Here is a 57,671-nt window from a genome sequence, read left to right as displayed (position 1 = left end):
TCGCGCGCGAGGGCGAGGCCGCGGCGACTCGGGTAGCGGGCGACGGCATCCGCCAGCTCGTCCAGCGTGGCCAGCGGCTGCCGCCACTGCACGAGGTGGTCGCCCGCCGCGACGAGGTCCACGAGGGCGAGCCGGGCCGCGAGGTCGAGCCAGGTGCGCGCGGGGCCGGTGAAGCGGAGGCCCCGCCAGAACACGATCTCCTCCGGCCGGATGCGCATGCTGTGCCCGATCACGCCCCGCGCGTCCATGGCCCGGGCGGGCGCGGCGATCCCGACGTGCACCGGGGGCGCCGACTCGAACGCCCGCGGCAGCGGAAGCCGCAGCAGCCGGGCCGCGGTTTCGTGCGTGAAGAAGGCGTGCGGGGGCATCCGCAGGGCGAGCGCCCGGCAGAGCGCCTCGAGAGCGGTGAGGCCGTCGGAGGATGCGGCGGCGTGGGCTGCGGGCGCGGGCGCATCGGCTGCGTCGCCGGGCGGGGCAGGTGAACGGATGCCCCAGAACGGCCGATGCAGGTCGGCTCCCCTCAGCCGCGACGCGCCAACCCCGGCGCTTCGGGCAGCTGCGATGAGGAAGGGGCGATCGGCGAAATCGTCGGGGAGCGGAACCCGTGCTGTCATGTCATGGAGGATGCCGTTTTCGCGCCCCCGGCGTGCGAATTGTCCACAGGCCACGCGCCCACCCGGTTGAGATGCGGAGAAAGTACCTTCCCGCGCCCGACGAAGGGTCTTTGTCCGCAACTCAAACTCGGATCGGGGAGGGTCGTCGAAGGCTGATGTGGTGCTGATGGATTCGCCACGCCGGCGTTCGCCACGCCCGCCACGCCCGCCAGGCCCGCGAAGCCCGCGAAGCCCGCTGAGTGCGCCACGCCCGCCGAGTACGTACGCTGAAGCCATGGCCCACGAATTCGCGCACGAACCGGATGACCGTCGCTACACCCTGCGCGTTGACGGCCAGCTGGCGTGCATCGTCGACTACGCCATCAACGGCAACATCATCGCACTCACGCGCACCTACACGCAGCCGCCCCAGCGAGGGCACGGCTACGCAGCCGAGCTCGTGGAATTCGCCGTGACCGACATCGAGGCCACGACGGACTATCGAATCGTGTCGAGCTGCTGGTACGTCAGCGCATGGTTCGACCAGCACCCCGAACGCACCGGGCTCCTGGCCCGATAGCGCGCGCCGCGGGCCCACGAGCCCGCGACATCCGCCGCGCGGCGCTGAGTTGCGGACAAAGTACCTTCCCGCGCCCGACGAAGGTTGTTTGCCCGCAATTCAGTTGGAAGATGCCGCGCGTGGGAGGAGATGCCGCGCGTGGGAGAGGCTCCCGCGCGTGGGAGGAACTGCCGCGCGAACTACTCCGCGGACTCTTCCGCGGGCTGGAACCACGGCGGGTACACGGCGACCTTCGGCCGGTGCGACGACGCCGCGAGGATGGGCTTGACCAGGTCGCGAACCTTGTCGTTGGCCACGCCGATGAGCGTCACCAGCTCGAACGGGAACGTCTCCTCGATGAGGAACTCTGCCTCGAGGATCGCCGGGGACTCCGGGTCGGCGCGCAGCTTGCGCAGCACACCCTCGGCATCCGCTCGGGTCGTGCCGAACCGGGTCAGCACGCCCGCGGCGTCGCCGTCGGCGGCAACCACGCCGGCCGAGGCGGCGACGGCTGCCGACTCGGGAGCCGATGCTGCCGATTCCGCAGCCGACTCAGGCGCCGACTCAGCGGCTGCGGCCTGGGCGTCGAGCGCCTTCCTGACCGTGCTCACGAGGATGACGAAGTCGAAGGGGGCCGAGCCGTGGGCATCCAGCGCGAGGCGCGGGTCGTCGCTGCGCGCACGGATGCTGTCCCAGACGCTGGCGTCCGGCGAGAGGAAGAACGGCACGTACTTCGCGACGCTCAGGCTGCCCTGGCCCGACACGAGGATGGACCGGCGGGATTCGCGGGTCTCGGCCGAGGAGATGTCGACGGCCGGACGGCCTTCCCAGGCCTTGCTGGCATCGGCCAGGAGGGCGCCGCTGCTCAGGACGCCAGCCAGGTTGCTGATGTGGGTGACGTGGTAGATCCGCTGCTCGCCGACGTCGGCCGGCGTTTTGGCGGATGCCCGCGGCACGGCAGCAGTCTTCGTCGCCCGGGTGGGCTTCGGCTCGGCCCTCGGGGTGCGCAGCGCCGTGGGAGCGGATGCTTCGCGTGCGCGGCTGGCCCGCTTGGAGACCCCGGAAGCCGAGGAGGCCCGCGAAACGGGTGCCGAAACGGAAGCCGTGGGGGCCGCCTTCGGGAAGCACTGATCGCAGAGGTTGCCTTCGAGCCCGTGAATGCATTCGTCGTTCAAGTAATGACCTTTCGTAGCGTGGCGCCCCTGCCCCACCTGTCAACGTTACGTTCATTTCGAGCTCAGCGGGGACAGAACGTCGTCAGAACGACCCGACCTGGCGGCCCGGGGGGAGGAAATAGTTCGGTGGACGAGGCTGAGGGCCGGGCCGGACACGGCGCCACCGGAGGGCGGCGCAGGGCCGTGGACTGGCTTTCGTCCCCTTTCGACCGCCTCGGGCCCGGACTACATTGGCCACCGTCGGCCTCGCTCGGGGCCAGGCATCCGCTATCGCAGCCAGGGAGCCAGCATGAAAGCCGAGAAAGTCGATCTCGAGCCGCGCACCATGATGGGGGTGCACGAGGTCATTCCGATCACCGCCATGGTCGACTACTTCGGCCGGGCATTCACAACGTCGGCGGCGGAACTGGGCAAGCAGGGCGCGTATCCGGCCGGGCCTGCGATTGCCCTGTACCACGGCAAACCCACGGACGTCGTGGATGTGACCGCGGGGTTCCCGGTCGAGCAGCCGGTCACGAGCACGCCGGAGGCGAGCGTTGTCACTCTGCCCGGCGGGCCGGCGATCCAGACCGTGCACACCGGGTCGTACGACAGTATGACCGGCACCTACGACGAGCTGATGGCCTGGGTGACGGAGAAGGACCTGACGATGTCGGAAGACATGTGGGAGGAATACCTCACCGGCCCCGAGACCGATCCCGACCCGTCGACCTGGACCACCCGGATCGTCTGGCCGCTGGCATGAAGGCCGAACGCGTCGAACTCGAGCCGCGCACCATCCTGGGCGTGCACGAGGTGATCCCGATGACCGCCATGACCGACTTCTTCGGCCGGGCGCTCACGACCGCGTTCGCCGAGGTCGGCAAGCAGGGCGTCGCCCCCGCCGGCCCCCCGCTCGCGCTGTACCACGGCATGCCGACCGACACGGTCGACGTGACCGTGGGATTCCCCGTTGCCGAGCCCGTCACGAGCACCGCGGATGTCGTCGTCGTCACGCTCCCCGGCGGTCCGGCGATCCAGACCATCCACACCGGGTCGTACGACGGCCTGGCCGGCACCTACGGGGAGCTGATGGCCTGGGTGGCGGAGCAGAAGCTCGAGCTGGGCGAGGACATGTGGGAGGAATACCTGACCGACCCGGACAGCAGCCCGGACCCGTCCACCTGGCAGACGCGGATCGTCTGGCCGCTGGCCTGAGCGGCGTTCGCCCGGATGCCGCCCGGGCCCGATCCCCGGGCCGGAACCCGGGGCGACCGGCGAGCCGTAATTGGGCGAGAATGGTGCACTCCGCGGAACGCTCCCTCGGACGCACCAACTGCGCCCCCGTACTCGCCAACCAGTCAGGTCAGGAAATCATGTCCATCGTTGTCACAGCCGTATTCACCCCCAAAGCCGGCGCCTTCGACCAGGTCGTCGCCGCCCTGGCCCCGTCCATCGCCGAGGTCCACGAGGAGCCCGGCTGCCTGATCTACGCGATCCACGAGGCCCCGAACGGCCAGGTCATCATGATCGAGTCCTGGGAATCCGCCGAGCTGCTCGACGCCCACGGCGCGGGCGACGCGGTCAAGCGCCTGAACGCAGCGCTCGTCGGGCTGCTCGAGGGCCCCGTCGAGGTCACCCGCCTCGCGCCGATCCCCGCGGGGAACGAGCTCCAGGGCGCGCTCTGAGCTAGCAGTTGGGTCTCGACAGGCTCGACCACCGGGCGGCGCGTCCGCCGGGGCGGGGCGCGACCGCCCGCGACCGGGCTCGACCAGCGGGGCGCGACCGCCCGGGCGGGGCGCGAGCAGCGGGGCGGGGCGCGACCACCGCGGTCACCGGTGCCGGGCCAGGACCCGGTCCAGGCGGCGCCCGACCACTGTTCCGTCGGCCCAGGACGCGGCCAGGTCGATCAGCTCGTCGACCATGTCCGGCACCGACCGGTTCAGGCAGCACGGGCACCAGCCTTGGGCTTCGAAGCAGGACCGAAGCGCCATCTCGTAGTCGCCGCGGCTGAAACCCGGGATGTCGAGCACCACGGCCGTCGTCGTGTACCCGTCGGTGCTCATCCCGGAGAACGAGCGCCCGCAGCCGCACGGGCCGTCCGGATGGCGCCTGCTCAACGGGCAGGGGTCGATCATCCAGACGAGTTCCCCGTCGATGCAGTGGCTGAAATCGCTCGGGCGCTTGCCCTGGGTCACCCTCGTGGCCACAAATGCCTTCATCATCTCTCCTTCGTCTCGTGGCACGAGCGTTAGCGAGTAGATGCTGGTGACGATATCGGCAGCCACCGACACTCCTAGACTCGTCGCATGACACGCACGAACACCGTCTCCCTGATCCGGCACGGGCAGACCCTGTGGAGCATCACCGGCCAGCACACCGGACGCACGAACATCCCCCTGACCGAGCTCGGACGCCGACAGGCGGATGCCCTCGGCGAGATGCTCGACGGCCAGGCGTTCTCCCTCGTGCTGTCGAGCCCGCTCGCGCGCGCGTGGGAGACCATGGAACGGGCAGGGTACGCCGGGCAGGGCGTCGCGAGCGACGACATCCTGGAGTGGGACTACGGCGTGTACGAGGGGCGCACGACCGACGACATCCGCCGGGACATCCCGGGCTGGTCAATTTGGACCCACCCGGTCGAGGCGGGCGAATCCGTGGACGAGGTGGCCGCACGCGCCGACCGCACCATCGAGGCCTGCCTGGCCGCCGACGGACCGGTGGCCGTCTTCGCACACGGGCATTTCCTGCGCATCATGGCCGCCCGCTGGATGGGCCTGCCGCCGACGGCCGGCCGGAACCTGAGCCTCGGCACCGCGACCGTGTCAACCCTCGGCTGGGAGCGCGAGAACCGGGTGCTGCGGATGTGGAACGACGCCTGTCACCTCGACTCGATGGATCCCGTGCTCTAAGGGCGGACCTGGTTGCGCCCGGAGCGCGGGCGTGCGGGCTGGGGCGCTGGGCTCGAGCGTGGGCTGGTGCGTGGGCTGGACCCCTTGGCCACTTATTTGAGTTGCGGAAAAAGTACCTTCCCCGCGCGCGCGAAGGTACTTTGTCCGCAACTCAACCGCGCCGGCGGCTGGGGCCACGACCGGCGCGCGGGCGTCAGTCAGTCAGTTGCGCGGTCACGTCGGCGCGAGACGCGGATGCTCCGCCCCGGCGCCGCCCCCGGCGCAATGTCCTGCGCATCGAGGAAGCCGAGCACGTCCGAGACGAGGTCGCGGCTCGTCGACGTGCCCATGTGGCTCTGGCCTTCGTAGAGGAGCAACTGGCTGTTCGGGATCAGCGCGGCGGTCTGCGTGAACAGCTGCTCACTGTAGAACGCGTCGCGTTCCCCGCCGATGACCAGGGTCGGGGCGGAGATCTCGTGCAGCCGATCCCTGAGGTCCAGCTGGTCTTCGGCGCGGATGGTGGCGATCATGTCGGGCGTGGCCTTGCCGTACATCGAGCGGCCGAGCAGCCAGCCCAGCACCCCCAGCAGCCTCCGCGACGCGGGCCCGGCTCCGAGCATCGCGAACGCCGCGGCGCCTGCCCGCCTCGGCCGCTCCGCCTGCACCTCCTGGGCGACGCGTCGCTGCGCATTCCTCCCCCGCTCACCGAGCCGGTAGGCGGCCGAGACGATGATGAGCCGTTTGACCACGTCGGGGTGGTCCACCGCCAGCTGCAGCGCGACGCTGCCGCCGGTTGACATTCCCAGCACGTCGACCGGACGACCGAACTGGCGACGCAGCGCGCCGGCGAGTTCGCCGGCCAGGTCGGCGATCGTGGCATCCGGCGCGAGCCCGGGCCGTCGGTTCACCCACCAGACACGACGACTGTGGGCATAGGGCTCCAGCATCAGCGCCTGCGCCCAGCGCTCCATGCCGACGGGGCCCTCGTTGTGCGCCCCGAGCCCCGGCAGGAAGACCAGCGGCTCACCCGACCCGAGGCTGAGGAAGGGCAGCCCGCCGGGAAGCCTGCCGTACATGCGCGTGCCCGGGGGCCGCGTGCCGGTGCGGGCGCCGAATGGGCCGGATCGCGTGGTGCTGGCTGTGTGGTCGAACATCGAATCACCCATTCGCTCGGCGTGACGGTTCCGGATGCCGCGCGCGGCTCCGACAGGAAACGAGGGGGACAATACCCGCGGCCCGCTCCCCCCGCAAAGGGATGGACAACGACGTTCCCCGGGGCCCGGGATGCGCCGTCGACTCCGGGCAGGGCCGCGCACCGGGTCGCCGGGCGGGTCGCCGGGTCGCCCAGCGGCCGCCTCCCGCCCAAGTCTCACCGTCCCGCCGGGTCTTACCGTCCCGCCCGGTCTTACCGCCCGCCCGGACCGCTCACGGAGCCAGACCAACGAGGCGCAGCCAGGCGCCGAGCTGGTCCTGGTCCACGTCTGCGGCGCGGAATCCGACGTAGCCGTCCGGCCGGATCACGGCCACGCCGCGTCCCGGACGGTCGCTCAGCCGGTGCACGTGGGTCATCGGGCCGAGCAGCCCGGTGTCGATCACGGCAGCATCCTTCTGCAGCAGGATGTGCACGCCGGGCTTGGCGATCAGCTCATGCAGCCGAACCCGCCGGTCCTCGCACCGCACGAGCGCATCCGGCAGGCGCGAGCCGACGCGCGCGCGACGGACCGACCCCGGCCGCGATCCGGGTGCGGCAACGCCCTCGACCGACAGCCGGCTGCCCCGATAGTGCAGCCCGAACTGGGACATCAGGCGGGCGCCCTCGGCCACCAGCCGCCGTCGTCGCATCAGCCACGGAGCGAGGGGCGCGCCGAGCGGCACGACGACCGAGCGCAGGAGCTGCGCGAGCGGATGCAGGCTGGCCTCGGCCCAGAAGATGACGTGCGTCACCCGGAGCACGCGCCGATCCGCCGGACGCCGCTCCCGCTCGTAGGAGGCGAGCAACTCGGTGCGCGGGGCCGCGCCGGAGGCGTCGGCCCCGGCCGCGAAGGCAAGTTTCCAGCCGAGGTTGAGGGCATCCTGGATGCCCGTGTTCATGCCCTGCCCCGCGGCCGGGGAGTGCACGTGCGCGGCGTCGCCGGCGATGAAGAGTGCGCCGCGGCGAAAGTGCGTGGCGAGGCGGTACTGCAGCCGCACCTGCGCCGACCAGGCCACCTCGGTGATCCGCGCGGGAAGGCCGGCGTCATCGACGAGCGCCTGGAGTTGGTCGCGCGGAACGGGCGGACCGGGCTGGCCGAACGGATGCCGCGACTCCCCCGCGGCGCGTGTGGCGAGCATCCGCCAGGTGGCGCGTTCGCCGATCGCGAAGAGGAACAGCAGCCCGCGCCGGCCGGCCACGACGTGGGCGACGCCCGGCTCGAGGTCGCCGGCGGGGGCGGGGGCTGCGGCGCGGTCGGTGGCGTGGGCGCGGGAGCGGTCGTCGGCTTGGGCGTCGGCGCTGGCGGTGCCGGCGCCGGTGCCGGTGCCGCTCAGCTCCAGGTCGGCGAGCACGACTTCCTCGGCGTAGTCGCCGCCGTGCCAGGCGCCGATCCGGTCCCGCACGACGCTCGCCGCACCATCGCAACCGGCGAGGTACCGATACGGAACTTCCTCGAGTTCCTCGTCGTGATCGTTGTGCCGGAGGATCGCCCGGTGGCTCTTGCCCGGGCGGATGCCCACCAGCTCGGCCCCGCGCTCGACCGTGACCCCGCGTGCGGCGAGCGCCTCGAACAGCACCGCCTCCACGTCGGCCTGGCGGATCAGCAGCAGGTGCGGGAAGGCGGTGCGGGGAAGGTCGAGCCGCTCGATCCCGACCGGCACCACCCGGGAGCCCACGTGCAGGCGGACGGCGGCGGCCGTGTCCCCTCTCGCGAGGAGGGCATCCGTCACCCCCAACGGCCGGAGCAGCTCGAGCGTGCGCGGGTGCATGATCATCGCCCGCGACGGGCGGAACAGGTCGAGCCGGCGCTCCACGATACGCACGTGCGCTCCGTGGTCGTGCGCCTGCAGGGCCAGGGCGAGGCCGGTCGTGCCGGCCCCGACCACCAGGACGTCGACGGGCGGGGTGGTCACGTGCGCGCCGGCCCCGGGGTGGTCTGCTGCGGCGCTGCCGGCCCGTGCGGGTTCTGACGCGCTGCTGTCTGCCCCGGCGGGTTCTGACGCGGCACGGTCGGCCCCGGCACGGTCGGCCCCGGCACGGCCGGCACGGCCTCGCTCAACACGGGCTGGGCAGGCAGCCACCAGGCTCGGTCGCCGGCTGCTCCCACGGCCTCGGCCACGGCATCCGGGTTGCGCAGGAAGTCGTCGCGTCGGATACCGGGCAGCACCCGGTAGTGGATCGAGCCGCGCACGCAGACGAGCGCCAGCACCCGCCAGAGGGTGCGCGCGTAATTCTCGGCGAGCGCCGGGCCGTCCCATTCGTAGATGCCGCGGTAGGTGCCGCGGGAGTCGTGCGTCATCCACAGCTTCGACACGTACCCCGGGAACCCGACGAACAGCGGGGTGTTGAGGATGCTCTCCAGCCGGAACAGGGCGTGCCCCCTGCCGCGCACGACCACGAGCCGGAAGCAGACCACGAGCACGGCGGGGTCACCCGTCGGGCCACGGTCGACCACGGTTTCGCGGTAGACGGATGCCGTGGTCCCGTCGGCGAACCGGATCCGTCGGCCGGCCATCGCCCGGGGCAGGTGGATGCGGCGTTGCGCGAGCAGCACTGCGGTCGTGACGGCGCAGGTGGCGAGCGATTTCGCGGCGGGCCAGACGGCGACCGGCGGTTTCTCGATCACGATGTTGTCCATGACTGACCTCCCGAAACGAGGTTGCGTGCTCTGAGCTGGTGGTGCGAAACGAGCCTGCGTGCGCTGGGCTGATGGTGCGAAACGAGGTTGCGTGCGCTGGGCTGATGGTGCGAATCGTTGCCAGCCTAGGCAGGCGGTGGTCGCCTGCCAAGCCCCTCCGGCGATCGGCCGCCCCTGGCTGTGAGGGGTCGCAAATCGACCTTCAATCGCTCAACGAAGGTCGATATGCGACCCCTCACACGGTGGGGCGGTCGACCCAGACCGGCGGCGAGCCTGTCGAGACCGGGATCTCGACAGGCTCGGCCGCCTACTCGCGCTGCCTACTCGCGCCGCCTCAGAGCACGCTCTTCGGAAGGCGGTGCACCGTGACCGCACCGACGGCCGTAAACGGATGCAGCGGGTCGGGCGCCGTGGAGCCGGTGGGCCCACCGAGGCGTGAGTGCCCGACGGCGCTCATCACGGCGAAGGCATCCCCTTCGTCCCACCCGTGGTCGTCGACCAGGAAGTGGAACATGTCCTCGTAGCCGCGGGTGATGCTCTCCTGCACGGGATCTCCCAGGCCGACGAAGATCCACTCCTCCGCCGTCTCGACGCGTGGAGCCCGCAGGGTCATGCCCTTGACCAGATCGATGCTGACCACGGCAATGCCTTCCGCCTCGATCGCGATGAAGGATGACTCGCCCTCCGCCATGATCGCGTGGATGTCGCCGATCGACAGGTAGGCACCGTCGATCATGACCGGAAGGTACACCGTCGAGCCCGGGCGGCAATCCGTGACGTCCATGTTTCCGCCCTGCGGGTAGGACGGCATGATCGTCGAATTCGTTCCCACGGCTGGTGCCGTGCCAATGCACCCGATCATCGGGAGCGGTTGGAACACGTGGCGATCCGTGACATGCACGCCGGCCGCGTCGATGGGCACCCGCCGGGTGAACATTTCCTCGCCCATGACGTTCTGCAAGGCGCCGGAGCCGGGGAGGCTCACCGACCAGCCGCAGTCCTTCAGCCGGATCTCGTGGATGGTGACGGCGAGCGCATCGCCCGGTTCGGCGCCTTCGACGTAGACCGGACCGGTGACCGGGTTGATCTGCGCCGTCAGCTTGCCCATTTCGTGGTGCTCGTGCAGTTGCGCGTACACCTCGTCGCTGGTTTCGAATCCGATCCGCTCTCCCGTACCGGGAACAATGCGGAGGGCCGGGGCGCTATCGGCCGAGAAGCCGGGCTGGCCGTGGCTTTTGTCCAGGAAGTGGTCCATGGTCTAGAGGCCGGCCCGCTCTCCGGTCGCCGGAACCGCGAGCGGCTGCTCGAGGTCCTCGCCGGACAGTGCGGTCTTTCGACCGGTGACGCGGTAGTAGAGGAAGACTCCAACGCCGAGCACGAGCCAGACCAGACCGCCGATCTTGGCCAGGTCGCTGGCGTTGAGAAGGACGTAGCCGATGATGAGGAACCCGACGACCGGCACGATGAGGTGCAGCAGGTAATTCGTCGACTTCTTGCGCACGATGTAGAACACGATGACCGACAGGTGCAGGAGCATGAACCCGAAGAGCGCGCCGAAGTTGACCAGGGCCGCAATCAGGTCGATCTGGCCGACGAAGAAGAGCACGAGCACGGCGGAGAGCGCCGACACCAGGAGGATCGCATTCTTCGGCACCTGGCGGGTGCTGATCTTGCTCAGGAACTTCGGCAACTGACGGTCCCGGCTCATCGAGAAGAGCAGCCGGGATGTGGCGGCCTGCGCTGCCATGGCGTTTGCGATTCCGATCGCCAGGACGTTGACCACGAAGAACGTGGTCGCCCAACCGCTGTTGGATGCGGCTTCGACGACGGTGAAGAAGGCATTGCCCACCTCACTGTCGCTGAATGTGCCGCGTCCAGCGGAAAGCGCGCTGGCGAGCCAGGTCTGCAGGATGAAGAAGAAGGCCACGATGAACAGGGCGATGATCATTGCCTTGCCGGCGGAGTTGCGGCCGCCGGTGGACTCTTCGGCCATGGTGGAAATGCCGTCGAAGCCGAGGAAGCTCAGCACGGCGATGGAGAGCGCTGCCGCGATCAGCGGCCCGGATACCTTGCTTGCGTCCCAGAGCGGGGTGATCGTGAACTCCGCACCGGGCACCGAGCCGCTGGCCAGCGCGTTGACCGCGATGATCACGAAGATGACGACGAAGACCAGCTCGATGGCGAGGAAGACCCGGTTCATCAGCTTGATCGACGTGATTCCCAGCAGGTTGATCGCGGTGTTGATCGCCACGAAGATGAGCGCCCACATCCACCGCGGGGACTCGGGGAAGATGCCGATCATCGACTCTGCTGCGAACACGTAGAGCAGGGTCGGCACGAGGAGGTAGTCGAGCAGGATGGCCCAGCCGGCGAAGAATCCGGCCGTGGGGTGGATGCCTCGGCCGACGTAGGAGAAGACGGAGCCGGCCAGGGGAATCGACTTCGCCATCTGCGCGTAGGCGAGGGCCGTGAAGATCATGGCGATGAGGCCGATCAGGTAGACCAGTGGAACCATGCCCTCGGCAGCGTTGTACACGGTGCCGAAGATGGCCCACGGGGCAATGGGGACCATGAAGATCAGCCCGTAGATGAGCAGATCCGTGGTGGAGACGGAACGCTTCAGTTCCTGCTTGTAGCCGAAGGACTCAAGCTGCTGCTGCGCGTTGAGCTCCGGCGAACTCGGTGATGCGGTCATCGGTGTGTTCTTTCGTTAGTGGTGTGGGTGATGGCGCGGTTCAGGAATCATGGCGAGCAAGGAAGTCGCCAATGACGGCCCGAAACGCCTGGGGGTGTTCCAGGTGCACACAGTGGCTCGCGTCGGGGAAGACGTGACTGGTCACTGTGGGAATGTGGTCGACGAAGGGCTGCCAGGTGCCGGCAGTTGCTTCGTCGAATTCGCCGGCCGCCACGAGCGTCGGCGCCTCGATCAGGTCGAGCCGGTCGATGACGCTCCAGGAGCGCAGAGTGCCGACGACATGGAACTCGTTCGGCCCGTTCATCGTGTGGTAGACGGTAGGTTCCGCCTCCATCTGGGCGACGCTCTCCTGGAAGTCGTCCGGGGTCGGCACAGTGCGGCAGACATGGCGCTCATAGAAGACGTCGGCGGCCCGCAGGTAGTCCGGATGCGTGATCGCGCCGGTGAGTTCGTGCCGGGTCAGGGTCTCCTGCACGTCGTCAGGCAATTCGGCCCGGAGCTCGGCGGCGCCCTCGGCCCACAACGCCATGGATGCGGGCGAATTGCAGATGGCTAGGCTGCGGAGGCCGGCGGGGCGGCGCGTGGCGATCTCGGCGCCCAGCATTCCGCCCCAGGACTGGCCGAGCAGGTGGTAGTCGGACAGGCCCAGCTCTGCAACCAGGTTGGTGAACTCGTCCACGAAGAGCTGGGGATTCCAGAACTCGTCCGGAGCGTCAGGCAGATGGGTGCTGTTGCCGCAGCCGAGCTGGTCGTAATGGATCACGGTACGTCCGGTGTCGGCGAGTTCGCCGAGGTTGCGCACGTAGTTGTGGGCCATGCCCGGACCGCCGTGGAGCACGATCAGGGGAAGCGCACCAGCTCGGGCTTCATCCGGCTCGGTGATGCGAACCCACGTCTGCCAGGACCGGAAGGGAATGGTCCTCGTGGTTACTGTGGGCACTGCACTCCCTTGTGTGATTGCTGGTGTGATTGCTCGCGAAATTGGGCCGGCGAACCGTGACAATAAGCATGACGCAAGAATGGTCTCGTGACAAGACCAATCTTTCGGGCTTAATATGACGTAGCACCCGCAGCACCTGTCTGCGAGGCCAACCGCAGAGGGAAGGATGCCGATGACCGGCAGTGTTCGCTCGCGGCTGGAGCCGGTTGGCGCTCCGTCCGTGGACTCCGCGGGCACCCTGGGCACGCTGCTGGCACCCGTGTCACGCGCGGATGAGATCACGGATCGCCTGATTACCGCGATCGCCATCGGCGAGTACCTTCCCGGGTCAAAGCTGCCTGCCGAACGCGAGCTGGCGGCATCCCTCGGAGTGGGCCGCATGACGGTTCGGTCGGCGATCGCGCGGCTGGTGGAACAGGGCCTGCTGGAAACCCAGCGAGGTCGCGGCGGCGGCTCGTTCGTGCGCGAGCAGTGGACCTCGACGTCCAACGCCTCTGTGCGCCGCACGCTGTCTGTTCGCTGGGAGAGCATCCGCGACACCTGCGACGCGGTCAGTCGCCTGCAGGGTGCGATCGCGGGGGCCGCCGCGGAGAAGCGCACCGAGGAAGACACCACCCTGTTGCGCGAGCGCCTCGAAGCCTTCCGCTCGGCCGATTCGGGACCCCAGTCGCAGCGCGCGGACGAGCTGCTGCATCTCGCCATCTGCGCGGCAGCGCACAACGAAACGCTTCAGTCCGTGCTGTTCGAGCTTGAATCCCAGGTCAGCATCGCGGCTCCTGCTCACCTGTGGGGGTCGACGACGGGAATGCGGGCCATGGAACTGCGCGCCCTGGCCGACCACGACAGGCTCGTGAATGCCATCTGTGACCAGCGGGCCTCTGACGCGAGCGAGATCGCACTCGAGCACGCCCGAATCGACCTGGAACTGCTCGAGGAAGCACTGCACCGGGCCGGTGCACCCGACGCCTAGGTGATGCGCCCGGCGATCGAGTTCAGGCTGTGAGGGGTCGCAAATCGACCTTCAATCGGCCAACGAAGGTCGATATGCGACCCCTCACGCGGAGGAGGTTCTTGCGTTCCGATGTCGTCGGGGTCAGGGTGGCCTGTAGCTGCGCGCCGACAGTGACGCGTACAGTTTTGCGCCGAGAGTGACGCGCGTACAGTTTTGCGCCGAGAGTGACGCGCGTACCGTTTCGCGCCGACGATGCCGGCGATGCCGACGATGAGGGAGCCGCAGATGACCGAGACCGTGCGATCAGCCGACGGAAGCACCATCGCCTACGAGACGAGGGGCACGGGTCCTGCCCTGATCCTCGTGGGCGGCGCCTTCAGCACGCGACAGTCGGCCGGCGCGATCGCCTCCCTGCTCGCCGCCAACTACCGCGTCTACGCCTACGACCGGCGCGGCCGGGGCGACAGCACCGACATCCAGCCGTATGCCATCGAGCGCGAGGTCGAGGACCTCGCCGCGCTCATCGAGGCGGCCGGCGGCTCGGCGTTCGTCTATGGTCACTCCTCCGGAGCCGTGCTCGCCCTCGAGGCGGCGGCGGCCGGCCTGCCGATCACGAAGCTCGCCGCCTACGAGCCGCCGTACACCGCCGCGGAGCCCGGAAGTCCCACCCTCGACGGCTGGGGCCACAGCGTTCAGGCCGCTCTGGATGCCGGCGATCGCGATCGCGCCGCCGTGCTGTTCATGCAGGGAACGGGCGCCGACCCCGCCGTAGTCGAGGGCATGACGCAGCTGGCCTTTTGGCCGGGCATGCTGGCCATTGCCCACACCTTGCCGTACGACCTCGCCCTGGTCGGCAGCGGTTCGGTTCCGACCGAACGCTTCCATCGGATCGCCGCGCCCACCCTGCTCCTGCACGGCGGGAACAGTCCGGCGTGGGCGGGGATCGCGACGTCCGTGATCGCGGAGGCGATCCCGGGCGCCCGGCACGTCACCGTCGAGGGCCAGGATCACGCCGCAGACCCCGCCGTGCTCGCCCCGGTGCTGGTGGAGTTCTTCGGCGCGGGGTGATCGACGCTCCGTGATCGGCGCCCGTGACGGCCCCGCGGTGATCGAAGGCCCGCGCGGTGCGAGCGACCGGTGGTCGAGCCTGTCGAGACCGGTGTCCCCGCCGAGAGTCGCCGTTCCTACCGAGAGTCGCCGTTGCATCGGCGACTCTCGGGACATTCGGCGACTCTCGGCGGACATCCGGATCTCGACGGTGGGGGTCACGACAAGCTCGACCCCCGGGGCCGGGATCGACCACCGGGGCCGGGGTCGAGCGCAGGGCGTGACGAACGGCGTGCGACATCCGTCTCAGTAGTGAGTTCGATAGAATTCCCTCACCCAAACCCGGACGGACGGACGGCCCCATGACGATCACCGAAAAGCCCGCAGCCGCGACCCCGGCAGACTCCGCTCCGCGCAAGGACCTCGCCGCCGTCGTCTACAACCCGATCAAGGTCGACCTCGACAAGCTCAAGCGGCTCGTCGGCGCCGAGCAGACCGCGGCCGGCTGGCCGGAGACGCTCTGGCTCGAGACGTCGGAGGACGACCCCGGACAGGGGCAGGCCAGGGAGGCCATCGCGGCCGGGGCATCCGTCATTCTCGTGGCGGGCGGCGACGGAACGGTGCGCGCGGTCGGCGAGGTCGTGCACGGCACGGACTGCGCGCTGGCCCTACTGCCGTCGGGCACCGGCAACCTGCTCGCCCGCAACCTCAAGTTGGTGCTCGACGACCTCGAGCTCTCCGTCCGCTCGGCGTTCACCGGCCGGGACCGCACCATCGACGTCGTGCTGATCGACATCGAGCGCGAGGACAAGTCGGTCGACCGGCACACCTACCTCGTGATGGCCGGGCTCGGCCTCGACGCCAAGATGCTCGCCAACACCGACGACGACCTCAAGAAGAAGGCCGGCTGGCTGGCCTACGTCAAGGCGCTGCTCGCGGTCGGCAAGGACAGCCGGGAGCTGCATTTCCGGTACCGCCTGAACAAGAAGCCCGAGCAGTCCCTGCGCGCGCACACGATCATGATCGGCAATTGCGGCTCGCTGCCGGCGAAGATCGAGCTGCTGCCGGACGCCTCGCTCGACGACGGCCTCTTCGACATCGTCGTGCTCAAGCCGAAGGGCGTCTGGGGCTGGCTTCAGATCCTGAGCAAGGTGATCTGGGAGAACGGGGTGCTTAGCCGAATCCGGCACGGTCACAAGCTCCGCACCCGGGAGGTCGACGCGCTCAACTACGCCACCGGCACCGAGCTCGTGCTGCGCCTGCACCACCCCGAGGAGATCGAACTCGACGGCGACGGCTTCGGCAAGGCCATCGCCCTGAAGGCCTGGATCGAGCCCGGAAGCCTGATCATCCGCGTCCCGCAGGACGCGTAGCCCAGCGGATGCCTGCGCCCACGCCCCGCACGCCCGCGGCCGCCGGCCGGCAGTCGCGAACCGCCTCGGGGCGGGGTGTCGCGGCACGCAGCTCCGGCCCCGGCACCTACCTCGCGATCCTGGCGTTCCTGATCGGCTTCATCGCGATCAGCCTGACCTGGCCACTCCCGTACTGGGTTGCCGGGCTCTACCTGGCCGTGAGCATCCTGTGCTTCATCGTGTACGCGGTCGATAAGTCCGCTGCCGGCGCGGGCCGCCGTCGCGTGCCGGAACGCACGCTTCTGCTGCTCGGCTTCGCCGGCGGCTGGCCGGGCGCGGTCGTCGCCCAGCAGGTGCTCCGCCACAAGACCCAGAAGGCGAGCTTCCGCAGGGCGTTTTGGGTGAGCGTGCTGGCGAATGTCGCCGTCTTCGTCGCGCTGGCTACGCCGCTGGTCGCCGAGCTCGCGTCGTTCGCGGCCTGAATCCCGCGCGCGCTGTCGTGAGGGGTCGCAAATCGACCTTCCCGAGGCCCGGGAAGGTCGATTTGCGGCCCCTCACGGAGGAAGGATGCGGCACTAGCACCGGACACCCCCCAGCGAGAGGGACGCTCCGGCGACCCCTCAGCGCGCGAGAGAGCGCGCGGGATGCGGGTTTAGTACCAGTTGTTTGCCTCCGAGTGCGACCAGGCGGCGCACGGAGTCCCGTACGACGACGCGCTGATGTACTCGAGGCCCCAGGCGATCTGCGTGGTCGCGTTGGTCGCCCAGTCGGAACCGGCCGTGGCCATCTTGCTGCCCGGCAGCGATTGCGGGATGCCGGTGGCACCGCTGGGGTTGTAGGCCTGGTAGTTCCAGCCCGACTCCTTCTCCCAGAGCTGGCTGAGGCAGGAGAACTCCCCGCTTCCCCAGCCGTACTTCGACTGTGCCATCGCCCGGGCGGTCGCCTTCGCGCCTTCCGGCGTGTTGGATGTCGCCAGCGATTTTGCGACCTCGGCGGCGGCGGCCTGGGCGGCAGCGACCTTGGCGGCGGCGGCAGCAGCCGCGGCGCGGTCGGCCTTGGCGGCAGCCAGGGTCACGGACACGGTCTCGGCCTTCGTCTCGGCCGTCAGCGAGACGACCTTGTCGAGAGGCATGGTCTCGAAGCTGGCCAGCGAGCTGGCAACCTGGGCGAGGTCGGACGCATCCACCTTGTGCTTGTTGGCTGCGATGACCTTGTTGGCGGCGGCCAGGGCGACCGAGGCATCCTGCTCGGTGTGCGCCTTGGCGACTCCGGCGTAGGAGCCGAGCTGGGCGCGGTCGAAGCCGGTGCTTTCAGCCAGCGCCGTGGTCGCTGCGACGCGTTCCTGCGTCGCGGCCGACGACTGGGCCGCGAAGGCGCCGCCGGTGACGAGGCCGACGATCGCGAGGGACGCGGCGCCGAACATCGCGATGCGGTGTGATCGTTCCTTGCGGGTCTTCTTGCTCTGCCTGCGGGTGGTTTCGGGTGTTTCTGAGCGCATAAATGTATTCCAGATTGCGGGCCTGCGCATCGTGGCGTCGGGCTCGCTGAGCATCGGGCCTGCACGCTCGGGATCGGCGCAGGCGAAACGACTACCGTGCCAGCGGTTTCTGACCGAACAATCTGTTTAACCTCCGAAAGTCCTGTGCAGAGGTCGCTGAGGCGTGTTGTGGCGCGGATTTCGCGCGTGGCGAACGGTCAGGCCGCTTGGCGCCGATCCCGGCCAGCGCCCGCGGGCCTGCGGGCGGGCCGCGCGGGTGGTCCTCCCGACCGAGCTGAGCAGAATACCCCCAGCGGACAAGCCCCCGGGCGGCGCATCACCTGGCTGTCGCCGACCCACCTGAGGGGTCGCAAATCGACCTTCCGGGGGCTCGGGAAGGTCGATTTGCGACCCCTCAGCGGAGCGCGCGGGCGCCGCCGCCGCCCCATCAGCCGGCGAGGGTTCGCAGTTCCTCGGCGAGCAGGTCGCCGAGCACGGGCAGGTCGGGGCAGGCATCCGGGTCGGCGGTGAGCGTGATGGCGAGGGTTCCCGCGTAGGACAGCGCCGCGAAGGACACCGTGACGTTGCCGGTGGCCACGCTCAGCGGCACGATGGCCGCGATCGGGCAGCCGAAGATCGCCAGGCGCTCGGACGGACCGCGCAGGTTCGTGACGAAGGTGTGGATCAGGCGCTGCCGGTCGACGAACCGCTGGAAGAGGCCGAGCCGCGCCAGCAGGCGGAAGAACGGGCCGAGCAGCGCCGTCGAGGCACCCGGCGGCGCCCGCTTGGCGGCCCGCGTCGCCGCCTCGACCATGGTGAGCCGTTCCAGCGGGTCGCCCACGCCGGTCACCCCGATCGGGATCACCCCGCTCCGGTTGCCCAGATCCCCGGCGTTCGTCTGGCGCCGTTCCGAGAACGGCACCGACAGCACGAACCGGTCCACCCGTTCGCCGCGCCGTTCGAGCAGCCGGTGCAGCGCCCCGCCGATGGCCGTGAGTACGACGTCGTTGACGGTGGCGCCGTGGGCGTGGGCGGCGCCGCGAACCCGGTCGAGCTCCACCCGGATGCTCAGGAACCGCCGGCGCGCACCCGTCGGCCGGTTGAGGGAGTTGGGGGGCAGCCGCTCCTGGGTGCCCGGGCGCAGCTCGGTGACGGCCCCGCCGAGGCGCGCCAGCACCGCGGGCAGCCGCTGGAGCGAGCCCAGCCGTCGGCCGGCGGCATCCGCGACCAGCCTCCGCACGGATGGCATGGGCCGGGGAAAGGGACGGCCGGCGCCGGCCGGCGCCCCGTCGACCAGGCTCGCCAGCACGGCGAGGCCGCCGATGCCGTCGGCAAGCACGTGGTGGAAGATGATGATGAGGGCCGCCTCCTGGTCAGCCGTGTCCGTCACCAGGGTCGCGGACCAGAGCGGCCGGCTCCGGGGAAGCGGGGTGGCGATCAGCGCCGCGGCGAGGTCGAGCACGGCCTGCTCTCCCCCGGGAGCCGGGCACCGCACCGAGGACAGGTGGTGCGCCAGGTCGAAGGCGGGATCGTCGGCCCAGACCGGGCGGCCGCATCCGGGGGGCACGGTCACCAGCCGTTGCCGCAGCCGCGGCACGTTTTCGATCCGCCTGGCCAGCTGCTGCGCGGCCTGCTCGAGGTCGAGCCCGGTGCGGGCGTCCAGCATCAGAACCGCGCCGACCTGCATGGGCGTGGATCCCCGCTCGGTGGCCAGGGACATCAGGTCGTCGGTGCTCACCCGGTCGATCGGGTACTGCTCGCCCATGGTGCGAACCTATACCCGCACGCGGCCGCCGGGCGGAGCGCGGCGCCGGGCTAGCCCTGGTGCGGGAGCGCCGGAGCGCCTGCGGGCAGCTCGTCCTGCGCCGGCCGCCGGATGAAGAACGCTGCGGGGATCGCGAAGAGCGAGATCACCGCTCCGCAGAGGAATGCCGCGTGGATGCCGGTTGCGCTGGCGGCGACATCCGTTGCCCCGCCGGCCAGGCTCGTTGCGGCAACGGATGCCATCACGGTCACGAACAGGGCCGTGCCCACCGCGCCCGAGAGTTGCTGCACGGTGCCGACCATGGCGCTGCCGTGCGAGTACAGCTCGGGGCGCACGGCACCCAGCCCCGCGGTGAACAGGGGCGTGAAGAGCAGGGCCAGGCCGAAGCTCAGGGTGACGTGGGCGGCGAGCACCAGCCACGGCGAGCTGTTCGCACCGAGCATGGTCATCGACCAGAACACGGCACTGACGATGGTGGAGCCGGTGATCAGCAGCCGTGTCGGCCCCGACCGGTCGTAGAGGCGCCCGACGATCGGGGCGAGCAGGCCCATCACGAGGCCGCCGGGCAGCAGAAGCAGTCCGGCCTGCAGGGAGCTGAGTCCGAGCACTGTCTGGGTGTAGATCGGCAGCAGGATGATCGTGCCGAACAGGGCCATCATGCTGATCGCCATCATCACGATCGCGAACGTGAAGGTGCGCGAGCCGAAGGTGCGCAGGTCGAGCAGGGCGCGGTCGCTCTGCTGCAGCCGGAGCTGGCGCAGGATGAACAGGGTCAGGGCGATCGCGCCGACCGCCAGCGGCAGCCAGCCGGAGACCGAACCGATGCCGCCGGATGCCGCGCCGAGGTTGCTCAGGCCGTAGACGAGCCCGCCAAAGCCGAAGGCCGACAGGATCACCGAGAACACGTCGATCGGGGTCTTGCGCGGGGTGGTCACGTTCTTCATCAGCGTGCCGCCCACGGTCAGGGCGGTCAGGGCGATGGGCAGCACGAGGATGAACATCCAGCGCCAGTCGAGCACGCTGAGGATGGCGCCGGAGATGGTGGGCCCGATCGCCGGGGCGACCGAGATGACGATGGAGATGTTGCCCATCATGCGGCCGAGGTGCGCCGGCGGCACGAGCGTCATCACCGTGGTCAGCAGCAGCGGGAACATGATCGCCGTGCCGGTGGCCTGCACGACCCGGGCGGCCAGGAGCACCTCGAAGCCCGGGGCGAGGGCCGCGATCAGCGTGCCCGTGCTGAACAGCGACATCGCCGCGATGAACACGGGCCGGGTGTGGAAGCGCTGCAGCAGGAATCCGGTGACCGGGATGACGACGGCCATCGTGAGCATGAATGCCGAGGTGAGCCACTGCGCGGCGCTGGCCGTGATGGCGAGGTCGGTCATCAGGCGCGGCAGGGCGACGCCCATGATCGTCTCGTTGAGGATCACGACGAAGGTCGAGATCAGCAGCAGGGTGATGACCAGGCGGTTGCGGGTGTTCAGGGCCTGGTCGGCGGCGGATGCGGCGGTTGCTTCGGCCGTTTCGGTCGCTTCGCTCGTTGCGGCGGTGGCGGTTTCAGACAAAAGAGGTCCCGTCGAGGAGTGCGGTCAAGAAGTGTTCAGGCGTTCCCGCCGGGCCGGAGCCTCGGGCATAGAAGGAGGAACCCGCGTTCCGACGGATTCATTCCGTGTGGCGCGGCCGAATTGGCGGGATTCCCGATTCGGTGCGCGCATCCGTGGCGCAGATGACGACGGCACCCATCCGCGACCGTGATGGGCCGGCGGCGGGTGCCGTTGTCATGGGTGGTGCCAGGTGGTGCTAAACGGTGCGCGTTGCCGTGCTGTCCTCGACTGCGGCCGTCTCCGGCACCTTGTAGTCGTGGCGGGCCTGCGCCACGGCGGCGTCGAATTCGGCGTCGATCTCGGTGGACGGCTTGTACGTGAGCAGGGAGACGACGACGGCAACCAGCAGGCTGGCGATGAAGCCGGGGACGATCTCGTACATGGTGTCGCTCAGCGGGGAGTTGCCCCAGACGAAGACGACGACGGCACCGGTGACCATCGAGGCCAGCGCACCCCAGGTGGAGAGCTTCTTCCAGTACAGGGAGAGCAGCACCACGGGTCCGAAGGCAGCGCCGAAACCGGCCCAGGCGAAGCCGACCAGTTCCAGGATGGTCGCATCGCGGTTGAGCGCAATCACACCGGCGACGATCGCGACGAGCAGCACACCGAGTCGTCCGAGCATGATCATCTGCTTGGGCGAGGCATCCTTCTTGCCCACGATCTTGTACAGGTCTTCCACCAGCGCCGAGGAGCAGACGATCAGCTGCGACGAGATGGTGCTCATGATGGCGGCCAGCACTGCGGCCAGCACCAGGCCGGCGACGAACGGGTGGAACAGGATCTGCGAGAGCAGCAGGAAGACCGTTTCCGGGTTATCCAGGGTCACCTCGGGGTGCTGCTGGAAGTACGCGATGCCGATGAGCGCGGTGGCCACGGCGCCGAGGGCGGTGGCGATCATCCAGCCGATGCCGATCCGGCGTCCGGCCCTGGCGTCCTGCGGGGTGCGCAGGGCCATGAAGCGCACGATGATGTGCGGCTGGCCCACGTAGCCGAGGCCCCAGGCCGCGGCGGAGATGACGCCCAGCACGGATCCGCCGGCGGTCAGGGAGAGCAGGTCGGGGTTCACCTCGCGGATGGAGTCGAGGGTTGCGGTGATGCCGCCGGTGGCGTTGAGGGCCACCACGGGGACGACGACGAGCGCGACGAGCATGAGGATGCCCTGGGCCACGTCGGTGAGGGTGGCGCCGAGGAACCCGCCGAACAGCGTGTACAGCAGGGTGACTCCGGCGACGATCAGCATGCCGGTCAGGAAGGTGGAGCCGAACGAGTTCTCGAAGAACACGCCGCCGGCAACCATGCCGGACGACACATAGAAGGTGAAGAACACCAGGATGATCAGGCCCGAGACAATGCGCAGCAGTCGGGTCGTGTCCTTGAGCCGGTTCTCGAAGAAGCTCGGGATGGTGATGGAGTCGTTGGCGACGTGCGTGTAAGAGCGCAGCCGCGGGGCCACGAACTTCCAGTTCAGCCAGGCTCCGATGGTCAGGCCGATGGCGATCCACGCCTCCACCAGGCCGGACACGTAGATCGCGCCGGGGAGGCCCAGCAGGAGCCAGCCGGACATGTCTGACGCGCCCGCGCTCAGCGCCGCGACGCCGGGCTTCAGGCCGCGGCCGGCAAGCATGTAGTCGTCGAGATCGTTGGTCTGCCTGTAGGCAAACCAGCCGATCGCGAGCATGGCGGCGAGATACAAAGTAATGGCTACGAGCTGGAAGAACTGATCCGTCACTGGATTCCTTTATTCGGATGCCCGGCATTCGGGCATTCGGATGCCCGGAGTACGGGCGATTGCAAACCTCCAGCCTCTCAGAGATACGGGTGCTCCGAATCGCACGGGGGTCTTGCGCAACACTATAGCAAGTGCTTTACTTTAGTACATGCTTAAGGAATCACCCGACCTCAACCTCATGTTCCAGGCGCTGGCCGACCCCACGCGGCGCGCGATGGTGGACCGGATGACGCGCGGGCCGGCATCCGTCTCTGACCTCGCCCGGCCGTTCGCGATGACGCTGGCCGCCGTGATGCAGCACCTCAAGGTGCTCGAGCAGAGCGGGCTCGTGCGCACGCAGAAGGAGGGCCGGGTGCGCACCTGCCGGATCGACCCGGCCGCGCTGCGCTCCGCCGAGGACTGGATCGCCGAGCGCCGCACGACCTGGGAGAGCCGGCTCGACCGGCTCGGGGCGCTGCTCGACGAGGACTGACCGACCATCGCTACACACGACAAGGAGAGAAAAATGACCATGCCATCCGAACGCCCGCTGACCGAACGAAAGCTAACGCATTCGACCTTCGAACTCGAGCGCGAGTACAAGGCCCCGGTCGCCAAGGTGTTCCAGGCCTTCGCCGACCCGGCGATGAAGTCGAAGTGGTTCGACGGCCCCGAGCCGTGGCGTTTGATCGAGTCGGCCCTGGACTTCCGGGAGGGCGGCCGCGAGGTCAACGAGGGCCGGTTCGGGCCGGAAGGCCTGGTCTCCCGGTTCGACGGCACGTACCACGAGATCGTCGAGAACCTGCGGATCGTGTACAGCTACGAGATGCGCGTCGACGGCGCACGGCTGTCGGTGTCGCTCACCTCCATCGTGCTGACGCCGACGGATGCCGGCACCCGCCTAACCCTCACCGAGCAGGGCGTCTACTTCGACGACCTCGACAACACCGAGCAGCGGATCGAGGGGATGCGGGAGGCGCTGGAGTTGATCGCGCCGGTGGTCGAGTAGCCGGTGGTCGAGCCGCGAAACCGCAGTTGTGTGCGCTAAAACGCCCGAATGACGCGCACAACTGCGGTTTCGCGGGCTAGTGCGAGACGTCGATCAGCACCTTCCCGACGGCGGCGCTCTCGACCAGGGCATGGGCATCCGCAGTGTGCGCCAGGTCCACCCGGTGCAGGGGCAGCCCCGCCTCCTCCCCCACGGCCAGGGCGCCATCGCGGAGGGCGGCGTTGATGTCCTCGGCGGCCGCCCGAATCACGTCGGCGCCCACCGTGTAGAGCAGCAGGAACTGGTAGCGAACGTTGAGGCTGAAATGTTTGCGCACGTCGAGCGTCATCTGGTCGCCGCCGTTGTTGGCGTAGACCGCGATCGACCCGCGATTGCGGATCACGGCGAGATCGAGCTGCGAATTCTGGGCGGGGGCGACTTCGACAACGAGATCAACGCCATCCGGGGCAATCTGCCGGATCTGGGCGACGATGTCCGAGTCGGTGTAGTTCAGAACGTGCTGCGCGCCGGCGGCCGTGGCGAGCGCCGCCTTCGCCGGTCCGCTCACGGTCGTGATGACGGATGCCCCCGCCCACCGGGCGAGCTGGATCGCGGCGTGCCCGACCGCGCCTGCGCCGCCGGCCACGAGCACGACCTTGCCGGCCAGGGCGCCCGGGTGCAGCCGGCGCGGTCCGTCCTCGGCCACGGTCAGCGCGCGGTACGCCGTGATCGCCGGCACCCCGAGGCTCGCACCCTGGTCGAAGCTCGCATTCGCCGGCAGCGCGAAGACCCGGTCGGCGGGAAGCACCGCGTGCTCCTGGGCACTGCCGCTGTGCGCGCGCTGGTAGGCGGCGAGCGCCAGCCAGACCCGGTCGCCCACCGTGACGTGCTGCACTCCGGCGCCGACCGCCTCCACGATGCCGGCGCCGTCCTGGCCTGGCACGACCTCGTCGAACGGGAGCGCCTCGCCCGGCGCTGAGCCGCGGCGCGACTTCCAGTCGGTCGGGTTCACGCCACTGACCACAATCCGCACCCGAACCTCGCCGGCACCCGGTTCGCTCACCGGCCGATCGACGAGGTGGAGCACGGACGGGTCACCGGTCTGGCTGTACACAATGGCTTTCATGTCAGGCACAACGCGCCCGGCGGTGGAATGTTCCCTGAACTACGGCGCGGGCGACTGCCACCACACCACCGGGCAGCGATCGAGGGCCCGGGACACGTGCGCAGGCGACGGCAATCTGGTCACCCTCCGTCTGCAGCGCAACGAGGCTTCGGCACGCCGCATGGGCCTGGCGACCCCCGGCTACCGCGACCACGTAGGCCTAACCTGCGAGTGGAAGCACCTCCGGCCGTGGCTTCTGCCGTTCATTCCACAGGTCGTAGGCACCCTGCATTCCCAGCCAGAGTTCCGCGCTCGTTCCCAGAAGCAGGCTGAGGCGCACTGCCATGTCCGCCGTCACGGCAGAGTGGCCGTGACGGATGCGAGAAAGCGTCGCCCGAGTAACGCCGAGGCGTCGTGCGGCCTCGGCCAGGCTGACCTCGCCGAGATAGTCCTCAAGGAGCAGGCCCGGATGCGGAGGGTTGTGCATTGCGGTCATTTTCGTTCGGTCCTTCCTGGTCGATTTGGCTGGTCGACTTGGTTCAGTGGTAATCCACGTAGTCGAGGAGCACGACATCCGTGCCCTCAAACGCGAAGGTGAGGCGCCAATTCCCGGACACCCAAATCGCGTAATGCCCCTCGACGTTGCGCCCCGATTCGCCCTCCCCGTGCAGCTCATGCGGCCGCCATGAAGGCGGTATGTCACCAATCGACACGGCGTGGTCGAGCACAGCGAGTTGCCGCTGCAGCTTCGCGGCGTGATCCGGGCGGATGCCCGCCTTGCTTCCCGACGCGAAGAACCTGGCAAGCCCCTTGTGTCGAAACGACCTGATCACAGAACAAGCGTATCATCTTGGTATACGTATAGCGAGAGAATACGGTGCGCCACGTCTACACAACCGGAGCCGAAAGGCGACAATCGGTAAGCTTCAGGGGCCCAGACCGCTTGAGAGGATCTCCCTTGCTTGATGATGACCTGCAGTCCGAATCACAAGTGCCGATCTGGCCCGCATTCATCATCCACACGCTCCGCGCACTCGCTGATGGCGCAACTCTGAGCCGGAGAGAGCTCACGCGGAAAGCTGTTGATAACGCAAACCTGAGCGAGGTTGCTCTTCTCGAAACCCTGACTTCGGGAGCGCTTCGGTGCGAGCAACGTGCTGGCTGGGCGATCACACATCTCGCGAAAGCGAACTGGATCGAGCGACCATCACGCGCCCAATACCGAATCACGGAGGATGGTCGAGCGTGGCTGGCCGCCCATCCTGAGGGACTTGCCGACTACTCAACCGCGCGCACGACGTTTGCTCCGTACTGGCCAAAGAAGTACATAGAAGCACCGCCGATGCCTAGCCCCTCAACTAAGCCGCTTGTTGCCACACACGAAATCATCGAGCCCGTTGAACAGATCGAAGACGCGATCGGACGAATTAACAGTGACGTGGCAGATTCCCTGCTAGATCGCCTGCGTGTAAGTCATCCCGACTTCTTTGAAACGGCAGTCGTGAGCGTGCTTCTGAAGATGGGCTACGGAGGCGCAGAGCAGCGGGGACGGCGCATCGGCGGAACCAGTGACGGCGGTGTCGACGGGGTCATCGACCAGGACCCCCTCGGACTTGATCGCGTCTACATCCAGGCAAAGCGGTATGCCGACGGAAACAATGTTGGACGAGAGGCGATCCAAGCGTTCGTTGGCGCGTTGCATGGGGTCGCGGCATCCAAGGGGGTCTTCATCACGACAAGTGCCTTCACCGAGAAGGCAAGAGGATATGCGAGCAGCGTCTCTACTCGCATCATCCTCATCGACGGTCCACGCCTTGCCAGCTTGATGATTAAGTACTGCGTCGGAGTTCAAGTGACTCAGACATACGAGGTCGTTGAGGTCGACGAGGACTTCTTTGATTGAGGTTGTACCAGCGGGTATGGGCCCCAGTCAGGACTGCGCAAGCGCCAAGATTGCGGAGATTGCCGCGGCGGCAGCGGCAAGGAAGAGAATCCAGCCGCCCGTCCTCCGCGTGATTTTCCAGCGGCCCCGGACATCCTGACAATCCTCAATATCAAGAAGGATCGAAGAGAATCCGTCCAGGACAGTTCCGGGATCGGCCCGTTCGATTTCGCCGTCGCTCGTGGTTGACGAACGCCCCGCCACTTCACCAATGAGCACGACGGTGGCCAGGTCAGAGGTCTTGGGGCGCTGTGACTTAGGCGTTGGCGAGGGCCGGGTGGCCGCCGTTGAAGACGGCCGCGTGGATCAGGCCGAACGCGAGCGCGAAGCTCGACACGGCCAGCGGGCCGAGCGGGCTCGCCACTTGCTCCGGCGCGGCCAGGTTGTCGCCGACGGGCGTGCGCTCGAGCAGGGTCGCGAAGTCCCGGGCCAGGTAGCCGGGCGTCTCGCGGTTCTGCGCGTGCTGGGCCTCGTACCGGGCGGCGGCGATGATGCCGTCCCACCGGGCGGCCAGGCCGCTCTGCCCGCCAAAGAACTCGGCGACCGCGATGTAGCCGCCGATGCCGATGATCACGCCGCGCTGGCCGGGAATCCGGGTGACCGGCCGCAGCTCGGCATCCGTTCGACGCGACGACATCGCCATCGAGGTGAGCAGCGAGTGCCCCTCGACCGCGCCGTTCTGCGCCTCTGGCGACGGATGCGTTCCCACACCTCGCCCTGTGCCCGGCCCTGCACCTGGGTGCGGCCGGCCGGCCGAGCGGCCTGGGCCTGCTCGGCGGCGAGCACGTCGTTGAGCCCGTAGCGCACGCCGTACGAGGCCCGCCGGCTCGTGCCCTGGTGCCGGTTCGCGCCGCTCCAGCGTCCCTCGAAGACGTCGCCCTCGATCGCGATGATCGGGCGGTGCCCGGCGTTGGTGACGACCAGGTTGTTGACGGATGCCCCGGCCTCGAGCTCGGAGACGGCCAGGTGTTCCGGCTGGGAAACCATGCGGGTGCCAGACGGCATTTAGGCAAGACCTGAGGCGGAATTGTCTACCCCCAACTGGGGTGACTAGCTTTCGAAATGCGTTCAATCCATGTGTCACGCTAAACGCATGATGCCCGCGAGCGCCGAGAGTCACTCGGACATGGTTATAGCGCTTGAGGCCCTCAAGGGTTCACAAGCGGCCCTCCTGGACGACGTGGCGAACGCGAATCGCGTCTTTTGGCTGGGGTCGGGCATTTCGTGGAACCAGGTCCCTGGCCTCGCTGAGCTAATTCGACGCGTCCTCATGTACCTGAAGACGGAGGGAGGTAGCCGGCCCGGCGATATTCATGCAATCGCATTGCATGCGATCATCCATGGGCGGTTCCCCGAGAATATCCAGACAGCCTTTGACGCGGATCCGAGCGCTTGGGTAGTTCCCTCAGCAGGCGAGCTCGAACCCTACGTTGAGAAGTACGCAAAGATTCTTGCCCAAACGGTTGGAAATGAACGTACTGACTACCTTCTCTGGAACGCTGTTGAGGTGTGCAGAACCTACGGCGCACCCAGTATCGAGCCTGGTGAGAACCACCTCCTAATCGCGCTACTCATGCACGAAGGGAACTTGCCTCATGCGGTGACCACAAACTGGGACGGGCTGATCGAGGCGGCGTACTCGTCGCTTGCCGGTTCGAGCAGCCCTACCCTTGGACATGTCTCAGTCCTCATGACACAAGAGGACTTTCGCGCGAACGCCAATTCCAGAGCGCCGCGACTCTACAAGATTCACGGTTGCGCGATTCGCGCCTCGGAGTCGCTCGAATATCGCGACTACTTGGTCGCGCAAACACTGGATATTGCCACGTGGGGCCAAGATGGGGACCCCCACCGGCGGGTATTCCAGATGGTCACTGAGTTGATGACTGACTTCAGGACTCTAGTCTTTGGCCTCTCGTTCCAAGATGAAAACCTGGTTCGCGTCCATTCGCACGCGAGCAAAGAATTGCCTTGGGCATGGGATGAACGTGCTCCCGCCTACGTAATATCCGACAAGGCGCTTCAGGACGGGCACAAGACCATTCTCCAGTCCTCCTATGGGATTGAATACAGCTCCAACCGCACCGCCGTTGAGAGTGCATCCCACATCCCGATGTATTCCGAACCTATGCTCGCGGCGCTACTCCTCCGAACAATCGGGCTTAAAATTCAGGCTCTCGCTGGCAGGCTCGATGGCCTCAAAGAAGGCACGTGGCTACGAGGCGCTCTGTTCGCTGCTATTGAGCACCGTGAATCGGATTTGGCAAGACGAATCGGGGATCAATCCACAACCTTCATTTCGTTTCAGTCGAGGGCATTGTCTCCGCTGATTCGCCGTTATCACGGCGATGCCGACCCCGCTGATGGATACACGCCCATCTACTATGGGCCAGTCTCGGATGCGCTCAATGACCCACACGCCAGCCAGAACAGGACTCCAGAGATCGCTGCCATGCTTGCTCTGCTGAATTATCTCGATCTTTCCGGCGCATGGAAAGTGCGCATAGAGTCGACCCCCGCTCGGGCGGGGATGGTTCTCCTAAGGGGCACCGACACAAGCACAATCCAAATGGCCCTAGTGAAGGACGACGCGGCAGCCATCGTTGCGAGGAAAGCCAGTGAGTGGCGGCATCCGACTGGCCGCATGATCATAGCCAGGCTCACCGGATCTAGTCCAAACTCTGCGCAACGAAGCCCAACGGGAAGGATGGGTTCAGCGCGACGGCCCGGCGCACTGACACATGAGATCTCATTGGCGGATATTTGGCTACGCGCGACGAACGCGGAAGAGCTGCGCACCGTGTTCTCACAGAAGGTGACGATCTGATGGAATCGCCGGAATTGTTGCTCGCGGTCGCCGAAACGATCGAAATCCTCGAATCAATCGGCTATCACCGCCTTGCAGTTCCCTATTCGATTGGAGAGGTCCAATTCGACTACGGGATCCCCCTCGTGGCAGGAGAAGGATCTCTCGATCTAGTGATCATCGACCAAGTTGGACCTGCGGCGGTTGAAGAAGCGTTTTGGAATCTTCAGAGCATCGCCCAGTCACTCGACGTCGCCGGATCCTTCAGAACCCTAACGCTGATTGCCATCGGCCCACCCATCCGCCATGACGTTGCTTTCCATCGGATCCAGGCCTTCGCCCGTGTGCTCCTCGTTGACACGACTCAAACTTCCCTTACCGTCGAAGAACAGATCGCCCCGCTCATTCCATTTCACATTGAGAACACCGATGCGGAAGCGCTCGAGGATCCACTCAAACCGCTCCAAGACTTCGCCAGGTCAAGCTCATACGCTTCACCACTCACCGAAATAGTGGCACAGAGCGAGTTGGGAATCCTTGCCGTGGAGACGCGCCTTCTCAGATGGTTTGAGGAGCCCCTGCAAAATGAGGATCTCGACGCAACCGAGGTAGGTCAAAAGTGAATCCACGGCTGAAATCGTTGAAAGTCAAGAACTTTAGAAGCATCCGCGGGGAATGGACCATCCCACTGGACGGGTCCATTGTGCTGTTGCATGGGAACAATGGGGCGGGCAAAACCAGCATACTTTCCGCGATTGAACTGGCGGCAACGGGAACAATCTCCCACTTGCGTGATTCAGGCGACGAGTCGTACGCGAAGCATATTCTTCATCGAGGAAGTCGCGATGGATCCGTGAGCTTGGCTGTTTCCAACAGCACGAACAGGATTGGCGTGTCCTCAACACTCAGCCTGAGCACACGCGGACCTGACGGCCAGCCCTTACTCGACGAGCATCTGGGGCGCCACTTCGCTGAGCGTTGTCTTCTCTCTCAGGCGACGCTCGGACGTTTGCTCGATGTCTACGCGCCGCCCGACCAAAAGCGCCAAGAGTCTGCACTCATCAATTTCGTAAAGGAGCTTCTTGGAATCGACAGACTCGACGATCTAATTTCCGGTCTGCATTCCACAATTCGAGTCGACTACGCGCAGAAGAAAAGTCGGGTGTGGACTGCCGCTCTAGCAGAACGGAAGCGGGTTGCTGAGGGCCACGCCAACCAGAAACTCCGATTGATCGCTCTCGACAAGGACCTCGGGCAACTCCGAGCCGTGCTGCGCGAAAGAATGGCTTCCACGGTTCCGGGCGACGCATCCGACAAGGAACTCTCACGTTGTGCCTCCCGCGAGTTGCGAGAGGCTGAGCAGAACGAGTCTGAGCTCGCAGCGCTCACAAACCTGGACGCGATGCTCAGAATCGCCACTTCCATTTCAGAGGCAGTTGGTGGTCCTGATCTCGAACTGATGGACTCGACATTCAACGAGCTCGAATTGGACGTCGTTTCCGCGCGCCGGTTGCTCAACACGCTGTGGTCCGAAATTGATGGGCCGATCAACTCTTATGCGAAAACTGCTAACAGCCTCCTCGAGGTTGAAGCTGAATGGCGCCGTGAGCATGCCCGTAACGATCTGGATCGAATGACTAACCACGCGCGTCAGTTCTTGGAACGACTTGATGAAGAAATTCAAAATGCTCAGGATATGCAAAGCCGGCTGCGGCGGCGGCGCGACACCCTTCACGACCGAATCAGCATTGGAAACCAGCTGAGAGAACTGCGTGATGACCTAGGCGCAACGCTTATTTCAGGGCAACTCACTGAAGCCCTCGCTCTCATACTTCCAAACGTCAGCGGGCCCAACTGCCCGGTATGTGATCAAGGCTTCGAAAGCGGCGCGGAGGGACTCCAAGAACACATCCAGTCGAAGCTCGAAGAATTGCATCTGGAAACCGAGGCGTGGTCAACAGCGGACGTACGACTGCGAGACTGCGAAACTGAAATAGCCCAGATCAGCCTCGAAATTTCCCGTCTCGAAGCCCAAGCTGAAGAGCCGCATGTCGCAGGCAGCCGACATTCTCTGAGAAAAGCTGTGTCGGTCCTCATCCAGGAATATCCCCCCATCGAGGCCCTTCTCGATGACGTGAAGGTGCAATCAAGCGCTCTAGCTGCCCTTGAGGAGCAGCTTGACGCAGCCATCTCGAAGCGCGCGCGTTCACGAGAACTCGTTTCGCAGATCAAGACGATCGAGACGGAACTGGCTGTTGGCCATCCCCAGAGCGATCAGTCCAATGCAGAACGGATTGAGTTCCTGCGTGAAAAACTCACCCTTAGGCGGACCCAGTCTGAAACTCTGCGCCGTACGGCGTCGAGGCTCAGGAGCACGCTTAAGGAATTCGAAACTGCAGTCGAAGAAAGTACCGAACTGCGGATTTCAGTCGAGAGAGACCAGAAGCGTCTGGATGGCATGGATGCGCAGTTGGGCGAAGCCAAGCACCGAAAGGACTTGGCATCAGACCTGCGAGTTCGGGCGGAGGAGGAACGATCAAGAGTGATCAATTCGGTTTTTGACCAGCGCCTCAACGGAACGTGGAGAAAGCTATTCTCCAGACTCGTTCCTGATGAACCGTTCCTCCCCCAATTCGACCGACAGATCAAGAGTGAACGCAGCATCTCCGTAAACCTGACGACTCAGGATCGACAGGGCCAGAGTGCTGGAACCCCGTCGGCGATGCTCAGCCATGGGAACCTGAATACTGCTGCCCTCTCCCTGTTTCTATCCCTACATTTCGTTGCCCCAAACGAATTGCCCTGGCTCATCCTTGACGACCCGGTCCAGTCCATGGATGACATTCACATCGCAAACTTCGCCGCCCTGTTGAAACACATGTCGAGGGAGCAAGGCCGGCAAGTAGTCGTCGCGGTTCATCAACGCGAGCTATTCGACTATCTCGCGCTGGAGCTGACTCCTGCCGCACCAGGACAGGACTTGATTACCGTCGAGATCGACCGTTCAAGCAGCGACACTACGATTACTACGCGGAAACGCGAATTTCAGCCTGACTCTGCGTTGGACCGTCATGCCGCCTAGATCCCTGGAGTGGACCTCCAAACGTGTGTGCTCCGAGAGGGTCTGAGCGCGCTCTTGTGGATTTCTCCGGGTATTACCGGATTAGGCAGTCCAAACGGTCGTCGTTGCCTGGTTCCGTCCAAGGCAAAGTAGGGACCCTCCTCGTTTGCGGGCGGCGCTACTCGACACAGCGTACGCATCGATACCAACTAGGTAATGTGGACACCGTTGACGCTAAGTCAGCTCGCGCCCCGCCTCGATCTTGCTGTGCCCCTGGTCGGTGACGAAAATTCTGAGCTTGGCCGGGATCTGCTCCTTCATCGAGTCGACGTGGCTGATCAGGCCGATCGTGCGACCGCCGGCGCGGAGGGTGTCGAGAGTGCTCATCGCCGTCTCGAGGGTTTCGCTGTCGAGGGAGCCGAAGCCCTCGTCGACGAAGAGCGTGTCCAGGGTGATGCCGCCGGCCTGGCTGGTGACGACCTCGGCCAGCCCGAGGGCCAGCGCGAGCGAGGCGAGGAACGTCTCGCCGCCGGAGAGCGAATTGGTCGCCCGGGTGCGGCCGGTGAACTCGTCGCGGATGCCGAGGCCGAGGCCGGACTGGGTGGCGCGGAATTCCAGGGAGTCGTCGTGCTCCAGCGTGTAGCGCCCGCTTGTCATCGTGCGCAGCCGCGTGTTCGCGGCGGCGACGATTTCTTCGAGTTGGGCGGCGAGCACGTAGGTTTCCAGGCGGATCCGCTTCGTGTTCGGCTCGTCGCCGTGCACGACGTCGGCGAGCTGGCGCACCTGCGTGTGGGTCAGCAGAAGAGCAGCGGATGCCGCGAACTGCGCCGTGACCTCGGTCACGAGGGCGGTCAGCTGGGTGACGCGCTCATCCACCGAGCTGCGGGCGGTGATGGCGTCGTCACGGGCCGCGCTCGCGAGGTCGAAGGCCTCACGGGCCGGCTCCCGGTCGACCGGCTCGGCGGGCAGGTCGGCGAGCTCGGGGTCGGCCAGGGCTGACCGCGCCGCGGCGATCTCGTCGTCGTGGGTGCGCAGGGCTGATTCCCGGCGCTGGGCGTCGGCATCGCCAACCCGCGCCGCTTCGGCGGTCGCCTCGTCGGCGAAGTCCTCCTGCAACAGCTGCATGGTCATCGCCGCAATCGCGGCGACGCGCACGGTGCCGCGCTCTCGGCTGACGCCCAGGGCTTCATCGAGAGCACGTGCGGCCCCGAGCTCGTCGTTCAGACGGTCCACATGTTCGGTGACCGAGTCGAAGTCGCCGCGCTGAGCTGTCACGCGGTGGATGAGTGCTTCGCGGTGAGCGGCGCGGTCGGTGTGCGCGGCGGCCGAGGCATCGCGAGTCGCACGGAAACCGATGAGGCCCGCGGTCGCGTCGGCGAGGTCGCGGCGAAGTTCGATCAGATCCTGCGCCAGTCTGGCCAGGAGCCCGGTCGCGGTTTCGGAGTCGTCGAGTGCAGTTTGGGCGGCCGCTCGTTCGGCGGTGAGTTCCTCGACGGAGCGGTTCCCCGCGTGGGCCTCGGCCTGCGCCAGGCGCGTGCGTGCGTCCTGCACGGTGGTGCCGGCATCCGCCAACGCCTGCTGTCGCACGGTCACGGCCTTCCGCGCGGAGGTCACATCTCCCTCGGTGACCGAATCGGCTTCACCGACGCTGGGGGCGGGGTGGTTCTCCGAGCCGCAGACGGAGCACGGGGTGCCCTCCTCCAGCTGGGATGCGAGCTCGGCGGCGTACCCGGCGAAGCGCCGGGACAGCAGGGCGTCGTAGTGGGCCGCGGCGGCGGCGTTCTCCCTGCTCGCGACGAGTTCGGCCTGGGATGCTTCGAGCACCTCTGCGGCGTGAACCACAACCGAGTCCGCGGCCGACAGGGCGGTTTCGGCCCGCTCGAGGGCTGCGGCGGCCTCGCCATTCCGCGCGGCACCGAGTGCGGCCGCGGCGTGCTCGACGCCGACGGACTCGATCTGCTTGGGGAGGGCATCGATCACGAGCTGGGCGTCGTGCAGAGCCGTCGTGTGCTGCTCAACGAGACCGTGCAGCCGGGTGATTTCGAGATTGAGACCGGGCAGCTTCTTTTCGTCACCGAGCGCATCGGCGAGGGTGCCGAGCCGGCCGAGCAGCGCGTCGGTGACGAGCTTGAGCGACGCGTGGGTCTCCGGCTCGGGGCCGGCCGGGCGGAAATGCTGCCATGCGGCGCGGGCATCCGTTTCGTCGGTCAGCGCGGTCTCGAGGGCGACGGTCGCCTGCTGTCCGGCGCGGATCTGCGGCCAGACGCGGGCGGCGCGCGCAGCGGCTTGGAGTGCCGTGCGCTCCGCGGCGATGGCCTCTTCGCGATCGGTGAGCACGGCCAGCTGGGCCAGGGCTGTGTCCCGGCGGGCCTGGCGCCGCGCAACTTCTCCCAGCACCTGGTGATGGTCGGCCGCGGCGGTGAATTGGGCGGCGGCCAGCTCGGCGAGCGACGTGGCCTCGTCGAGCTGACGCTCGAGGTCGGCCAGGCCCGACGTGAACCAGTCGAGGCCCGGGTTCTGGGGCACGGCGTCGTCGCCCAGCCGCAGCTGGTTCGCCGCAATGCGGGCCCGGTCGGTGATGGCTCGCTGCACGTCGGCGAGCTGGGCGTCCAGCTCCTTCCGGCGCGCGATCAGGGCTTGCTCAAGTTGGTCGAAGCGGGACGTGCCGAAGAGGGTGCGCAGCACGGCGCGACGTTCGTCGGTCTTGGCGAGCAGGAACTTCTGGAACCGGTTCTGCGCCAGCAGGATCACCTGGAGGAACTGGTCCTCCTTCAACGGGAGGATCTCGGCCAGCTCGTGGCTGACATCCGCCGGCTTGGCCGCGACGCCCTGCCAGTCGTCGCCCTGCCTGACGAAGAGCCTAGCCTCGGGCAGGGACGTGGTTGTGCCCTCGCCGCGTTTCTTCGGCCGCTCGAACCTGGGCGTGCGGAAGATGCGGTAGTCGCGCTCGTTCATGCTGAAGTCGAGCTCGACGAAGCTCGGGTCATCCGGTTCGCAGTGATCGCTGCGCAGCTGCAGCTCGGTGCCGTCGTAGCGCGGCACATGGCCGTAGAGGGCGAAGCAGATGGCGTCGAGGATGCTGGACTTGCCGGCACCGGTCTTGCCAGTGATCAGGAAGATGCCGTCGCTGTCGAACTTCTCGAAGTCGATGAGCTGCTCGTTCTTGTACGGCCCGAAGCCGGCGAGCCTGAGGCGTTTGATCTTCATGCGTTGGCCTGCCGGATTCCCTGTTCGTTCAGCACTTCGGCGATGAGTTCGCGCTCGAATTCGGTGGGGCCTTCGCCGTTGCGCACGTATTCGAGGAAGCCCGCGATGATGTCGGGATCGCTCTTCTCCTTGATCCGCTCGGCGTAGGTGGCGACTCCGGCGTCGACGACGATGGCTGGCCGGTGTTCGAGCATCACGCAGTGCGGGAAACGGCCCTGCAGCTTCTTCATGCTGTCGAGCGGACGCACCTGGTCGGTCACGATGGCCTTCACCCAGTCGCCTTCGTTGTCGGCGAAACGCTCGTCGCCGAGCAGCTCGTCCATCGGGCCCCTGAGCTCGCTGAGTCGTCGCGGCACGGGGAGGTCGATCCACTCGACCGGGCCGAGTCCGTCGGCGTTCAGCTCCACGAGCCACCCTCCTCGGGGCTTGCCGGCCTCGCCGAACGAGTAGTGCAGCGGTGCGCCGGAGTAGCGAGCACGTTCGGTCAGTTCCGACCGGCCGTGGATGTGGCCGAGAGCGACGTAGTCCGGGCCGTCGAAGACGCTCAGCGGCACGACGTCGAGTCCGCCGGCGGTGATGTCCCGCTCTACGTCGCTGGCCTCGGCGGCCGGGGCAATTCCGGCGGCGAAGCAATGGGAGAGCACGACGCTCCGCCCGCCGCGGGCGGCGAGGTCCTCCCGCACCTGGTCCATCACGAAACCGAGCACCTGCTCGTGCGTCTTCAGCACGACGTCGGGGTAGTGGTGACGGATCAGCACCGGTTCCAGGTACGGGATGCCGTAGAAGTGAACCGGGCCGTGGGCATCCGTTATCGTGACCGGCTCGCGGTACTGGTCGTGCCGGGTGATGACGTGGATGCCGGCGAGGCTCGTCCACTCGGCCTGGAAGCCGAGGCGCGCGGCCGAGTCGTGGTTGCCGCTGGTCATGACGACCGCGGCGCCCGCGGCCTTGATGTCCCTCAGCGTGGACGCAAGAAGCGTGAAGCTCTCCTTGGACGGCATGGCCGAGTCGAACACGTCCCCGGCGACGGCGACGACATCGACCTGGCGCTCGCGCACGACCTGGACGAGCGCGGCGAGAACCTGGCCGAGGTGGTCCAGGGTCGAGTGCGTGTGGAACGTGCGCCCGATGTGCCAATCCGAGGTGTGCAGGATCTTCATGTGTTCACGCTAGCGGGGACCACTGACAGCCAGCCGCCGGGCCGGCGCGCGTCAACGTGAGAGCAGGTCAGCCAGCGCCGGGTTGTCGATCTCGGCACCGAGCAGCCGGGCGGCCTGACCGGCGCTTTCGTCGCCGAGGGCCTCGGCGTGCAGCGGCGAACGGACCATGAGTTCCTTCATGCCGGTTCGGGAAGCCAGATAACCCGGGAAAATCTCGCCCGCTCCGCTCCCCCTCGCGGCCTCGGCCACCAGGGCGAGCCCCCGGCCGGCATCCCCTCCCAGCACGGACCGCCCAGCTGGGAGGCCCGGGCGAACGCCTGGTCGAAGAACGCGGATGCCCCGGCCGGGTTGGCGCGGCCCAGTTCGACCTCTCCGCGCAGGCCCTGGGGCCACGACAGGAGCGCGAGCCACAGGCTGCGCGTGCCCAGCTCGAGGGAGACTGTTCCTTTGCCAGTCTCAGTTTGCGATCCCGACCCAGCAAGGATTTGCAACGCCAAAGTCCTGGATCAGGTCCTCGACTCGACCTATTGTCATGGGGCGGCAACTATGTGCCAAGGAAATCGGCGGTACTCACTATCATTTGAAGACCAGTCAGGGGGATGTGAATGCCGTCAGCCAACGAGCGGGCAAGCGAAGCGATAGCCGATGTGCTTTTCGATTCCTCAAACGCTGGTCGACCCGTCTACACGCTCGGAGACGCTGAACAACTAGACAGAATACGGGCGATCGCAGATCTCTCCGGAGATGCGTTTGAGGCTCTGGCAGAGGTTGTCCGAACCACACTCTCTTTGGATGACCCGAGAGTTGCGCCGTTTCGACTTCAGGCGGACCTCGCGGAACAACATCGCGCACACCCGCTCGAGACCCCGCCGGGCCTACCGCTTCTCGTCATCTTGACCTTTGCAGCGGAACGCATGCAGGCCGACCATGATTTCGCCGCCCACAATTACTACGCGCGGCTGCACTCGATCCTGCGGGTGCCGCTTGAGCGACAGCCTCGCGTTGAAGAGGACTATCGGCGACACGCGCAGCAGATTTGGGGATCACTCAACGCGTGGCTGGAGGCGTGGGAGGGCGAGAGAGGCGTTCCGACCGCCTACGCAATAGGCGGACATGCTTTTGTCGGACTCCCTATGTCGCAAGCAGTTGTCCGCCAGCACGATCGCATCGGATTGCACGAGTTCTTCGCGCTCGAAGGAATGAGTCCGGGCCTGCGCATGGCACCAAGCGACATGGAGCCTGCCATGGATCCGTATGCGACGACTACCCCGAGCCCTCTCAGCTCGAATCTTCGCCGCCTTTGGATTATGCCGGCTGCGAGAGATCGCATTGTGGAAGCGGCGTGCCTCGAACTCGAGGCGTGGGACGGATCCGGGCAAGCGACCGTGGCGGAGTTGCGGCCATCGACAGGGACGCGCCTACTCGCCTTTCTACGAACTTTCCCGCGCCGGTCGATCGAGTTCAACCTGCTCCTCCCATACCGCTCAAATGGCCCGGAGGTAGCCCGATTTGAGGCAGCGGGTCGGGAGATACCGATCCCCACCATTCCAGCGCCAGGTAGCGCGACCCGGCTGGCGAGCACAGCGGAGATCAACTCTGAATCGCTGGCAGAGGAGTCTATCGCTGGCAAACTTGGCGAAGGCGACAACCGCCCTTTCGCGCGTCGTCCACGCCGCGTGGTGCCCCTCAGATGGGATGACTTGCAGGGAGCATACGTAGAGGTTGAACGAGTCTCATTGGGCGAGGACACGCTCGTATTGGCACGCGCCGGTGCCAAGGCGCGCGTAGAAGCCCATCTGAATTCCTATGCCCGCCCAAACTGGGGTGAGCGTTCAGGACTCTCGGGTGTGCCCGACGGTTGGCTGATCTACGAGCACGTGCAAATGGTTTCGGGACCGACAACATCCGGGACACACCTCGATCTGGTACCACTCGTGCCGCGCGCCCGGACGAGCCTCACTCTCCGGGGCGGTTTCGTCTTACCCGGATTACTTCGCAAATGGTCCTCCGTCGAACCTCCCGAAGCGATCGGTCTCGCCGCGGGTGCGTCGTCCATATCTCTGAAGGTCTACGACGGAACCCGTGTCGAATCCGATCATCTTCTGATCCAAGTCGACGCCGAGGGCGAGCTTGCAGTACTTCCCCTAGCCGGACAAGATCTCGCGGATGGCGAGTTCGTAGTTGCGATGTTCGTCGACGGGGCCCGCCGACCTGCGTCAACAGCTCTACTCCGGCTTCGCTCCGCCGATACCCCACAGTTCAGCGTGGATGACATGGATATTCGCCTGGTGTACTCGTCGGGCTCCTCCTTGACGTGGCCGCTGTCTGCCGGCCCGGCAGATTGGCCTGTATACGTAAATGGCGCGCGGGTCGTAGGTGGCGCAGTTGACTCAATGACCGCGGCTATGTCCGAGTACGCACCTCGAGTGAGAGCGCGGCCGACCGAGCCGCCCACACGAATCAGCGTTGGCGTCGCGTCGGCCGCCGATTCCTGCATGACAACGGGAATGCACCGTTTTCAGTTTCCACCAGCCACGCCCGACCAACGGCGACAACGGACGATCGAAGGCGAGTGTGTCACTTGCGGGTTGGTCAAGCGCTCCGCCGGGACTCCGTGGGCTGCGCGGCGACGTGATGAGCAACCTGCCCGCCCGAACTCCAGCGTTGAGATCCCTCCGATATCGGACATGGAGGGACCTGACTTTCAAGTGGCCTTCGACGCCCTCAACCATGTCGGCCACGGCTCCTACGCGGTTTTCGAGAGGATTGCTGCCCAAATCGAGGGGTCGGGACTTTTCGCGGACTCATTTCTCCGCCGTCAAGAGGTAATCGGCCACATCGATGTTGCGCGTGACGGCTGGCTGGAGGTCACGGAGTGGGCCGTCAATTCCGCCACGTTGATTCCAACTGCGCCCGGCTGCTGGATACTCGTCGGAGCGCGGTCTCGCAAGTTACTCCAAGACTTGCGTGCACTGTTCGGAGATGAGATTCGACTAGTCGAGACCGTCGACGCTGAGACTGCGAGGATCGAAGTACAAGGCGACCGGTCTCGTGTCGTCCTGCTGAAGCGTGAACTAGCGGCGATGGATGTCGCCCTCAGTGACACGTCACCCGCGCTTGCGATTGCGGCCGCCCTCCCGCCACTGGGAGACGTGGCGGCTGGCCTTAAGCGAATAGTGGTTCCGCGCTACCGCAGCCTCGAACGATGGGACACCAGCTCTGCTTCCTGGGAGAGCGCTAGCTCGCTTGCATCGGTCGGTGCATTTCGGCTCAAGGACTTTCGCTCGACGTATGTCGTTCGATCGTCGGAGGACATCGCAAATGACACTGTCGCGATCGGCAATGCTCAACTCGTTAAGCATGTTGCGAACATGTGGGCGGCGGATCCCCTGGCCGGGTATCACTCAGCCAGCGGATCAGTAGTGGTTCCGCTGGGAGCAGATCTGCCGGGGCTCTATGGGCGCGCGCTGGCAGTCTGCTCCGGGCACGCGCCTCGCGAACTCGTGAACCACCGCATGCTCCAGTACCCGTCAGTGCCACGGCACGTGGCGGACGCCATTTTTGCCCGACTGACCTGTGAGGTACCGTGACATTTCCAACGCCGGATCAGATCGCCGAAGATCTCCGCGCTGCATTCTTGAGATATATCGACACCGCCTATGCGCTCAGAGACCCTCACCTCGCGGAAGAGCGTCGACGCTTATTGCTCGACGGGCAAGGAAATCTCTTTGCCCCCCTAATGCTCGAGCCTGTGCCTCCCTACGACGGCGTCGCCTCGGTTGAGGCGAGCGCGCGGCAAGCGGGGATATCGGAGCGGGATCTTCGTGATGTGGTCAGATCGGTTTTCGGCGTCACGGAGGATGTTCTGCCAACGGTGCGACTGCGAAAGCATCAGGCGAGCGCCCTTCAAATCCATTTCGCCGCCCAAGGTCCTCACAATCCAGTCGTTACTTCAGGCACCGGATCCGGAAAGACGGAGTCATTCCTTATCCCGTTGTTGACCAGAATCGCTTCTGAGAAGCGATCTTCTGCGGCTTTGCCGCCGGTCCATGACTGGTGGAGCATTAATCGACAAGGCTCGGCGTGGCGCTCAGCCCGAACCGTCGGCACATCTGCGGCCGCAGTGAGGTCAATGGTGCTTTATCCGACGAATGCACTTGTTGAGGATCAAGTGGCGCGACTTCGGCGTGCGGTGCGAGGACTCCGTGAAAATGCCCAGCCCATCGATATCTGGTTCGGTCGCTACACAGGCGCGACGCCTGGCTCCGGCGCAATCCCGTCCGGGCGCAACTTGGACCCGGCGGCGAAGGAAGTTGCGAAGGCAATGCGGGATCTGGTTCGCCAGAACGCGTCGATATCGCAAATTGCGACCCCAGAGCTCATGAGTCAATTCCAGGATCCGTTCGCGGGAGAACTCGTAACTCGCTGGGACATGATCTCCACTCCGCCTGACGTACTCGTCACTAACTACTCGATGCTCAACGTCATGCTGATGCGAGATGTCGAAGAGCCCATCTTTTCGGCCACGCGCCGTTGGTTGGAAGAGTCGCGCGAGCACGTCTTCACGCTTGTGGTCGATGAACTACACCTCTACAGAGGTAGCACAGGTGCCGAAGTGGGCATGGTCGTTCGGAACCTCGCCGCTCGACTGGGCCTGGACGCGAATTCCGATCAGTTCCGAATCATTGGAACTAGCGCTTCTCTCCCAGGTGACGATTCAGGGCTGGAATACCTTGAGCGCTTCTTTGGCGTTGATCGACGCTCGTTCGCTATCGAGCCAGGTGAGCCTCGGGCGTTGATCGTTCCGACAACGCCATCTCCGTCCGAAGTGCTCGCTTCCGCGACCGATTCGGTAGGTGAGTCGGCACGGGCGGGTCGGTGGGCCGAAGCTATCTCGGGTGCATGTATCGCGCCGACTGACGACCGTCCGCGTGCAACTCGGTTTTCCGATATTGCGTCTCGTCTTTTCGGCGCATCCGCCGACGGAGAGGCTGCTCTGGCCGTGATGCTTGTTGGTCTCGCCGAGATCGAAAAGCCCACAATCCAGTTCCGAGGACACATCATGATGCGCGGGATGCGAGGGCTTTGGGCGTGCTCAAATCCCGAGTGCGCGGGCGGCAGACCTGGCACGGGTCGCCGAGTTGGCAAGTTGTACGACACCCCTCGTTCCACGTGTGCGGCCTGCGGCGGGCGCGTTCTCGAACTGCTGTATTGCTTCGAGTGCGGAGACGCCAGCCTCGGAGGTTACATCGTTGATCGATTTGACGATGGCACAGTGATTCTGTCAACGACGCCGGTTGCGCCGGGGGACAACTCCGGTGACTTCGTGTACCGGCGCGGTGACGACGAGTACCGCTGGCTCTGGCTGGGTTCCCCTGCTCCGGATGTGTCGGTAACCCACAAACTACCGGCGGACATGGACGAGGATCGAACGGCGATCTCCTTTAATTTCGCAAGCGCCGTCTGGGATGCCAAGCTTGGCGCCCTGATGCCCGCGGGCGACGGCGTACCCGCAGTCGTGTTGCGCCATACGGCCACTCCTCAGGATGACCTCTCGCTGCCCGCCTTGCCCGAGGCGTGCCCTCGGTGCGGAGGAAGCCAAGATAACCACGACGCGTCCGTCTATTTCGCAGGCACGGTGCGATCACCGATCCGAGCTCATACGTCGGGTCGGTCGCAACTCAACCAAATGGCCGTCTCCCAACTCTTCCGAAGCCTCGGTTCTGAGGCGGCTGAGTCCCGCACGATCGTCTTCACCGACAGCCGCGATGATGCGGCACGAATCGCGGCTGGAATCGCGCTCAACAACTTCCGTGACCAGGCGCGCCAAGTCGTCCGACAGCTACTCCATGACCGAGTCTCACCAGTTCCTCAACTCCGCGCACTTGTGCGGGGCGAGCTTGAAGGAGAGGAAGCTGCGGAACTCAAGAACCTCGTAGCGGAACGACGAGAACTCTTTGACAAGCTTCGGCTCGAGCATGCGGGAGTTGCGGATACAGCCGATCGAGAGGCCATTGCGTCCGCCGAGCGCGAGTCCGAATCATTGCCCTGGGCAACCCTTGTCCGGGAGGCCGAGCGAGCGCTCCTCACTGCCGGAGTGAATCCAGCGGGACCGGGCCCCTCTGTGTCGCAAAGCATCGGCGGTTCGCCCTGGTACCGCGCTTACGATCCGCCGAGGAGTGGCGACTGGGTCCCGCTAGAGGGCGGAATTGCTCGACCAATTCATCAGGAGCGGTCACAGATTACTGCGAGAGCAGTTGCGGAAGCGGTTTTTGACCGCGCATCGCGCGACCTCGAGTCCACCAGGCTTGGATTCGTTCGAGCTCGATCGATCGCACCTGGTGATTGGGGAGTTACAACCGATACGGCCGGCGACATCGTGTCTAGCGTCATTCGACTGCTCGGGATCGCCAAACGATTCGAGGGCGGATATGTTGCTATCTCGCGATCAGCGCCAAAAGTTGTGCAGGCATTTCTGAACCACGTGGGTTCGCGGCTGGGAATTTCGGCGGGCACGTTGCTTGCGGACGTGTCCGAGTTCATGCGCACCAATGGGCTGACGGACGACTCGTGGACGCTGAGACTCCACAGCGGCCAGGACAAGTTCGAGTTGCGTCAGCCTGGCGACCAGGTATGGATTTGCTCCAACTGCGGGACGGTTCACCTCCATCCGTCGGCAGGGACCTGCACCAATGAGGAGTGCCTGACAGGGACCCTTGTGGCTTCGCCGGCCGACGCCTTCGAAGTCGACTACTACGGATGGCTCGCGAGCCATCCGTTGCGCCGAATGCGGGTGGCCGAACTCACAGGGCAAACGAGCCTGCCGGAGCAGAGGGCACGCCAACGGCTTTTCAAAGGCGTAGTACTGCCGCCGCCGCAGGAGAGCACACTGGCGGATCCCTACGACTTGCTGTCGGTGACGACCACGATGGAAGTCGGGGTCGATATTGGATCGCTTCGAGCCGTAGCGATGGCCAATATGCCGCCCCAGCGCTTCAACTACCAACAACGGGTGGGCAGGGCGGGCCGCTCGGGTCAGCCGTTCTCGTTTGCAGTCACTGTTTCGCGTGATCGAGCACACGACGACTACTATTTCCAATCGCCTGAGTTGATGACCGCCGCGGACCCGCCGCCTCCATTTATTGACCTGTCAAGACCTCGAATCGTCCGCAGAGTAATCGGTGCAGAACTCCTCCGCAGAGCTTTCCTTTCACTCAATGATTCCCCACGCCGAACCGGGGCCAGTATCCATGGCACTTTCGGACTGACCAGCGACTGGCCACGGCGACGAGAGCAGATCAAGGCCTGGCTCGAAGCCGCCGATGATGTTCCAGAAGTATGTGGCCGGTTTGCTGTTTTCACACAGATCAGCGTCGAAGAATTGACTCTGTGGGCACATCACCAACTCACAAGCGACGTCGACGAGGCGGTCGGCAATCCATACTTTGGCCATCCAGAACTCAGCGAACTGCTGGCCAATGCTGGAGTGCTGCCAATGTTCGGCTTTCCCTCGAGGGTTCGTTCGCTGTACTCGAAGACAGTGCGAAGTACGGCTGATGAAAAAAGTTACAAGATCGCGGATCGCGACCTGGGGATGTCCATAACTTCCTTCGCGCCCGGGGCAGTGGTCGTGAAAGACGGCGCGGAACATCTCGCGATTGGCTTCGCCGCCTATAATTTGGTCGGCGGACGTGCGACAGCACGTGATCCGCTGGGCGAACCGCTTCCAGTACACCGTTGCGTTGGGTGTGGAAGCCTCGACACTCGGCCGAGTGATGCGGACACGACCTGTTCCGTCTGTGGCGGAGAGATGCGAAAATTCTCGGTGTACCAGCCAGCGGGCTATCGAACTATTTACAGCGCTCCCGATTACGACGACTCGCACATCACCCCCATGTACGCGGGATACTCCGAGTTGTCCGCTAACGCCGAACTCGGCACCGAGGCACGTCTCGGCGGGATGTCCGTCAGGCTGCTGGAACAAGCTGAGGTCGTCGCGGTCAACGACAACAATCGGAAGCTGTTCAACCTCAACAAACAAAGTGACGGTTCCGTGATTGCGACCAATCCCGACCTTTACCGGCGGCCGTTGCCAGATTGGATGCGCACGGGCGGGGTGGCGCTCGATCCCGCCGCAATCGGGGAGGTTCGAAGGACGGATGTTCTCGTTCTGGGACTCGATGCCCTGAGCCTGCCGGACGGCACGGTCGCGACTCGAAGGTGGGAGTGCCCCGCCGGATATGGCGCACTGCTGTCTTTCGCTGAGTTGCTTCGCAATGAAGCCAAGGCATACTTGGACATCGAGCAATCAGAACTCGAGGTCGGACTGCAGCCGACCCTCTTGGGCGGAACAGTGACGTCACGTGTGTTCCTTGCGGATGCCCTAGACAACGGTGCCGGCTATGCACTCGAACTCGGCAACCTCTCAACTCTGCGGAGCCTGCTCGAGTCGATCCGAGACAGAACTGGGTCGCGCCTGCGAGGCGAGCCACACGGAAATGATTGCACCTCGTCTTGCCCAGGCTGCCTTCGCAATTACGAGAACCGATTCCACCATTGGGCGCTCGATTGGCGGCTTGGTCTAGACGTGGTCCAACTCGCGCTTGGAGGAGAACTGGACCTGACGCTCTGGAATGACCGAACTAGCGAACTGATTCGCACGTTCAAAGACGGCTATGGCGTCCATTTGAATGTCAGCGAAGAACTGGTCAATGGCATCCCCGCCCTTGTCACTCAGAACGGACGCGGAGCAGCCGTCCTCATCGGTCATCCACTTTGGCGCCACGACGAACCCAACTGGAACCCTCAAATTAGACGTGCTGCCACGGAACTGAGAGGTCGGGGACTCGCCGATGTGTCCGTCCTGGACACTTACGTGCTGGATCGTACGCCCATGCGAGTGTTCAGAGAATTGCTCCACGAGTAACGATGGGGCTAGATGAAGGACCTGCGTCGTGGCGATCTGCTCGCGAGACCGAGGCAGTCCCCGAGGGAACTCAGCCTTGCCACGCGAGCAACGCTCGGTCTGGCACTACACATCGAGGCTCCGTAGCGTTAGCGCCGAACTCGGCGGGCAGGTACTTCGACGCTGCCATTCGCCATTCGCCCCGCCATTCGCGGGATCAATGGAGCGGGACGCCCACTGAATCTAGACGCTCAATCCTTCACGGTCGCCGCCTCCATGGGCGGAGATAGAACGCCCATCATCGAACAGTGTCAGCGCTCTTTGAGGGTGAAGACCACTCCCAGCTGTGGGGCGACGAACGGCGCATCCGCCCTCAGTGAAGTTCCTGACTACCTCCGCCGTCTGACGTTCGAGGAAACGGCAGCAATCCAGTCCTTCCCTCTGGGTATGAAATGGGTCGGGCCGCAATCATCGAAGTTCTGCCAAATCGGCAAGGCGGCGCCTCCAAGTTTTGACCTGGCTGCAGCGGAGGCGGTGAAGACTGCGCTCGGTTTGTAGTTAGGCCTGGTCCAAGACAACCCATTCGATTGCTTCCGCGACTTCCTGCGCGTTCTGATGCTCCCAGAAGCGCAAGACTGTCCAGTCAGCGTTCTGCAGGATGCAGTTTGTTTCTTGATCGCGGATCATGTTCTTCAAAATCTTCACAGCCCAATACCCGGAATTCGTGGTCGGAGATGTGTGGTGGAGCGAACATCCGTGCCAGAAACACCCGTCCAAAAATACGGCCACTCTCGCTCGCGAGAAGACCAGGTCCGCGGTGCGCTTCAGATTGGGGAGCGGTCGTGCGCACACACGATATCTAAGCCCGCGAGCGTGGACGAGTCTTCGCACCACCAACTCTGGCTTTGTGTCCCTGTAAGTGTTCCCCTGCATGGACCGGCGAACCGCGGGTGAGGACGCCCAAGAACCGTTCGGCACGGTTGCGCCGAAGTAGCCGCGTCTCCTTAAAGAATCAATTTCCATCACTAACTACACCTCGGATTTCTCCGATTGGGCTTGGAACCTTCAGAATTTCGCGACCCCCCATACCAGCCGGAGGAATGACGTGTGCAGCTTCGGCGTCCATCGCGGCCGGCAAAGTCCGAGTTCGACCGCAGTATTTCTCAGCCGCGAACCTGATCCAGCTCCCCGAACGAGGGGCGCAGCAAAGCAAACAGCCTCTGTGCCGACGTGTCGGAGGCTCTGCCTGGACTCAGGTGGAATGTTCTCCTGCCTGCGTCGAATCAGGGGCGCCGCCTACACTTCGGGACCGCTTTGACCTGGGCAAGAGACCATCGCTGGACAAGAACCGGGTATGGTATTTCATCAGTGCTTTCGCTTTCCCAGAGAACTCAGGAGCACCCTCATGGCACGCATTCGTTCGATGAAACATTCAATCAGTAGCGGTCGGATTCATCCGACCGACACGGACGCGGAATGGACCGTAGTGACGTCTCCGACGGGAGACAAATACCTGCAAATTACAACTTTCGGGTCTGATTCGCGCGTTTCTGATCCCAAGCCAAGCCAGACGATTCAGATCAATGCCGAAATCGCAGGTGAACTTCAACGCATCCTTGCCGCGACCTTCGGCATTCCCTCCTAGGGGGAAATAGGCGAACGCAACCATCTGGGAATCTCGGTCTCGTCCCGGCCGCCCCAAGCCCCGCTAGTTACTCTGAGTTGACTGATTCGATTGAACACCAAGCTGATCAGCGGCACGAACGGCTGGCCAGTCAGGCGTGCGACAGCACCGCGAAGAATTACCTCGACCCGCTGCGCTCTCGATCCTTGGCTGTGATCCCCCAGTGGTCGGTTATACGGGCGCCGATTCAGGAGGGCAGTTTTGCGCAATGCCGAAGACAACCTCCGCCACCTGGTTCGCACCTGAGACGGGGTTGTCGTTCCTTGCGGATACCGGCAGATCTACGCGGAATCGGACAGAACTGACGTCCACATGATGGCGAGCCGCTATGTCGTCCCTACGCAGTATTTCAACCGCCTCGTCGGACATATCGTAGGCACGGAAAAAGGTCGTCAGGAAGGACGCCGCATAGAAGGGGTCGTCGGCCATCGTGTTGTGGTCGTAACCGCCGCCCGATTCGATCCCATACTCCGAGGTGCGAGAGAGAAACTTGCCGACATCTCCACCGCATCCCGTTGCCTCCATCCGGTCGATGATTCGATGGACGAGTTGCGGGATCGAGAATGAGTTGCCGCCAGGGTCAGCAGCCTGCAGGCCGATGCTCACAAGGTACAGCCGATCCTCGGGCACCCCGCCGTCTTCGCCGTCGTTGAGTTCAACTTGGTGGACCCCTTGAACGAGGTGGGACGAGGTACCCCTTGTTGTGGTCTTAACCTCGACACCTGTGGTCCCCCACACGAAATCACGCGATGACTTCCTCCAGCCGTCCCATGACTCGACGGCCTGCGCCACCTTGTCGTCGCTGGCACGGCGGCACAGGGCGTCGAGCATGAGCAGTTCGCCGGCCAGGCCGAGGACTACTTCGTTCGACATTCGCAGCCGCTCGATGGCCAACTCGACGATCGGCTCTGTCCTGGCGAACCCAAGACTTAGTGTCGCATCCGCCCCGTTGCGCAATAGTTCGGTGCAGATGAAGGCCGCAACCTGGTCGAAATGGCCAAGTGCGGGGAGCAGAAGCCTGTTCGCCTCGAACGCAGCTGCACCTTCGCGGTGCCATGTGCGGAACTCGATTGCATCCCCGACCGCTTTCGAAGCAGGTCTAAGTTCTGCGCCGCCTAGGAACACTTCAACTCGGCCGTCATGGTCTCTCGACACGCCGACTACGTGGGCGTTGGTGACCCACGTGATGTCGCGGAGCTCGCTTGAAGAGGCACTCGGAATTTCCGCGATCAGTTCAAGGACCGATTCATAGCTTGTCATCATCTTGTCTCCGTCAGGCAGCGATCCGCGAACCGGCGCGTGTCGCCGCGAATTGCTCGGGGCCACCGGCTGGAATGCACACGCCCACTGTCACGGATGGATTGGGCTGACCTGGCAACTGGTTCACGTAGAATAAAATCTGCCCGTGCGATCCCGGCGGACGCCAGGGGGCGCCATTTGTCACCAGCGGGACCGGTTCCCCCCGACCGTAGTAGTCGAAAAACTCGTCGCCACGGTAGCCGGTTGGGCCCGCGGTCGGGTCGTTGGTTCCCCACGCAGTCTCGAGCTCCCCGTTGCTCCCTACTCTCTTCGCCGTCGCAGGGATCCCGAATCCTAGGTCCGCGAGCGGGCCACTGCTGATCACGGCACCCGCGCCGTAACGGATGCCTACTGAGAACCTCGGCTGCTTAATGCGCTTCTCATGCAGGCTCGCCATCGACCAGAGGTCAGCAGGGGCCCCGGTGACGAAAAGGCCACGAACGGGCCTTGTAAGGCACGCGTCCCAAAGGCGCAGGTATGCCGGGATTACGTACGGGCAATTTTGCCGCACAGGCGAGGGCTGGTCCGCGGAAGGCTCCGGCGGGCAGTACAGCCGCGCGCCGCCAGGCAGCGGCTGGACTGCCGAGACGCGTGCCTGGAGCTGCGACCAGAATTCTCCCAGTTGGTTGTCCGAACCGGGACGGTAGGAATCGAATTCGAGACGATTCAAGAGGTCGGCGGCTTCCGTCAGCGACAGCGTGCCGTTGAGCACCCGGCCTCTCGCCTTCCGCCCAACTACCAATTCGGACGACGACCCGGCCTCAAAGAGGTCGGCGATGAGTTTCGCATTCGGGTCGGGCGCCGAGCCGTCATTTAGGAGTGTCACGAACGGTTTGGAACTCGGGCATAGCGGCTTGCGGCCGAGGTTTGCGATTTTCCCCGTGGCGAGGAACTGCAGGCCGTGCAGCACGACGGGGGCGGGTGCCGTGCCCTTCATCGCTTCGGCGATAGCAACGCGTACAGCTTCGTCTATGTCGTGATAAGCCCTGAATAGGTCGAGTTGTGGCCCTGTAGCGAACAGGCGACACAGTTCGATGTGAGATCCCCTGTACCCAAACCAGCGCTGCATCTGCATCTGGGTGTCCGCGAGCGGGGTCGATGAGCCTCGTTGGAACAGCGCGGTTGTCATTCCCTCAAGCGTGAGCCCACGTGCCATGACATTGCCAGACACGAAAATCGTGGAGAGGTCCCGAGCGGCTCGCCACCTGCCCGTGGTCGCATCGAGGGTTGGCTTATACATGGGGCGGTCGTCAGCGGCAGGGTCGCTGTTGACCACCGAAACTCGCGTACCGGGGATGATTTCACTCACCAATAAGTGCCTGATGACTTTCCAATCGGGCACCGTGCGGGGGTTCATGACGTTGAACTCAGTGCTGACCTGGTTCAACGAGTGGCGGTATCGGTCGACCCATGCAGCCCACAATGTTTCTTCGTCTGCCATCTTGCAGATGAGGCTGGCTGGGAGGCGCGCGTCTCCAGTTTCCAAAAGTTTTCGCGCTGTGACGCGGTCCGTTGCGCCGGCCCAAAGCAATACGTCCTCGGCGCCCTTGAAGTGCTCCCCGATCTCCGCCGACGGGTGGAAGAGCATCGAGTGGGGCTCCGGAGAGGCCGCCAACGCCTGCTCGGTGCTGTCGAAGTCAGCCCCGGCGAGAGAGCGCGGTCCCATTTTTCCGGCGGTCGCTCTGTGGAGTCTGATGGCGCCGGCCACCAGGAACGCGCGGACGGACTCTCCAAGCTCGTCATCAACTTGGCCGGTGAGTTCCACACAAAGTCCCGCGGACGCGCCCCTGCGGTAGTAGACCTCACCACCTGTGTAGAAGCTATCGAGCCCAGCTGGTTCGGGGTAGAACGACGACCTCGGCGCATCTTCGTCGCTGAGGTTGACAGGATGTCCGACGTCGAGTGGCGTCCGAAGGGAGACGACGAAGTCGCGCGGAGCCAATGGGTTGTGGTCCTCCTGCAGCAAGTTCGCCTGCGGTGTCGCTGTGTACCCCACATAAGTGGCGAACAAGTTGGACGGTGCACTCGTCGCGCGGGGGTCCCAGAGATCTGCGATGGCGCGGGGAATCTGCTTGAGATTTCCTGCGATCGGGTCCTGGCCAGCCTCCACAACAGCGTCCAGGACTGACCCATCATCCGCCTCGTCGTCGAGCACGAGCATGTGAACTGGACGCGAGAGCGCCGCCACTGCGTCAAAGACGCTACCGCGTAACGAATTCCCAAGTGCGTGAAGGTGGTTGGTTTGCTTCATAGCGACTACGATCAGAGGTTGCCTCGCGCCCAGTTTCCTCCTGACCTGCGCGGATGACATCCGGTACGTCTCCTGGAGGGACGTTGACTCATCTGAGAGGGCGACGCCAGGCCGGGGGCACAATATGCGACGTGCCGCTTTGGCCGCGCTATCCGACCCCGAATCGAGCTGCTCGGACAAGCGCTCGTAGGTCTGACGCCATAGTGACAAGCGCGTACCGGCGAGGACGACGACGATGTCGACGCCGCGATCAAGAGCGAGCGCCGTGACACCGAGCATCGACGCGGTCTTGCCTGACTGCACGGACCCCATCACAAGGCCAGTCCTAACCTTGTTCGCGGGCCAATCGGCCACGCCAGGTTCCCCGGCACCGAAAATGCCGCGGTTCAGAACGTACTTGCAGTCGGCCTCTAGCGCATCACGGGAGGTTGCTGTGAGTCGTTTCAGTTCCGCAGCATAGCGATCCCACCAGGAGCCGACCAGTTCCATTGATGAAGGGATCGGACTGAAGTACACGCGTTCGATAGTCGTGTTATGCACTGTCATATTGCTGCCACTACTCTGCCGTCTTCAGGATCGAGCCGAGGAGGGACTCAACCCCGGACGAGCCGAATCGCTTGCGGATCTCGTCCGATGCGGCCGTGACGTCAACGCCCAGCCCCTCAACCAAGCCCCGCGCGAGCCTCGCGATATAGTCCCACTGGGTTCGCGTCTGAGTCTTTTCGGGTCGCGTCCATGCCTCTGTAGCTGTCGCGGCGCGGATAGCGTCCGCGGAGGCGGCGATTCGATCCTCGATGTCATCGGGGGCGCCGGCCAACGCGATCGTGATGCCGACCAAGGAGCCAACGAGTTGCAATTCTTGCCACTTGGCGCCCTTATCGCCATCCTTGAACTTGTCCGACCAAAGTTCGTCGTGCGCAGCGTGAATATCCGCTGCTCGGGCGATCAGACCAAAGAGGTCCGCGATCGTTGCATCGTTGCGCAGCGCATGCGAGCTCTTCTCCTGAACTGCGCGGAGCAAGAGGTCGATGTGTCGGGCGGTCGAAGCCAAGTCTCTGCCGCCGGTGTCGCTGAGGAGCACGGCTATGACCCAGCCCAGTACTTTCGTCCGGCGGTACCGAGCGTCGCCAAAGCCGTATTCCTTCAGCGTCTTGCCGAGGTCCTGAATGCCAGGGACATCGGCTAGCGAGGGGGCGATCTCCGCGATACTGTTCCGAGGACTCGCGTCGCCTGCAGCGACGAGAAGCGCTTTCGTGAGTTCGATGTCATGGTAGATCGCGTTGCGAATCTCCTCAGCGTTTAGGTGCATGCCCTGCTTGTTGTAAAGCTTGAATACCTCGTGGATCTGACTCTGGCTCGCTTTGGTGTACTCGATGACCGGAACCTTGTAGTCCGGCGCGCCCTCGAAAAGGTCCTCCACTGTCACCTCCTGGTCAGCAACGTGGATCGTGTTGCCTCTGATTTGGGTGAAGTACTTGCCGCGCAGAAGCCCAAGATCGGGACCGACGAGTCCACCCTTCTCATCGGCACGAAGTTTGAACGGGAAGTAGTAGTCGTCTTCAAGCTTCGCCGTCAGAGGCTCGCCCATGACCTGCTTCCATGCCTTCCTGAACGTTGGGTAGTCAGTGGTGAAGTGCATCTTCAGGCCGGCGTCAGGGTACTTTTCATCCGCCTCGGCGACCTTCAGGAGTGCGATCGGGTGCTGTCCCACGAAGCGCAGAATCGCCGTCAGACGTTGCTTGCCGTCGACTACGTCGTGAGGTGTCGTTCCCCCGGTCCGGAGCAGGATGATGGAGGGCAGTGGAATACCGCGCAGGATGGACTCAATCAGGGCCTGGCGGTCGCCGGTACGCCACACGTCACCACGCTGGTACGACGGTGTGAGGTTCAGCTTCTTCTTTGTCAATTGGAAAATGTGCCAAACATCGGCCTTGGCTGTTACCGGCTCGGGGACCACTGTTTCGGCGCTGTCTCCCTCGGCATCCCAGGCTGCTTTCCAAGACGTGGTAGCAGATGCCCGGCTACCACCCTCGGCGTCGATTTCGGCAAGGAATGCTTGCTGCAGTCGGATTGCCAGTTCGGCGCGCTCGCTCAGCCTCTCGAGAGCGGTCTCTGTGAGTTGAGAGCCGGCTCCCGTCACGTACACGCCATCTCCCTGATTCTCGAACCCAAGGGCGGTTACAAGGTTCTCCACGAATCCAGCGGCGTCGGAGGTCGGGAGGTCGCGGTCGAAGTCAAGCCAGCCCTGAACATCTGCCAGGCGCGACATCCAAGCATCGGAGCCGAAGTCGACATCGCTTGCGTCGAACTGGGCGTTCGTTTGGTTCAGGCCGGCCGGCGCATCCGCAGCCTCCGACATTTCTGCAAGTGATTCTGCGATCCTGTCCTGCAGTTGTGCGAGCGAGTCTTGCTCGGCCTCGTCAATGCTGTCTGTCATTAGCAAATCGCTGTCTGTCATTGGCAAATCGTCCTTTTCTCACTAAACCATGTTGATCTAGGCATCATCTCGGTGCGGAGTGGTCTACTTCAGGGCCTGAAGTCGGCGAGCACGGCTCTGCGACAACCCCTCCCAATGCGCGCGTTCAGCGCGTTGACGAAAGCCCTGTATGCAGGGTCGCTCTTCGGCAGTTGTGAGGGTGGTGAGGGTTGGCTCCCGCCCCGCTGCAAACAGCCGCAACGCCTGGTTCGTGGAGTGCTGTAGGGAATCCTCCGAGGGCAAAGAAGCCGATGAATCGGAACGTCGAGGCTCCACCAGACACTTGACCTCCCCAACTCAATCGACTATCGCCCACCATAGCGGCGGGCGCATGCGGCGCATGAAGGCTCGCCGCCCCGATCGGCCCGATCCCGGCAAGGAGGATCTACAAATCACTCGTCTTGGATTTACGCAGCGCCCACCGTGTCGACCATGTCGGCCATGCGGAGTACTTTCGTGTCGCCGCCACGACTGTGAGTCTCAGAACATCATTTGTGACTGAGTACCCCAGGGCATGGCCAACCATCTTGAACGACCGCTGCGCAGAGCGATCTCGGGCTAGGCCGCCAGAGTCTGGGCGCCACGTACTCCGCCTGCAGCGAGCAACGATTGAGCGATCAATTCCACGACATGAGCGTTTACGGCATTACCTAATGCCTTGTACGCTGCACCAATTTGAGACGGGAGTTCAATCATGCCAAGGCTCTGGAGTCGCGCGCATTCCCGTTGAGTCATGAATCTTCGTTCCCAGGCGATGATCGGAACTTGCGTCGCTGTCATAGCCACAAGTGTCGGAGCAGATTGAACTCTCTTGAGCCGGATCCCCGACGCTCGTTGCTGAAGGACGTACTTCCATACCGTGCGTTCTTCTCCTTGGGCATTCCATTCAAATTTCTGCAGACTGCTTGGGAACACCGCTACCCGCGGGAGCCAGGGGTCAATCCAAGACTGATTCTCTGTGTAGAACTCTCTATTTTGCCGAAGAAATCTCTTTTTCCAACGAGGGTATTCGGCCCCGGGCCGTTTCGCGTGGCTCGGCAGATGTCTCAGAATCTCGCTTTCGGTCATTCCGTCGAATGAGACTCCGAAGGATCCTTTGAACGGGTGTAGAGCCGTAGGACCTTCGGCGGCAAGCATTTCCAGCGGAGTCGTCGTCTCGTACGGGTAGTCCGCCCCCCACTCCATGGACCATAAAGGGAACGATGGAAGGTCAGTGGACGCAGGGCTGGAGGTAAGAAAGTCATCCCACATTTCGAGACTGCGGAGGAGTAAGTCGGGTATCGCTCTCGCCTCAGGGGGATTGGCGTCGAGCACGGTACTGATATGCGTTTTCGCGTCCGTGGGCGTTGGCCAAGCGAACGACTCCATCGAGTCGAGAGAACCGACCATGTAGAGCCGCTCACGGATCTGAGGAACTCCGAACTGATGAGGCGAAAGCCTTTCAGCCCGGATCGTATATCCGAGGTTTCCAAGCTCGCTTCTCATCCGCGCAAAAGTCTTGCCTTCGTCGTGCTTCAAGAGATTCGGGACGTTCTCGAGTATGAAGTTCTTAGGACGCTTGGCCTCGAGGATTTCAAGCACATTGAAAAATAGTCGGCCTTGTTCCGTGTGCTCAAACCCGAGTTGATCTCCTGCTTTGGAGAAGGGTTGGCAGGGGAAGCCGGCCGCTAGGAATTCGTGGTCAGGAACAAGCACAGCACTAATGGTCGTTATGTCGCCATGTGGCCGCATTCCGTAATTCCGCTGATAGAGATCCTGAAGGCCCTCCACCCACTCGCAAGCGAATACGCATGAACCACCTAGTTTTGCCAAGGCGGTGTGAAAGCCGCCTAGACCAGCGAAAAGGTCTACAAAGCGAAACGTCGAGGTTGCACTGACTGATGTCTGTGTCAATTCGACGTACTTTGGGCTTTCCATGGGACCTCCGGCTCGAAACTTGGCACTGCTCATTCTGAGGCATACCTGCGACATAGCGGTTCAACACCGCGGCGTGATCCGCCGTCGCGGAACTCGATCTCAGACTCGGCCGGCTGACACTTCAGCGTAGTTGCTGCGTTCGGGTCTTTCGCGCCGCTGATCGTCACGACGGCTGGCGTTCCCGTCCCGCGTGTGAACACATCGAGAAGAGCCAGGTCGAGTTCGTCAGCAGAGTCCGCAGCAAAGTCGCAGCCTCCTTCGGATTCAGCGTGCGGGCGCAACAGTGCCCGCTCACGTCACGCAATCGGCTATACGTGCGAGCCATTGTGTGCGGTCGGGTTCCGGTCAGAGCGGTCTTGGACGAAAGGGCCGCCCACGATCGTGGCCGCAAGCGGCCGCGCGGATACCCCGCGGCCAAGTCGCGTCGCACCGCTGACAGGCGGTCCATCCGGCGCAGCCCGAGTTACCGGCCGAGCAGTACCGCCAGCGCCGGGTTGTCGATCTCGGCGCCGAGCAGCCGGGCGGCCTGACCGGCGCTTTCGTCGCCCAAGGCCTCGGCATGAAGCAGCGAACGGGCCATGAGTTCCTTCATACCGGTTCGGGATGTCAGGGAACCCATCAACCCCGCCCAGATCGCGGTGTCGGGGTGGCCGTGGCAGCGGCCCAGCTCGCACTGGGCGTCCAGCCAGACATACGGGTCGGCGAGACGATTGCAGCGAATGCGGGCATCCGCGAGAATCTCGAACGCGCGCTCCGACTCCCCCGCGGCCTCGGCCACCAGGGCGAGCCCCCTGGCCGACATGCCCTCCCAGCACGGGTCGCCCAGCTGGCAGGCCCGCGCGAAGGCCTGGTCGAAGAACGCGGACGCCCCGGCCGGGTTGGACCGCCCCAGCTCGACCTCTCTGCGCAGGGCCTGGGGCCAGGGCAGGAGAGCGAGCCATTGGCTGCGCGTGCACAGGTCGAGGGAGAGGTCCAGGCACCGGGCTGCCTCATCGAAGTCGCGGCGGAGCAGGTGAATGCGCCCGAGCATCGACAGGGCGAAGGCCTCCCTCCGCCCCTCGCCGGCGGGGAGCTGTAGCGCACTATTACCGAAAGGTAATGGGCGTCGACGGATTACCCTTCGGTAATAACTTCTTGCACCGCGGATACGCCCACGACACAGGAACGACCTGGCAGCGGCGTCCGGAGCCACCACGATTCGGCCCCCGTATTGGGGCCCTGACCGGGACGTCCGTTCGCCGGAAACGCTGCGGCGCGCGCCTAGGTTTGAAACGCACGCCGTGTCAGCCAGAGGAGCCCCTTGACCAAGCCCGCATCGCCCGGTACTTCAGCCGGCCCTCGCCGCTTCCGGCCCCGCCCGGGCACCGTGATTGTCATCGCCATCATCGCGTTCTTTGTTCTTGTCGGCGGCGCCTCCGCAGGCTTCCCCGGGATGCTGATGATGGCCGGTCTGGCCGGCCTCGGCACAGCCCTGTATTCGCTGGTGACCGGCCGCAAGTCCTGGGCGAGGATCCCGTCTCGGGGCATCGCCGCGGCCGCACTCGTCGTTGCCCTCGTCACCACGAGCATTGGCGCCTCCGCCTACGACGCCCCCGCGGACCTCGCGGGTAGTGAGACCGACGTCACGACGTCCGCCGCTGTTGAGAGCACCCCCAAGCCGACGCCCACCAAGAAGCCGGAACTTCAGGCTGCGTTCACAGCCGAGGCGCCGGTTGATCCAGACGTCACCAAGGCCTCCGGTGACCGAGCATCCGTCGCCATCGCTGATCGCACTGCCACCAGCACAACCGCGCAGGCCTTGCTCGCGACACTCCCGGTGAAAGGCAGAGCCCCCAAAACCGGCTACGCGCGGACGGCCCAATTCGGCAGCGCCTGGCTGGATGTTGACCGCAACGGATGCGACACCCGCAACGACATCCTCACCCGCGACCTGACCAGGACTTTTCGCTCCGGCCCCTGCAAGGTACTGAGCGGCCACCTGGACGGGCCGTACACCGGGAAGTCGATCAGTTTCGTGCGCGGGAACACGACGTCGATGCTGGTGCAGATCGACCACGTCGTCGCGCTGTCGAACGCGTGGCAGACCGGTGCGCAGCTCCTCACCCCCGCGCAGCGCATCTCGCTCGCGAACGATCCGCTCAACCTGCTCGCCGTGGACGGCAGGACGAACGCCCAGAAGGGCGACGGGGACGCGGCGACCTGGCTGCCCCCGGTCAAGTCCTACCGCTGCCAGTACGTCGCGCGACAGATCTCGGTCAAGGCAACGTATGGCCTGTGGGTCGTTCCGGCCGAACTCGCCG

General features: G+C 65.1%; 48 protein-coding genes (2 of these 48 cut by a window edge). 20 read left to right on the top strand and 28 right to left on the bottom strand.

Annotated elements, in window-relative coordinates:
• A protein-coding gene (locus BLQ39_RS00700; protein WP_092321159.1) for a putative endonuclease domain-containing protein crosses the window boundary here: on the bottom strand, nt 1-614 show its 5' portion. Its footprint begins 373 nt before the window's first position; 614 of the gene's 987 nt are visible here — the first part of the coding sequence; its start codon is at nt 612-614; its stop codon lies off the left edge, out of view.
• 166 nt (nt 615-780) lie between these two features.
• Here BLQ39_RS00700 and BLQ39_RS00695 point away from each other — a divergent pair, with 166 nt between their 5' ends.
• The gene (locus tag BLQ39_RS00695) at nt 781-1,173 is read left to right on the top strand and encodes a GNAT family N-acetyltransferase (protein WP_338419133.1); all 393 of its coding nucleotides are present in this window, start codon (nt 781-783) and stop codon (nt 1,171-1,173) included.
• 179 nt (nt 1,174-1,352) lie between these two features.
• Here the strand turns inward: BLQ39_RS00695 and BLQ39_RS00690 are convergent, their stop codons facing one another.
• Complete coding sequence (locus BLQ39_RS00690; protein WP_167738578.1) at nt 1,353-2,108, bottom strand: DarT ssDNA thymidine ADP-ribosyltransferase family protein; 756 nt, start codon at nt 2,106-2,108, stop codon at nt 1,353-1,355.
• Between BLQ39_RS00690 and BLQ39_RS15730 the strand changes: the two genes are divergently transcribed.
• The 4 genes from BLQ39_RS15730 (at nt 2,089) to BLQ39_RS00675 (ending at nt 3,994) form a co-directional block, all read left to right on the top strand.
• Nucleotides 2,089-2,283, top strand: coding sequence for a hypothetical protein (locus BLQ39_RS15730; protein ID WP_166784354.1), 195 nt, complete (start codon nt 2,089-2,091; stop codon nt 2,281-2,283). The genes BLQ39_RS00690 and BLQ39_RS15730 overlap by 20 nt on opposite strands.
• 333 nt (nt 2,284-2,616) lie before the next feature.
• Nucleotides 2,617-3,072: a GyrI-like domain-containing protein gene (locus BLQ39_RS00685; RefSeq protein ID WP_092321156.1), complete on the top strand. Its 456-nt coding sequence runs from the start codon at nt 2,617-2,619 to the stop codon at nt 3,070-3,072.
• Entirely contained in the window at nt 3,069-3,524 is a 456-nt protein-coding gene (locus BLQ39_RS00680) for a GyrI-like domain-containing protein (protein ID WP_092321155.1), read from the top strand. Before BLQ39_RS00685 ends, BLQ39_RS00680 begins: the two co-directional genes overlap by 4 nt.
• 158 nt (nt 3,525-3,682) lie before the next feature.
• Nucleotides 3,683-3,994 (top strand): putative quinol monooxygenase, encoded by a 312-nt coding sequence (locus tag BLQ39_RS00675; protein ID WP_092321327.1) that lies wholly within the window; start codon nt 3,683-3,685, stop codon nt 3,992-3,994.
• 144 nt (nt 3,995-4,138) lie between these two features.
• On the opposite strand, the gene BLQ39_RS00670 is transcribed toward BLQ39_RS00675, so the two are convergent.
• Nucleotides 4,139-4,594, bottom strand: a complete 456-nt coding sequence (locus tag BLQ39_RS00670; RefSeq protein WP_092321154.1) for a DUF7715 family protein — start codon at nt 4,592-4,594, stop codon at nt 4,139-4,141.
• Nucleotides 4,595-4,615: 21 nt separating this feature from the next.
• On the opposite strand from BLQ39_RS00670, the gene BLQ39_RS00665 reads away from it, so the two are divergent.
• Nucleotides 4,616-5,218 carry a histidine phosphatase family protein gene (locus BLQ39_RS00665; RefSeq protein WP_092321153.1) on the top strand — a complete coding sequence of 201 codons (603 nt, stop codon included), beginning with the start codon at nt 4,616-4,618 and terminating at the stop codon, nt 5,216-5,218.
• 197 nt (nt 5,219-5,415) lie between these two features.
• Here the strand turns inward: BLQ39_RS00665 and BLQ39_RS00660 are convergent, their stop codons facing one another.
• The 6 genes from BLQ39_RS00660 to BLQ39_RS00635 form a co-directional block, all read right to left on the bottom strand.
• Nucleotides 5,416-6,351: an alpha/beta fold hydrolase gene (locus tag BLQ39_RS00660; protein ID WP_167738579.1), complete on the bottom strand. Its 936-nt coding sequence runs from the start codon at nt 6,349-6,351 to the stop codon at nt 5,416-5,418.
• Between the two features lie 271 nt (nt 6,352-6,622).
• Entirely contained in the window at nt 6,623-8,302 is a 1,680-nt protein-coding gene (locus BLQ39_RS00655) for an FAD-dependent monooxygenase (protein ID WP_092321151.1), read from the bottom strand.
• Nucleotides 8,299-9,027, bottom strand: a complete 729-nt coding sequence (locus tag BLQ39_RS00650) for a hypothetical protein (RefSeq protein ID WP_174775391.1) — start codon at nt 9,025-9,027, stop codon at nt 8,299-8,301. The genes BLQ39_RS00655 and BLQ39_RS00650 overlap by 4 nt, the downstream gene beginning before the upstream one ends.
• A 334-nt stretch (nt 9,028-9,361) precedes the next feature.
• Nucleotides 9,362-10,282, bottom strand: a complete 921-nt coding sequence (locus BLQ39_RS00645) for an acetamidase/formamidase family protein (protein ID WP_092321150.1) — start codon at nt 10,280-10,282, stop codon at nt 9,362-9,364.
• Nucleotides 10,283-10,285: 3 nt separating this feature from the next.
• Nucleotides 10,286-11,722 (bottom strand): APC family permease, encoded by a 1,437-nt coding sequence (locus tag BLQ39_RS00640; RefSeq protein WP_092321149.1) that lies wholly within the window; start codon nt 11,720-11,722, stop codon nt 10,286-10,288.
• Between the two features lie 40 nt (nt 11,723-11,762).
• Nucleotides 11,763-12,662, bottom strand: coding sequence for a proline iminopeptidase-family hydrolase (locus BLQ39_RS00635; protein ID WP_166784394.1), 900 nt, complete (start codon nt 12,660-12,662; stop codon nt 11,763-11,765).
• A gap of 172 nt (nt 12,663-12,834) precedes the next feature.
• Between BLQ39_RS00635 and BLQ39_RS00630 the strand changes: the two genes are divergently transcribed.
• The 4 genes from BLQ39_RS00630 (at nt 12,835) to BLQ39_RS00615 (ending at nt 16,495) form a co-directional block, all read left to right on the top strand.
• Nucleotides 12,835-13,632: a FadR/GntR family transcriptional regulator gene (locus BLQ39_RS00630; RefSeq protein ID WP_092321147.1), complete on the top strand. Its 798-nt coding sequence runs from the start codon at nt 12,835-12,837 to the stop codon at nt 13,630-13,632.
• A 267-nt stretch (nt 13,633-13,899) separates the two neighbouring features.
• Nucleotides 13,900-14,682, top strand: a complete 783-nt coding sequence (locus BLQ39_RS00625) for an alpha/beta fold hydrolase (RefSeq protein ID WP_092321326.1) — start codon at nt 13,900-13,902, stop codon at nt 14,680-14,682.
• A 341-nt stretch (nt 14,683-15,023) separates the two neighbouring features.
• Nucleotides 15,024-16,034, top strand: a complete 1,011-nt coding sequence (locus BLQ39_RS00620) for a diacylglycerol/lipid kinase family protein (RefSeq protein ID WP_092321146.1) — start codon at nt 15,024-15,026, stop codon at nt 16,032-16,034.
• An 8-nt stretch (nt 16,035-16,042) separates the two neighbouring features.
• Nucleotides 16,043-16,495, top strand: a complete 453-nt coding sequence (locus BLQ39_RS00615; protein WP_092321145.1) for a DUF1294 domain-containing protein — start codon at nt 16,043-16,045, stop codon at nt 16,493-16,495.
• Nucleotides 16,496-16,665: 170 nt separating this feature from the next.
• Here the strand turns inward: BLQ39_RS00615 and BLQ39_RS00610 are convergent, their stop codons facing one another.
• From BLQ39_RS00610 to putP, 4 genes are all read right to left on the bottom strand, one after another.
• Entirely contained in the window at nt 16,666-17,511 is an 846-nt protein-coding gene (locus tag BLQ39_RS00610; RefSeq protein ID WP_092321144.1) for an aggregation-promoting factor C-terminal-like domain-containing protein, read from the bottom strand.
• Between the two features lie 427 nt (nt 17,512-17,938).
• Nucleotides 17,939-19,255: a wax ester/triacylglycerol synthase domain-containing protein gene (locus BLQ39_RS00605; protein ID WP_092321143.1), complete on the bottom strand. Its 1,317-nt coding sequence runs from the start codon at nt 19,253-19,255 to the stop codon at nt 17,939-17,941.
• A gap of 50 nt (nt 19,256-19,305) precedes the next feature.
• Nucleotides 19,306-20,823: a DHA2 family efflux MFS transporter permease subunit gene (locus BLQ39_RS00600; RefSeq protein WP_092321142.1), complete on the bottom strand. Its 1,518-nt coding sequence runs from the start codon at nt 20,821-20,823 to the stop codon at nt 19,306-19,308.
• 235 nt (nt 20,824-21,058) lie between these two features.
• The gene (putP, locus tag BLQ39_RS00595) at nt 21,059-22,591 is read right to left on the bottom strand and encodes a sodium/proline symporter PutP (protein ID WP_092321141.1); all 1,533 of its coding nucleotides are present in this window, start codon (nt 22,589-22,591) and stop codon (nt 21,059-21,061) included.
• A 148-nt stretch (nt 22,592-22,739) separates the two neighbouring features.
• On the opposite strand from putP, the gene BLQ39_RS00590 reads away from it, so the two are divergent.
• Complete coding sequence (locus BLQ39_RS00590) at nt 22,740-23,063, top strand: ArsR/SmtB family transcription factor (RefSeq protein ID WP_092321140.1); 324 nt, start codon at nt 22,740-22,742, stop codon at nt 23,061-23,063.
• A gap of 33 nt (nt 23,064-23,096) precedes the next feature.
• Nucleotides 23,097-23,579, top strand: a complete 483-nt coding sequence (locus BLQ39_RS00585; protein ID WP_198417120.1) for an SRPBCC family protein — start codon at nt 23,097-23,099, stop codon at nt 23,577-23,579.
• A gap of 76 nt (nt 23,580-23,655) precedes the next feature.
• Here the strand turns inward: BLQ39_RS00585 and BLQ39_RS00580 are convergent, their stop codons facing one another.
• The 3 genes from BLQ39_RS00580 to BLQ39_RS00570 form a co-directional block, all read right to left on the bottom strand.
• Nucleotides 23,656-24,684 (bottom strand): NADPH:quinone reductase, encoded by a 1,029-nt coding sequence (locus BLQ39_RS00580; protein WP_092321139.1) that lies wholly within the window; start codon nt 24,682-24,684, stop codon nt 23,656-23,658.
• A gap of 199 nt (nt 24,685-24,883) precedes the next feature.
• Nucleotides 24,884-25,159 carry a HigA family addiction module antitoxin gene (locus BLQ39_RS00575; RefSeq protein ID WP_092321138.1) on the bottom strand — a complete coding sequence of 92 codons (276 nt, stop codon included), beginning with the start codon at nt 25,157-25,159 and terminating at the stop codon, nt 24,884-24,886.
• A 43-nt stretch (nt 25,160-25,202) separates the two neighbouring features.
• On the bottom strand, nt 25,203-25,496 hold the full coding sequence (locus BLQ39_RS00570; RefSeq protein WP_092321137.1) for a type II toxin-antitoxin system RelE/ParE family toxin: 294 nt from the start codon (nt 25,494-25,496) through the stop codon (nt 25,203-25,205).
• Between the two features lie 125 nt (nt 25,497-25,621).
• Here BLQ39_RS00570 and BLQ39_RS00565 point away from each other — a divergent pair, with 125 nt between their 5' ends.
• On the top strand, nt 25,622-26,566 hold the full coding sequence (locus BLQ39_RS00565) for a restriction endonuclease (RefSeq protein ID WP_241987002.1): 945 nt from the start codon (nt 25,622-25,624) through the stop codon (nt 26,564-26,566).
• Between the two features lie 27 nt (nt 26,567-26,593).
• Here the strand turns inward: BLQ39_RS00565 and BLQ39_RS15500 are convergent, their stop codons facing one another.
• Genes BLQ39_RS15500 through BLQ39_RS00555 form a run of 3 tightly spaced genes read right to left on the bottom strand, consistent with a single transcriptional unit; the run spans nt 26,594 to nt 27,610 of the window.
• On the bottom strand, nt 26,594-26,824 hold the full coding sequence (locus BLQ39_RS15500) for a hypothetical protein (protein WP_135109444.1): 231 nt from the start codon (nt 26,822-26,824) through the stop codon (nt 26,594-26,596).
• 37 nt (nt 26,825-26,861) lie between these two features.
• The gene (locus BLQ39_RS00560) at nt 26,862-27,242 is read right to left on the bottom strand and encodes a DUF6569 family protein (RefSeq protein WP_135109446.1); all 381 of its coding nucleotides are present in this window, start codon (nt 27,240-27,242) and stop codon (nt 26,862-26,864) included.
• The gene (locus tag BLQ39_RS00555; protein ID WP_135109448.1) at nt 27,176-27,610 is read right to left on the bottom strand and encodes a hypothetical protein; all 435 of its coding nucleotides are present in this window, start codon (nt 27,608-27,610) and stop codon (nt 27,176-27,178) included. Before BLQ39_RS00555 ends, BLQ39_RS00560 begins: the two co-directional genes overlap by 67 nt.
• An 88-nt stretch (nt 27,611-27,698) precedes the next feature.
• On the opposite strand from BLQ39_RS00555, the gene BLQ39_RS00550 reads away from it, so the two are divergent.
• From BLQ39_RS00550 to BLQ39_RS00540, 3 genes are read left to right on the top strand one after another with little or no spacing between them, the layout of a single operon-like run.
• Nucleotides 27,699-29,432 carry an SIR2 family protein gene (locus BLQ39_RS00550; protein ID WP_167738580.1) on the top strand — a complete coding sequence of 578 codons (1,734 nt, stop codon included), beginning with the start codon at nt 27,699-27,701 and terminating at the stop codon, nt 29,430-29,432.
• Complete coding sequence (locus BLQ39_RS00545) at nt 29,432-30,034, top strand: hypothetical protein (protein ID WP_092321133.1); 603 nt, start codon at nt 29,432-29,434, stop codon at nt 30,032-30,034. The genes BLQ39_RS00550 and BLQ39_RS00545 overlap by 1 nt, the downstream gene beginning before the upstream one ends.
• A complete protein-coding gene (locus BLQ39_RS00540) occupies nt 30,031-32,493 on the top strand; it encodes an AAA family ATPase (protein ID WP_092321132.1) in 2,463 nt (820 codons plus the stop codon). Before BLQ39_RS00545 ends, BLQ39_RS00540 begins: the two co-directional genes overlap by 4 nt.
• A 213-nt stretch (nt 32,494-32,706) precedes the next feature.
• On the opposite strand, the gene BLQ39_RS00535 is transcribed toward BLQ39_RS00540, so the two are convergent.
• From BLQ39_RS00535 to BLQ39_RS15495, 3 genes are read right to left on the bottom strand one after another with little or no spacing between them, the layout of a single operon-like run.
• Complete coding sequence (locus BLQ39_RS00535; RefSeq protein WP_092321131.1) at nt 32,707-35,679, bottom strand: AAA family ATPase; 2,973 nt, start codon at nt 35,677-35,679, stop codon at nt 32,707-32,709.
• Entirely contained in the window at nt 35,676-36,839 is a 1,164-nt protein-coding gene (locus tag BLQ39_RS00530; protein ID WP_092321130.1) for an exonuclease SbcCD subunit D, read from the bottom strand. The genes BLQ39_RS00535 and BLQ39_RS00530 overlap by 4 nt, the downstream gene beginning before the upstream one ends.
• 51 nt (nt 36,840-36,890) lie before the next feature.
• Entirely contained in the window at nt 36,891-37,124 is a 234-nt protein-coding gene (locus BLQ39_RS15495) for a hypothetical protein (protein WP_135109451.1), read from the bottom strand.
• A gap of 320 nt (nt 37,125-37,444) precedes the next feature.
• Between BLQ39_RS15495 and BLQ39_RS15490 the strand changes: the two genes are divergently transcribed.
• The gene (locus tag BLQ39_RS15490) at nt 37,445-40,429 is read left to right on the top strand and encodes a hypothetical protein (protein ID WP_135109452.1); all 2,985 of its coding nucleotides are present in this window, start codon (nt 37,445-37,447) and stop codon (nt 40,427-40,429) included.
• Complete coding sequence (locus BLQ39_RS00520) at nt 40,426-45,765, top strand: DEAD/DEAH box helicase (protein ID WP_135109453.1); 5,340 nt, start codon at nt 40,426-40,428, stop codon at nt 45,763-45,765. The genes BLQ39_RS15490 and BLQ39_RS00520 overlap by 4 nt, the downstream gene beginning before the upstream one ends.
• Nucleotides 45,766-46,302: 537 nt before the next feature.
• On the opposite strand, the gene BLQ39_RS00515 is transcribed toward BLQ39_RS00520, so the two are convergent.
• A complete protein-coding gene (locus BLQ39_RS00515) occupies nt 46,303-46,767 on the bottom strand; it encodes a very short patch repair endonuclease (RefSeq protein ID WP_092321127.1) in 465 nt (154 codons plus the stop codon).
• Between the two features lie 382 nt (nt 46,768-47,149).
• On the opposite strand from BLQ39_RS00515, the gene BLQ39_RS15480 reads away from it, so the two are divergent.
• Nucleotides 47,150-47,389 (top strand): hypothetical protein, encoded by a 240-nt coding sequence (locus BLQ39_RS15480; RefSeq protein ID WP_135109457.1) that lies wholly within the window; start codon nt 47,150-47,152, stop codon nt 47,387-47,389.
• Nucleotides 47,390-47,599: 210 nt separating this feature from the next.
• On the opposite strand, the gene BLQ39_RS00510 is transcribed toward BLQ39_RS15480, so the two are convergent.
• From BLQ39_RS00510 to BLQ39_RS00490, 5 genes are all read right to left on the bottom strand, one after another.
• Nucleotides 47,600-48,691 carry a PD-(D/E)XK motif protein gene (locus BLQ39_RS00510; RefSeq protein ID WP_092321126.1) on the bottom strand — a complete coding sequence of 364 codons (1,092 nt, stop codon included), beginning with the start codon at nt 48,689-48,691 and terminating at the stop codon, nt 47,600-47,602.
• Between the two features lie 10 nt (nt 48,692-48,701).
• Nucleotides 48,702-51,524 carry a Z1 domain-containing protein gene (locus BLQ39_RS00505; protein ID WP_092321125.1) on the bottom strand — a complete coding sequence of 941 codons (2,823 nt, stop codon included), beginning with the start codon at nt 51,522-51,524 and terminating at the stop codon, nt 48,702-48,704.
• A gap of 10 nt (nt 51,525-51,534) precedes the next feature.
• Nucleotides 51,535-53,436 (bottom strand): DUF262 domain-containing protein, encoded by a 1,902-nt coding sequence (locus BLQ39_RS00500; RefSeq protein ID WP_135109459.1) that lies wholly within the window; start codon nt 53,434-53,436, stop codon nt 51,535-51,537.
• A 576-nt stretch (nt 53,437-54,012) separates the two neighbouring features.
• A complete protein-coding gene (locus BLQ39_RS00495) occupies nt 54,013-55,371 on the bottom strand; it encodes a DNA cytosine methyltransferase (protein WP_092321124.1) in 1,359 nt (452 codons plus the stop codon).
• A gap of 463 nt (nt 55,372-55,834) precedes the next feature.
• Entirely contained in the window at nt 55,835-56,401 is a 567-nt protein-coding gene (locus BLQ39_RS00490) for a hypothetical protein (RefSeq protein ID WP_092321123.1), read from the bottom strand.
• 270 nt (nt 56,402-56,671) lie between these two features.
• On the opposite strand from BLQ39_RS00490, the gene BLQ39_RS00485 reads away from it, so the two are divergent.
• On the top strand, nt 56,672-57,671 hold the 5' portion of the coding sequence (locus tag BLQ39_RS00485) for an HNH endonuclease family protein (RefSeq protein WP_241987003.1). The gene runs 350 nt beyond the window's last position; only the first 1,000 of its 1,350 coding nucleotides appear in the window; the start codon lies at nt 56,672-56,674; the stop codon falls past the right edge of the window.

The sequence above is a fragment of the Cryobacterium psychrotolerans genome, assembly GCF_900101115.1.
Taxonomy (GTDB): Bacteria; Actinomycetota; Actinomycetes; order Actinomycetales; family Microbacteriaceae; genus Cryobacterium; species Cryobacterium psychrotolerans.
The sequence above is the reverse complement of the archived record's forward strand: the minus strand, read 5'-3'. Positions and strand labels throughout refer to the sequence as shown.

Bases quoted from the DNA above. Each gene is read 5' to 3' on its own strand.
- BLQ39_RS00590 (WP_092321140.1), top strand. From the start codon at position 22,740: ATGCTTAAGGAATCACCCGACCTCAACCTCATGTTCCAGGCGCTGGCC.
- BLQ39_RS00495 (WP_092321124.1), bottom strand. From the start codon at position 55,371: ATGGAAAGCCCAAAGTACGTCGAATTGACACAGACATCAGTCAGTGCA.
- BLQ39_RS00510 (WP_092321126.1), bottom strand. From the start codon at position 48,691: ATGATGACAAGCTATGAATCGGTCCTTGAACTGATCGCGGAAATTCCG.
- BLQ39_RS00490 (WP_092321123.1), bottom strand. From the start codon at position 56,401: ATGCTCGGGCGCATTCACCTGCTCCGCCGCGACTTCGATGAGGCAGCC.
- BLQ39_RS00610 (WP_092321144.1), bottom strand. From the start codon at position 17,511: ATGCGCTCAGAAACACCCGAAACCACCCGCAGGCAGAGCAAGAAGACC.
- BLQ39_RS00535 (WP_092321131.1), bottom strand. From the start codon at position 35,679: ATGAAGATCAAACGCCTCAGGCTCGCCGGCTTCGGGCCGTACAAGAAC.
- BLQ39_RS00675 (WP_092321327.1), top strand. From the start codon at position 3,683: ATGTCCATCGTTGTCACAGCCGTATTCACCCCCAAAGCCGGCGCCTTC.
- BLQ39_RS00505 (WP_092321125.1), bottom strand. From the start codon at position 51,524: ATGACAGTGCATAACACGACTATCGAACGCGTGTACTTCAGTCCGATC.
- BLQ39_RS00580 (WP_092321139.1), bottom strand. From the start codon at position 24,684: ATGAAAGCCATTGTGTACAGCCAGACCGGTGACCCGTCCGTGCTCCAC.
- BLQ39_RS00515 (WP_092321127.1), bottom strand. From the start codon at position 46,767: ATGGAAATTGATTCTTTAAGGAGACGCGGCTACTTCGGCGCAACCGTG.
- BLQ39_RS00680 (WP_092321155.1), top strand. From the start codon at position 3,069: ATGAAGGCCGAACGCGTCGAACTCGAGCCGCGCACCATCCTGGGCGTG.
- BLQ39_RS00545 (WP_092321133.1), top strand. From the start codon at position 29,432: ATGGAATCGCCGGAATTGTTGCTCGCGGTCGCCGAAACGATCGAAATC.
- BLQ39_RS00695 (WP_338419133.1), top strand. From the start codon at position 781: ATGGATTCGCCACGCCGGCGTTCGCCACGCCCGCCACGCCCGCCAGGC.
- BLQ39_RS00560 (WP_135109446.1), bottom strand. From the start codon at position 27,242: ATGTCGTCGCGTCGAACGGATGCCGAGCTGCGGCCGGTCACCCGGATT.
- BLQ39_RS00585 (WP_198417120.1), top strand. From the start codon at position 23,097: ATGACCATGCCATCCGAACGCCCGCTGACCGAACGAAAGCTAACGCAT.
- BLQ39_RS00575 (WP_092321138.1), bottom strand. From the start codon at position 25,159: ATGACCGCAATGCACAACCCTCCGCATCCGGGCCTGCTCCTTGAGGAC.
- BLQ39_RS00625 (WP_092321326.1), top strand. From the start codon at position 13,900: ATGACCGAGACCGTGCGATCAGCCGACGGAAGCACCATCGCCTACGAG.
- BLQ39_RS15480 (WP_135109457.1), top strand. From the start codon at position 47,150: ATGGCACGCATTCGTTCGATGAAACATTCAATCAGTAGCGGTCGGATT.
- BLQ39_RS00640 (WP_092321149.1), bottom strand. From the start codon at position 11,722: ATGACCGCATCACCGAGTTCGCCGGAGCTCAACGCGCAGCAGCAGCTT.
- BLQ39_RS00645 (WP_092321150.1), bottom strand. From the start codon at position 10,282: ATGGACCACTTCCTGGACAAAAGCCACGGCCAGCCCGGCTTCTCGGCC.
- BLQ39_RS00550 (WP_167738580.1), top strand. From the start codon at position 27,699: ATGATGCCCGCGAGCGCCGAGAGTCACTCGGACATGGTTATAGCGCTT.
- BLQ39_RS00615 (WP_092321145.1), top strand. From the start codon at position 16,043: ATGCCTGCGCCCACGCCCCGCACGCCCGCGGCCGCCGGCCGGCAGTCG.
- BLQ39_RS00685 (WP_092321156.1), top strand. From the start codon at position 2,617: ATGAAAGCCGAGAAAGTCGATCTCGAGCCGCGCACCATGATGGGGGTG.
- BLQ39_RS00605 (WP_092321143.1), bottom strand. From the start codon at position 19,255: ATGGGCGAGCAGTACCCGATCGACCGGGTGAGCACCGACGACCTGATG.
- BLQ39_RS00555 (WP_135109448.1), bottom strand. From the start codon at position 27,610: ATGCCGTCTGGCACCCGCATGGTTTCCCAGCCGGAACACCTGGCCGTC.
- BLQ39_RS00620 (WP_092321146.1), top strand. From the start codon at position 15,024: ATGACGATCACCGAAAAGCCCGCAGCCGCGACCCCGGCAGACTCCGCT.
- BLQ39_RS00630 (WP_092321147.1), top strand. From the start codon at position 12,835: ATGACCGGCAGTGTTCGCTCGCGGCTGGAGCCGGTTGGCGCTCCGTCC.
- BLQ39_RS00665 (WP_092321153.1), top strand. From the start codon at position 4,616: ATGACACGCACGAACACCGTCTCCCTGATCCGGCACGGGCAGACCCTG.
- BLQ39_RS00530 (WP_092321130.1), bottom strand. From the start codon at position 36,839: ATGAAGATCCTGCACACCTCGGATTGGCACATCGGGCGCACGTTCCAC.
- BLQ39_RS00500 (WP_135109459.1), bottom strand. From the start codon at position 53,436: ATGACAGACAGCGATTTGCTAATGACAGACAGCATTGACGAGGCCGAG.
- BLQ39_RS00650 (WP_174775391.1), bottom strand. From the start codon at position 9,027: ATGGACAACATCGTGATCGAGAAACCGCCGGTCGCCGTCTGGCCCGCC.
- BLQ39_RS15490 (WP_135109452.1), top strand. From the start codon at position 37,445: ATGCCGTCAGCCAACGAGCGGGCAAGCGAAGCGATAGCCGATGTGCTT.
- BLQ39_RS00660 (WP_167738579.1), bottom strand. From the start codon at position 6,351: ATGTTCGACCACACAGCCAGCACCACGCGATCCGGCCCATTCGGCGCC.